Consider the following 56,139-nt stretch of genomic DNA (forward strand, 5'->3'; position numbering starts at 1 on the left):
GATATAGCTCTTTAAAAATGACGAAGCTTGCGCTTCATTCAAAAATTGTAAAACATTTTTGCCTCATCGTTCAGTTTTCAAAGTTCGTCAGTTAAAATGGTGGGCCTAAGTGGACTCGAACCACCGACCTCACGCTTATCAGGCGTGCGCTCTAACCGGCTGAGCTATAGGCCCATAATAAAAATGGTGCACCCTGAGAGATTCGAACTCCCGGCCTTTAGATTCGTAGTCTAACGCTCTATCCAGCTGAGCTAAGGGTGCATATTGGTGCGGTCGAGAGGACTTGAACCTCCACGGTGTTAACCACCACTAGGCCCTCAACCTAGCGCGTCTACCGATTCCGCCACGACCGCAGCGTATTAAGGTGTTACGAGGGACAAAAAATGGTGAGTCATGCAGGGCTCGAACCTGCGACCCTCTGATTAAAAGTCAGATGCTCTACCAACTGAGCTAATGACTCAAATATAAGCTGGGCCGGAAGGGATCGAACCTTCGCATGTCGGAATCAAAATCCGATGCCTTACCACTTGGCTACGGCCCAACGTAAATGGCGGTCTTGACGGGATTTGAACCCGCGATCTCCTGCGTGACAGGCAGGCATGTTAACCCCTACACCACAAGACCGTTATACGTGCTTAAATTTGAAATGGTGGAGGATGACGGGATCGAACCGCCGACCCCCTGCTTGTAAGGCAGGTGCTCTCCCAGCTGAGCTAATCCTCCGTATGATGGTGACCCGTACGGGATTCGAACCCGTGTTACCGCCGTGAAAGGGCGGTGTCTTAACCGCTTGACCAACGGGCCAGATGTATGTGTTTTCTAAAAATAAGTGGCGGAGACGGAGGGATTCGAACCCTCGCACCGGTTTCCCAGCCTACTCCCTTAGCAGGGGAGCCCCTTATAGCCTCTTGGGTACGTCTCCAAAATAAAATGGCTCCGCAAGTAGGATTTGAACCTACGACCTACCGGTTAACAGCCGGTTGCTCTACCACTGAGCTATTGCGGAACGTTGCTTGAATTTATCGAAGTAACGATTTAAATTGTAACCGCAAACCAGAAACCTGTCAATCACTTTTTTAGAAAAGCTTTAATATTCCATGCCGTCTCTCAGCGACTTCTATAAGATAGCACGGGCAGAAAAGACCGTCAACACTTTTTCATAAAAAAATCGAGCAAAATGAAAAACATTTCGCTCGATGCTAGTTCTCTCTCATTTAACTGCGTGGCTCAAGCATCGTGAGACTGATTCGCCCACGATTGGCGTCCACTTGTTCGATCCATACGGTGACGATATCACCGACTGCGACAACGTCGAGCGGATGCTTGACGTAGCGATTCGACAATTTCGAAATATGGACGAGTCCGTCTTGCTTCACCCCGATATCGATGAACGCCCCGAAGTCGATCACGTTTCGCACTGTTCCTTGGAACTCCATACCGACCTGGAGATCTTCCAAGTTCATAACGTCTGTCCGAAGTAACGGCTTCTGAATGTCTTCGCGTGGATCACGTCCTGGTTTCGCAAGCGACTTCAAGATATCTTCAACTGTCGGCAAACCGGCATCTAGCTTCTCACTCAATGCTTTGGCGTCAACCGTCTTCAATCGATCTCGCAGTTCAGCCGTACCGACCGCTTGCTTCGAAACACCGAGTTCCTTCAATAGAGAGAGCGTCAACTTATAGCTCTCCGGATGAATCTCCGTTTGATCGAGTACATCGCTTCCGTTCGTGATCCGTAAAAAGCCGGCCGCTTGCTCATACGCCTTCGCTCCGAGACGAGGCACTTTCTTGATTTCTTTCCGCGTATCAAAGCGACCGAACTCATCCCGATACGCGACAATATTTTTAGCCGTCGTCTTGTTCAATCCAGATACATATGTGAGCAGCGATTCCGAGGCTCGGTTCACATCCACACCGACCATGTTGACGACACTCTCGACGACAAACTCGAGCGACCCCTTCAGCTTGTTTTGACTGACGTCGTGTTGATACTGTCCAACCCCCACCGATTGCGGGTCGACTTTGACGAGTTCAGCCATCGCGTCTTGGATACGTCGGGCGATCGAGACAGCCGAGCGTTCTTCTACTTTCAATTCCGGGAACTCAGACCGTGCAATCTCTGACGCCGAATAGACACTCGCCCCCGCCTCATTGACAATGGCGTAAGCAATCTCGCGTTCAGCTTTCTTCAGCCAGTTCGATACGAATTGCTCCGTTTCACGGGATGCGGTCCCGTTCCCGATGACAATGACCGAGATCGGATAACGTTTCACGAGCGACGCTAACACTTTTTCCGATCCGGCGACATCGTGTTTCGGTGCCGTCGGATAGAAGACACCGACTTCTTCGACTTTCCCGATTTCATTGACGACGGCCCATTTACATCCTGTGCGATAGGCCGGGTCAATCCCGAGGACGACGACCTCACGAAGCGGCGGTTGCATGTAGAGTTGCTTCAAGTTTTTCGAGAACACGTCGATCGCCTGTTCTTCGGCCGTCTCAGTCAATTCGCTACGAATCTCACGTTCGATGGCCGGAAATACCGACTTCTTGAACGCGTCCTTCACGGCGAGTGTGACGAGTTCGCGTTTCTCTGTCGGCAAACGGTCAAACTTGCCGAGCGCTTGTCGCATGAAGCCGGCTTCGTCGAAGACAATCTTCACTTGCAACACGTCCGTGCGCTCTCCCCGGTTCAAAGCGAGAATCCGGTGCGGGACGATTCCTGCGATTTTTTCTTCATATTCATAATACTGGGCGAACACTTCTTTCTCATCTTCCGCTTGTTTTTTCTTCTGCGAACGAAGGAGCGCCTCTTTCCGGACTCGTGTTCGAAGTGATTGTCGAAGCGTCGCCACTTCGCCCCACTCCTCCCCAATGATTGATTGGACGAACGGAAGTGCTTCTTCAAGCGAAAGGTCACCCGCTAACGACTGCGCTTCTTTCAGCGAATAGGGTGTCGGTTGACGATACCAGTCAGCGAGGGCTTGTAGTCCTTTCTCCCGCCCTTGTTCGGCTTTCGTCCGTCGCTTCGGACGATAAGGGAGATAAATGTCATCGACTTGTTGCAGGCTCGTCGCCGCTTCAAGCGCCCGTGTCAATTCCGGCGTCGCCTTCTCGAGTTCTTCAAGTTTGGCGAGGACGTCCGTCTTACGCTTGTGCAAACTCTCTTCATATTGTAAGGCGTCGAGAATCGCTTTGATTTCGACTTCATCGAGATTACCGGTCATTTCTTTACGGTACCGGGCCATGAACGGAATCGTCGCTCCGTCCGCGGCAAGTTGTTGCACCGTTTCGACTTGACTCGTCTTCAACTTCAACTCTTTTGCGACTTTCGTAATCAATCGAATCACTTCCTTTTCTCTTCTCTCTCTAGAAGTGTAGCAAACTCACGCCTAGACGACAAAAAACGATGACCATTTAGTCATCGTTTGAAAATACTTCGTTGAGCGGGACTTTGATGGCCTCACGTAACTTCTCAAGCGCGCGTCGCTGCAAGCGCGATACGTGCATCTGCGAAATCCCGAGGAGTTCACCCGTCTCTTTTTGGCTCATATTTTTATAATAAGCACATTCTAAAATCGCCTGTTCCCGTTCGTTCAGCACACTGAACGCTTTTTCAAGGATGAGGCGCTGGTCGACCGATTCGTAGCCACGTTCTTGGCTTCCGACAAGGTCGAGGAGCGTGACGGTCGAACCTTCGTTGTCCGCTTCGATTGAGCTGTCGACGGAAAGGGCTTGGTAGCTCTTGCCCATCTCGAGTGTCTCGAGAATCTCTTCATCGGAAACGCCGAGGTGATCGGCGATCTCATCGATGCGCGGTGACCGTTGCAACTCGGTCGTCAATTCTTCGACCGTCTTCTTGATTTTCGGTCCAAGCTCTTTAATCCGGCGCGGAACGTGGACGCTCCACGTCTTGTCACGGATGAAACGCTTGATTTCACCGATAATCGTCGGAACGGCAAACGACTCGAAACTACGACCGAACTCAGGGTCAAAACGACGAAGGGCAGCGAGAAGTCCGATCATCCCAACTTGAACGAGGTCGTCATGAATGGCCCGGCCCCGTGAAAACTTTCGTGCAAGCGCCTCAACGAGGTCCGAGTATCGGTTAATGAGGAGCATCTGGACTTCTTCATTTTGATCGTCCTGTTGATAACGCTCAATCCACTCTAATACTTCATCATCACTGTGATGGCGTTGTTGAGATTTTGCTGGCACTCTGATCCACCTCGTCCCTGTTAAGGAGTTTCGTCATCGTCACCTTGACACCATTGTCCTTGTTGATCGAGACGTCATCCATTAAGGCTTCAATGAGGAAAAGACCGAGTCCTCCTTCGTGAAGCGATTCGATTTCAGCCGTCTCTTCGACTGGCGCCGCTTGGCGTTTCACGTCGTCGGCAAATGTTTTGCCCGAGTCCTCGATCGTCATCTCGAGACGATCTTGATGGACGCCACACGTGAGTTTCACTTCACCTTCTTGGTCTTCATAAGCATGTTGAACAGCATTGCCACAGGCTTCCGAGACCGCGATTTTAATATCTTCGATCTCGTCGTACGTATATCCCATACGGTTAGCGATTCCTGAGACGACTAAACGGACCACACCGACATACTCCGGTTTGGCCGGGAACGTCATCACCGTCTGTTCGATGTTACTCATTGCGTGCCACCTCTTACGTTTGTATTGATCGAAAGCAACTTGTGCAGTCCTGTCAATTCAAAGAGACGATTGACGCGGTCGGTGACACCGACGAGCGACAACTCTTTCTCATTACGTTTGGCTATTTTAAGGGCACCGACAAATACGCCGAGACCAGTTGAATCCATATAGTCCACTTCATCCAAATGAACGGTGACGTCTTGGTCCGTGATTGCCGGGTGCAAGACTTCCTTCAATTTTGGTGCGGTATATGTATCCACTTCTCCGGATACGTAAAGGTGTAATTGTTCTCCAATGACTTGCTCGCGAATCGCTAAATCCATCGTATATTCCCTCCTAATGTGCGTACAGAAAAATTGAGTACGATTAAACTAAATTCCCGTTTTACAGAATTCTAAACTATTTTTCAAAGATTTTTTTGAAAAAAAACCGATACCCATGTATCGGTTTCTTTATATGTAAGCTAGAGAGGGATTAATCCCAGACTAATCTCTAGCGCTCGGTCAACTTTGTGCATCGTCTCATCATCAAGATGAGTGACTTTATCTGTCAGACGACGCTTATCAATCGTTCGAATCTGTTCAAGTAAAATCACGGAATCTCGTTCGAGACCATGTTTGACTTGATATACCTCTACATGAGTCGGCAGTTTTGCTTTCTGGATCTGAGCCGTAATCGCAGCGACAATGACGGTCGGGCTAAAGCGATTGCCGATATCGTTTTGAATGACGAGAACCGGACGAACTCCACCTTGCTCTGAACCGACTACGGGCGACAGATTCGCATAAAACACGTCACCACGCTTTACGATCACTCCGCTCACACCCCGCTTACTTGACGTAAGAGAGCATGTTCGGCTTCCGTCTCAATCATCAGCATCTCTTCTGCCATATTCAAATTAAACGCGGCCATCTCTTGATAGCCTCTCGCCAATTCTTCGCGCAGTGTTTGTTGTCGATCAGCAATTTCTTTGGACAAGTACGTCACTACATCGTTCAATGACAATGATTCACGGTCTTTCATCGAAATCGGACCCCCATGCTGCGAGAACCGATCTGGAACGGACGCTAAAGCACCCGCAGTTCGCTGTTTTAACATCTTACACCTCCAGAATCGTTTCAATGACTGGCGGAAATATTCCCGCGTTCTTTACCAATATAACACGCGAGTTTGGGAAAATATAGAGAATTCCCGAAAGAATTCAGATAATTTCACACGTTTTCCGCTTTACACATAACGTCGCGGGAGGCGATTCGTTAATTGACAGACGACCTCATAGTTGATTGTCTCGAGATGCGTGGCCAGTTCGTCAATCGCGACTGGTCCGCCGATGAGCGTGACCACAGTTCCGACCGGCAGCTCTTTAGGAAGCCTCACCATGAAGCGATCCATGCAGACACGACCGATAATGGGGCAGCGCTCTCCATTGACGTCTACTTCGAAGCCGCTCGCTTTACGAATCCAGCCGTCGGCATATCCGACCGGCACGGTACCGATCCACTCATCTTCAGTCGTCGTATACGTCGCCCCGTAGCTGATCGTCTGTCCAGCTTCGAGTTGCTTCACTTGCATGAGCTTGCTCTTCAACGTGAAGGACGGACGTAAAAATGAATAGAAGGAAGCCATTTCAGCTGACGGGTAGAGCCCATAAATCGCAATTCCGACCCGCACCACGTTGTACGGTACGTCTTGTCCGACCATGCGGATCGCTCCGGCCGAGTTTGACGTATGAATGTAGCGGAATCGCGAGTGGAGTCCATCCATCAACTGACCAAATCGCTCCTGCTGCTCATAGTAAAGCTCACTGTCAGGCTCATCCGCTGTCGCAAAGTGCGTATAGATCCCTTCGACGATAAAACGGTTATCTGCCGCTTCTAAAAGGGCATCAAGTTCGGCGCGGGTCCGCAGACCGAGGCGCCCCATTCCGGTGTCGACTTTCACATGAACGGTGAGTGGACGGTCAGAAAGATGTGCGCGCGCCTCACGCAACCAGTCGGCCGAAAAGACGGACAACGTCACATCGTGTTCGGCTGCGACGCCCGCATATTCTGGGAACTGGGCCTCCATGACGAGAATCGGCGCTTTAATCCCGGCCTCTCGGAGCTCGATGGCTTCCTCGAGTAAGGCCACGCCGAGCATCGTCGCTCCGTTATCAAGCGCAATCTTTGCCACTTCGACGGCACCATGCCCGTAAGCGTTCGCTTTGACGACGGCCATGAGCGCTTGCGGGATCCGTTTTTTGATTTCGATTACGTTATGTTTGATCGCCGCCCGATCGATTTCAATCCAACTTGGACGAAACATCGTGATCCCCCTCTTCAATGATGACTTGTGCCACGGCATATTGCTCGCTGTGGCTGATACTCATATGAATCCGGCCTGAGTACGGCGCCGTCATATACGGCCGTCCGGTCTCATCCGGTAAAATTTCGATTTGTTGCCACGACAGGCCCCGAGCAATCCCGGTCCCGACCGCTTTGGCATACGCTTCTTTCGCCGCAAATCGTCCGGCGACGAATTCGATGCGCCGTTGTTCTGGATAGGCGTCCGCAAGCGCCCGCTCGGCTTCGGTCAACAGACGTGCGACGAAACGGTCATTTTTGAGCGAGTGAGCAATCCGCTCGAGCTCGACGATATCGATTCCGATTCCCACAATCACAGGACACTCGCTCCTTTCCTTTTTCACTCGTTTCCTTATACAATTAAGGAAAGAGGTGATGCTATGTTTAGTCGTACTGAGAATGTTCAAACGTTCGTCCGGGCGTATCCACTCGTAACGCTGTTCATTGTAATCCAACTGCTCGTGTTTGTCATCGATTCTTTGGTCCCCGACCTCCGGATCGTCGCACTCGGCGGGTCATTCCATCTCGCACTCGCCCAAGGGGAATGGTACCGTCTCTTGACGGCCAACTTCATCCATTTAGGGCTCGGTCATTTGCTGTTCAACTCGTTCGCTTTGATTATATTCGGACCTGCCATGGAACGCATGGTCGGTCACATCAAGTTCGCCGTGTTCTATATCGTGGCCGGTGTGCTTGCCAACTTGCTCACGTTCTTCACGGTGAGTGAACTGTTCTACCTGCAAGCCGGTGCTTCAGGTGCGATTTTAGCGATTCTTGGCTTCTATGTGTACATCGGTCGGTTCCGCCGGACGCTCATCTATAGCCAGGACGCGCGACTCGTCTATATCTTCGTCGCCATTAGCGCCGTGTTCACGCTCATCGGGGCGAACGTATCACTTTGGGGACATGTGTACGGCTTCCTTGCCGGGTTCTTGCTTGCGGTCCCGCTTGCCCGGTTCGCGGTCCCATACTCGCGTCCGCTCCGTCATGGGAAGTACCAACCACGCAAGTATTCCCCGCCGATCATTCATACGGGTGAAGGCAAATGGATTTTTTACGTAATTGTCGGACTGGCCGTGTTCGGCCTGTTCGCCCGCTTTTTGTAATCACAAGTGCTCCTGAAAAGCAGACGGGTTTCGTCACGTGACCGATTTGTTTTCAGGAGCTTTTGTATTCGTGAAACATTTATCATATAGGGACAGCGATGAAGACAACATAAAAAACAGCCCGGCGCAACAGCACCGGACCGTGAATATGAATTAGATTTGATTTTTGTGACGAGCGTCTTGGAGCGCGTCGACCAAGTCTTTCACATCTTCGACGAGATTTTGAATCGTGTCTTGGTTCTCTTCGTAGAGCGCCTTCAAATCCATGACGCGATCTTTCAAGCTCCCTTTCGATGAGGCTTGAAGGCCGACCGAATGGCTTTGTGTTGACGCATCCTTCGACTTGAGTCGTGATTTCATATGTTTGAGCTGTCTGACTTGTTGTTCGCGCGTCTCTCTGTGGAGAAGCGATGCCCCAGCTCCGATGACGGCACCTGCGGCCATTCCCATCCAGAAGTAGTTCTTGTTCATAAAAAATCCTCCCCTAACATGACGTTATGTTTATTATAGGTCATCCGCTTCATCGACGACATAGTGTTTTATGATTGGACCGGCTCCTTTTTGTTCGACGGCTTCTTTCAGCCATTCTTGGAACAAGACATAGTCGGTCGAATCACGGAAACGATTTCCGCCCTCGGTGAATTGGATGAAGATAATCCCGTGGTGATCGTCCGGGTCGACACCGAGCCGATAGGCGGCAAAACCGCTATGGCCAGACCCAAGACGTGATTTGTCTTTCAACAAGCGATGGAACAAGAGCGACCGGGCGTTCGAATCGACCGGAATGTTCGCATAGACAATATTCCCTTTCGAGGCGAATTGTCCTTCCGCTTCTTCGATTTGAAACGTCTTCCCGCTTTGGAAGGGAGACTTGTCGCCTTCTGCGAGCAAAATCGTCTCGGTCCCGTTGGCGACAAGGATACCGGGTTGTTGACGCAATCGTTCAGCGACAGTTCCTGAGGCAAACGTCATGAACAGTTTAGACAAGCCCCTCACACCCTTTCGCGAGCATGATGTCTTTCTCCGTGATTCCACCTTCGTCATGCGTGGACACGGTCAATGTGACGTTCCGATACTCGATCAAGATGTTCGGATGATGATTGAGCTCCTCCGCCAAATCAGCGACGAGATGGACGAACTGAATCGCCTCTGGAAACGTCTCGAGCCGATACGTCTTTTGTAATTCCCCTTCAACAACATCCCAGCCATTTAAGCGGGATAGTTGCTCTGACAGTTCGGTTGATGACAGCAGCATGTGCTGATTCCCCTTTCGCAAACGGTTCTTCTTACACCTAGTACCCGACCCCGATCAAAAATAATCTTTTTCGCATCACGCAAAATGATTTAGAATAAGAAGGATAGCCAACTATTCTTTACATGAGAGAGGAGAGCTCCCCATGCGAGCATTGATTGTGATCGATTACACGTTTGATTTTATCGCAGATGCGGGTCGTTTGACTTGTGGAAAACCAGGGCAAGACATAGAAGAACGAATTGTCCAGTTGATCGAGGAGTTCGCAGACGAGGATTATGTTGTCGTCGCGAACGACGTGCATGACGCCGGTGATACGTATCATCCTGAGACGACGCTCTTCCCGCCCCACAACATTCGCGGTACAGAGGGCCGTGAATTATACGGTGCCGTCAAAACCGCGGCGAGCCGGGCCGATCATTGGATCGATAAGACACGCTACAGTGCCTTCGCCGGGACCGACCTTGATTTGCGTTTACGCGAACGGGCCATCACGGAAATCCATCTCGTCGGTGTGTGCACGGATATTTGTGTGCTCCATACCGCTGTCGACGCGTACAACCTCGGCTATACAATCGTCGTCCACGCCGACGCCGTCCAAAGCTTCAACCCAGTCGGCCACGATTGGGCGCTCGAACATTTTGTCACGACCCTCGGGGCAACTGTGACCGGGAAGTGACGTAAAACAGAAAGGATCGATTATGTTACATCGCAACCTAGCACTTCACACAGACTTATACCTCCCACGTTGGATGTATATCTATTGGAAACAAGGCCGTCACAACGAACGAGTCGTGTTTGACCTATACTATCGCTCAAACCCGTTCAGCGGAGGTTACGTCGTCTTCGCCGGCCTGCAAAACATCGTGCACTATTTAGAGAACGTCTCATTCACGGAAGAAGATATCCGCTACTTGAAACAGCAACTCGACTTTGAAGACGAGTTCGCGGATGTACTCCGTAACTTCAAGTTCACGGGCTCGCTCTACAGTGTCCGTGAAGGAGAAGTCATCTTCCCGAACGAACAAGTCGTCCGCATCGAATCGACGATCTTTGAGGCGAAGTTGTTCCAGACGGCGCTCTTGAACATCGCCAACCACGAATCACTCATCGCGACGAAATACGCGCGCATCCGCCAAGCTGCGCCGAACGAGACACTACTCGAAGGCGGTGCTCGTCGCGCCCAAGGCGTCGATGCTGCGTACTATGGAACACGGGCCGCCTATATCGCCGGTTTCGACGTCACGAGCTTGGTTTCGGCCGGACGTGATTTTGACGTCCCGACCGGCGGAACGATGGAGCACGCCGATATCCAGTTCCACGATGACGAACTCGAGGCATTCCGCTCGTTCGCCTCGATGTACCCGGACAATACGAGCCTGTTGATCGACACGTACGATACGCTCAAGTCAGGTCTCCCGAATGCGATCACGGTCGCCAAAGAACTTGAAGCGAAAGGCTACCGCTTGAAGTCGGTCCGACTCGACTCGGGTGACTTGGCCTACTTGTCGAAACGGGCCCGAAAAGCATTGAACGCGGCCGGACTCGATTACGTCAAAATCGTCGTCTCGGGCGACCTCGATGAGTACGTCATTCAAGACTTGCGGATGCAAGGAGCTGAAGCCGATACGTTCCTCGTCGGGACACGCGGCATCACGGCCTATGAGCAACCTGCCCTCGGCATGGTGTACAAGCTCGTCGCTCGAGAAGGCGCCGACGGGCAGCTGAAGCCGGTCATCAAAGTGTCGTCTTCGAAAGTGAAGACGACGACACCGCACAAGAAAGAATTGTATCGCATCATCGATAACGAGACCGGGAAATTCAAAGGGGACTATATCGCCCTAGCTGACGAGCCGGTTGAGACGTATAACGAAATCGACTTGATTGACGTGCGCGACCCCGCGTTCCGCATCAAGACACGTAACTTTAGCGTCAAACGTTTGCTTGTCCCGATTTTCCAAGACGGCGAACGCGTATATGAGTTACCGAACGCGAAAGAAATCCGCACGTATCATCACGAGCAGATGAACGGTCTGTGGGAAGAGTACAAACGCCTCCGCTTGCCGGAAGTGTACTCGGTCACATTCAGTAAACCGCTCTGGGACTTGAAGCTCGAAATGATTCGTCAAACTCGGATTCCGAAATAAAAACAAGAGGCTACGGATTTTTTTCCGTTAGCCTCTTGTTTTTATGCCGTCGTCATCTCATTCGCATGGATCTTATCTTCTTTTCTCCGAAAGTAAAGGGCGATCGAAAGAGAGATCAAAATCAATATGAAGTAAACGGTCCGTTGCCAAAACGTCGCTTCCGTATCCCCTCGGAACAACGCGATGATATAGTCACTCCCGCTCACGAAGAACAAGCCCGCGAGCAAGAGAAAGATTCGATATCCGGCCCGACTCCGCTCCTGCTTTACTTTGAAGAAAAGGACACCATAATAACCGATTGCTAGAATCGCGATATACCCGATTATGCCAACAACCCAACTCATCTTGATGCCTCCTTGTCCTCTATTTTTTTTACGTCGCTTCCCCGCTATCGTAACACAATCTTCGAATCAGACTGTGTTAAGATGAGTTAAAGAAAATGTGGAAGGGATCGATACGATGAAAACGTTCCGCCTAGTCCAAGTTCGCCTCGTCCAAGACGAGTACGGCAACGAGTTGAACCTGCCCGTCGAACTGCTCGATGGGTTGATCATCTCAAAAGAGCACGACAACGAATGGCTCCTCGAGATGCTCGTACCGACTGAATTTGCCGTCACGCTTCATCATTACTTGAATAAACGAATCCTGCTTCTCGCCGAGGCCGTCATCACGTCTCCATCGAACCGGCCGGCCGCCCTCGCCTTGACGTTCACGAGTGAACGGTCGCTAAGCGACCATCACACGTTCGTCGCCGAAGGGCTCATGTTGTTGCCGAAACAAGACACGACGAAGCAAGTACTCGATTCGTTGATTTCCGAAGGCGTGGCCAACGCCGAACTCAAACCGTCCTTCTTCGAAAAACAAATGGAGCAACAGCAGTCGTTCAGCCGCTCCGCCTTCACTCAGCTCGTTAAGACAGGATCGTTCGAATAAGTCGAACGGTCTTGTTTTTCTTTCCCCGTTTTTTCAAATATCTCAACCCAAAAAGGCGAAGAAATTTCTCCGCCTCAAATGTAGATGAAAAACAAGATGACCATCATCGTCATTCCGACGACTTTGAGCATCGTACTTCCAAGGAAAGCAAGTACCGTCCCGACACCGATACTCCACGCCTCACGCGTCGATTTACCGAGCGTGAGCTCCGCTAGAAACGCGAAGATGAACGGGAAGATGAGCACGCCGACGAGCGGGAAGATGAACGGACCTGCGATCAATCCGATCGTCGCTCCCCACTTCGCCCGTTCGGAACCGCCTCGTTTATCAACCGTCGCCCGAGTGACGATATAGTCGACTACGAACAAGAAGATCAAAAATACGGTTTGCCAAAGCCAAAACGTCCATGTGAGCGGCTCGAACGAGAATCCAAAACCGTAAATCATATAACCGATGAATAAGAACAAGACGCTCGGGATGACCGGATAGATCAGACCCGCGAACGCGACAACAAACGATGCGATGATGAAAATCCAGAGCAATGTCGTCATGAGCTTCTCCTCACTTCGCGACGATCACATTCGTAATATGGTCGGCGACATTGACCGCCTTGACCACGAACTGACCATCTTGATATTCGATATAGTTCGAGCAGGCGTTGCGCATGGCGTGGCGGAACGTATACGTGTCGTCAATCGCCGATAAGGCGGCTTTAATTGCATGTGAATGACAGACGACGATGATACGTTTTCCGGCATGTGCCTCGACGATGTCTTCCATGCCGCTCAAGACCCGGGCCCGCATCTCATCTTCTGACTCGAGACCCGGGACGCGGTCTTGATCATCGGCTTGGACAGCTTCGTAAATGCCAGGCACCGGTTTTCCCGACGCATGACCGAACTCACGCTCGATGAACCGTTCGTCCTGAATAATCACGCCTGGGTCAATGCCGCACGCCTCTGCGATGTAGCGGGCCGTATCCATCGCTCGCGAAAGCGGGCTCGCGACGATCACGTCCCATGATTCTTGGCTTAAAAAGGCCGCACTCTCTTCGGCCTGCCGATGTCCGAGTGCGTTGAGCGGGATGTCTTCCCGCCCTTGAATGATTTCTTGAAAATTCCAATCTGTCTGACCATGTCGGACCAAACAAAGTTCTGTCACGCGAGTCACTCCTTTTTGATTCCTAAATCCTACCCCATCGTACCATCTTTGAAAAAAAGCGCAACGTCACATCATCGCGTCATCGATGAAACGATCGATCCGGGCCATGAGTTGTGTTTCTTTGATCGGGTTATCGGATTGGAGGAAACTCGCTAACGAATGGGTGCCGTTCGGAAAAGAAATCAATTGCACGTTCGCGCCGACCTCGCTCGCATGCTCCACGAAATGGAGTGCTTGCCCGAACGGAACGATGGGGTCTTTCTTCCCATGCAAAAGGAGAATCGGCGGGGCATCATCGTACAGATGCGTGACCGGAGAACACTTCACCATCAGTTCGCGCCACGCCTCACGACTACCTTCGTAAAACTTCAAATGGGCGAGCCACGTCTGGATGAACTTGAACAACAAGAAGTTCGTCGGCGGATAAAGGGCGATGACACCTTTCACCGGCGGCACGTCATCGCCGAGTTCTCCTATAAACTGCTTGCTTCGGTCGAGTGCTGTCGCAAGGACAAGGGCCGCGCCTGCCGAGTCGCCCCAGACAATCAATTTGTCGATGTCAAGATTGAGCAGACCGTCGTGTTGTTTGAGATAGCAAAGCGCATCGGAGACGTCGATGATGTTGTCCGGGAAATAGACCCCGTCCTCGAACAGACGATAATCGATGCTGATGACCGCGAATCCTTTGGCGAGGAAGTGGTCGAGCAATGGATGGAACAACGTCACCATGCCTCGATTCCCTCGAACGAATGCCCCGCCGTGTGCATAGACTGCGACCGGAAATGGTCCTTCGCCGGGTGGGTAGTACACATCAAATTGGAGCGGACGGTCATTGACAATCTTGTACGTGTGAGTCCGGCGTTTACGGGTCGAGGGACACACCGGCAACTCAGGCTCTTGCCAACGCACGAGCGATCCGTATTGGTTCCATACGCTTGCCCCGGCTGCGGTGGCGGCCGCGAGCGCCGCACCACCGACGAACCAGGCGGTCTCCTTTCTCATATACATCCACTCCTCGTTCTTTTTTAATCATATTCCCTTTTTCTCGAAAAACCATCCATCTGAAGTCGGACTTGACGTGTTCGCATTCGCCCCCTATAATATAAAACGCAGTCCCAGAACGTAACGGTTACGATTTAAAGGTTTTATATAGAGAGGACAGGTGGAGAGGGTTATGAACAAAAAACTGTTAGGTGTCGCCGCTGCCGGGACACTTTTATTAGGTGGTTGCGCAAGCAATGAAGAGGGCGGTGCCACAGAGGAAGCCAACGACCAGTTGACCGTATATGCGTCGACGTTCGCGTTGAAATCATTCGCCGAGGAGATTGGCGGCGACCGCGTCCGCGTCGAGATAGTCATCCCGCCTGGTGCCGACCCGCACACGTACGAGCCGACCTCAAAGCAAATGACAGACATCGCTGAAGCGGACTTGTTCTTGACTGTCGGCCATGACCTCGAGCCATACGTCGAGTCGATGGAGAAGAGCTTGGCCAATGAGAACGTCACATTCGTGAAAACAGCCGAAGACATCACCCTTTTATCGGCTGATGACACGGTCCACGTCCACGGTGAGGACGAGCATAGTGAAGAAGACGAGCACGGACATGATGACGATGACCATGCTGAGGAAGAAGCCGGTCATAGTGAAGATGACGGCCATAACCACGGTCAATACGACCCACACGTCTGGCTCGACCCAATGAATGCCGTCTCGATGGCCAAAGCGGTCGAAGCGGCCTTCAGCGAACAGGCCCCTGACTATAAAGATGAGTTTGCGGATCGCTTGAGCGCCTTCAAAGAAGAAGCCGATACGCTCGACGCCGAGCTGAAAGCGGCAGTCGAGGGCGGTTCGAAGTCAGAGCTGCTCGTGACGCACGCCGCCTATGGCTACCTAGCGGAGCGCTACGGATTCGACCAACTCCCAATCGCAGGTCTCACGCCTTCGGAAGAACCGTCACAACAGGCGTTGAAGCGCGTCATCGAAGAGGCTCAACTTCATGATTTGAAATACATCGCCTTCGAGGACACGGTTACCCCGAAAGTGGCCCAGGTCGTTCAAAATGAGATCGGCGCGGAGACGGTGACGATCTATAACTTGGAATCGGTCACGAAAGAACAGATGGACAAGAGTTACTTCGATCTCATGCGCGAGAACGTCAAAGCGCTTGAGACGGCATTGAAATAAGACAAAAACTCGGCGCTGCGGCGTCGAGTTTTTTTGTCTAAATGGTATGACTAGCGTTTGGCGTTGTCCTGTAGAAGTCGTTCCGCGACCATGACGTAGACTACAGAAACCAAAACGCCTACGGTACCTGGTAGAACGGCGACAATTGGGTCGGCCAAATATGAGGCCGGGATTAGGTAAGTGAATAAGGACTTCACGCCATAAAGTGCGATCAAAGCCGTAAGTAGAATTAAAGTAATCGTTTTTTTCTTCACATTCGCGAAAAACTGACGTTCAGTTTGATTTGTCTCATCTGCATTCGTTATACCTAACCAAGATAACATTCAGCGAACCTCCATGATCATCACACTTGTAGCACTTCTCCCCCATTAGTTCACGTGAATCGAGACTAGAAGTGACTGACATCTTTCCTAATTATACCATTTAGACGATCTTACTCATAATAAATCAATACGAGCTCATCCCGTTCAATCGCTTCTTCGCAGAATCGTTTCAGCAACGTCCATTTGAGCCATACATCATCGAGGCCTTCATGGTCGACGAACGCCATGTCGGCGACATCCTCTTTCGTGAACGCGTTCATCGCGTCTTTGACGATATGGAGCAGTTGCGGCGTCAAAATCCCGACGACGACCGCCTGCTTCTCGTTGACGATCAACTCTTCCCCAATGACCGCCATCTCCAAGTTATACGTGTCATCCCCATCGATATAGACTTCGATTTGCCCGAGAATTTTTTGGAACCGTTCAATATTCGGGAGCGTCAACGTCTCATACGTGTCACGCTGTTGAGCGTGAACGTGCAACAGCCAATCTAAAATCATTTCCGGGTCTTGCCCGAACGAGACCCATACTTCTGGGGAAATGCGTATATAATGTGTCGTCTCCATGATTGAACGCCCCCCTTTTCTTCAGTTTACCCATCTTTTAGGCGCAAAAAAACCGCCTACGTGTTTTCGTAGACGGTTTGTCGCTTATGAACGAATCGTGCCTGTCTTGACTTCTTCCTCTTCTGCCGTCTCCCAAGCCTCGATGTACTCGCGGCCTGGCAAGTTGTCGATCGAATCGGCGTAAAATACCGGGTCATCACCTTGACGGCGTTGCTCCAAGTAATCGTCGAGGACGAGACGAGCGACTTTCGCGAGACGGAAAATCGCATACAAGTTGACGAGCGCCATAAGGCCCATGAACACGTCCGCAATCGACCAGACGAGACCGGCCGAACGGACGGCTCCGAAGAGGATCATACCGACGACACCGATGCGGTAGAGCGTGACGTAAATCTTTTTATCCGAGATGAACTGGATGTTCGTCTCGCCGTAGTAGTAGTTTCCAAGAATCGAGCTGAACGCGAACAAGAAAATCGCGATCGTGAGGAACGATGTCGCCATCGGACCAATCTCAGCCGTAAGCGCCGCTTGTGTCAATTCAACACCTGCGAACGACTCCGATCCGGCTACACCTGACAACAAGATGATCATCGCTGTCGACGTACAGACGAGAAGCGTATCAACGAAGACGCTGAACGATTGAATCAAGCCTTGCTTGACCGGGTGCGATACTTCCGCTGTCGCCGCCGCGTTCGGGGCAGAACCCATTCCGGCTTCGTTCGAGAAGAGACCGCGACGAATTCCTTGGAGCACCATCGCTCCGATGGCACCGCCGAACAGTTGCTGCAGACCGAACACGCCTTCTGAGAAGATCAAACCGAACACTTCCGGCAATAATGATGCGTTTGAAATCATGACCCATCCTGCGAGCAAGATATAGCCACCGGCCATGACCGGGACGATGATACTCGAGAGCACGGCGATCGACTGAATCCCACCGAAGATGACGATTGCTGTGACGACGGCCAAGACGAGACCGACTGTCGTCGTGCTCACGCCGAACTGATTGCTCATCGAGAGCGAGATTGTGTTCGACTGCACCGAGTTGAAGGCGAATCCGAACGAGAACGTGATGAGAATCGCGAACAAGATCCCCAGCCAACGTTGACCGAGGGCGCGCTCCATATAGTACGCCGGGCCTCCACGCCATGTGCGTCCGTCCCGAATCTTGTAGACTTGTGCGAGCGTGCTTTCTACGAACGCCGAAGCCGATCCGATGAGGGCGATGAGCCACATCCAAAAGACGGCTCCTGGACCTCCGAGCGCGATTGCTGTCGCGACACCGGCGATGTTACCCGTTCCGACGCGGGCTGCTGTCCCGATCGCGAACGCTTGGAATGACGAGACTTGGCCTTTTTCACGTTTCATGCCGTCTTTGAACAAGAGGCGGAACATTTCAGGCAACATCCGGAACTGGACAAACCCCATCCGGACGGTGAAGTACAAACCTAAGGCGACAAGGACAACGATTAGCACTGATGACCAAAGCAAGTCGTTGGCTGATGAAACGAGACCTTCTACGAATTTCTCCATCTTTAAATCCTCCGTGTATGTATGAGTTATAAGAAAAAGTTATGTCAACTTTCTTTACATGAGTAGAATTATAGGAAAAACGTCTAAGAATTGCAATCTTTTTTCGACAAATTTCACATGAGCTGTCGAACAACAGAAAAAGCGACCGGTCAAGTGACCGATCGCCCATCCTGCATCATTTGATTAGATGAAGAGGTTCAAGTTGCCGCCTTCAGCCGCCCCGAGGTATGCTGCCACACCACCGAGATCGATGCCGTCGATCAACTCTTCTTCTTTGATTCCCATGACGTCCATCGACATCGTACAAGCGACCATTTTGACGCCTGCTTCTTGAGCCGATTTGATCATTTCGTCAAGTGATGGCACATTTTTGTCGCTCATCACTTTTTTCATCATCTTTTGACCAACTCCACCGAAGTTCATGTTCGAGAGTGGAAGTTCACCCGCATGCGATGGCATCATCATGCCGAACATCTTCTCGAGACCTTGTTTCTTCACTTCCGGTGCATCTGGCTTACGAATGACGTTGAGTCCCCAGAATGTGAAGAACATCGTCACGTCTTTGCCCATCGCCGCCGCACCTTGGGCGATGATGAACGAAGCGAGCGCGCGGTCGAAATCTCCGCTGAAGACGACCATCGATGCGCCGTCTGTCGCTGGTGCCCCTGCTTGTACAGCCGCAGGACCATTACCTTTTTGAAGAATTGCTTCCACGCGACCGTTCACGAACTGTTTCGAGACGAGCTTGTTGCCGGTTTTCTTAGCCCATGCTTCGATGTCTGCAAAGAAACCAGGGTCACTCGCGAGGACACGAAGCGTCTCGCCTTCGCCGAGCTCGGCTACTTTTTTATTTACTTCTAAAATTGGTCCCGGGCATTGCAGACCGCATGTATCTAGGAAAATCGGTTCCCCGACTGGTTCATTTGTCATTGCTGGCGGTGCCTCCTCCGTTACTGTTGCGGCAGTCTCACTCTCTGCCTTCGTGCCTGCCTCAATGGCATCAAAATCACGTTTTACTTGTGACCATGTTTTGTAGCCACCGCTCAAGTTTTTCACCTTGAAACCGTTTTGACGCAAGATACGGGATGCGAGATATCCGCGAAGCCCGACTTGGCACGTCACATAAATCGTTTCGTCTTTGCTGTAGTTGTCCAAATGATCGCGTAGCGAGTTGAGCGGAACGTTGATTGAACCAGGAATTTTGCCAAGTTCATGTTCTGACTCGTCACGGACGTCGAGCAATGTCGCGCCGTTTTGGACCAACTCGTCAATCTCGTTCCAGTGCACGACTTCGTTATCGCCGAGAACGACGTTCGACGCGACGTAACCGATCATGTTGACTGGATCTTTCGCTGAGCTGAACGGTGGTGCGTAGCTGAGTTCAAGGTCTGGAAGGTCAAGGACCGTCAAGCCACCTTTCATCGCTGTCGCAATCACATCGATCCGTTTATCGACGCCGTTCATTCCCACGCCTTGCGCGCCGTAGATTTCACCTGTCGTCGGATGGAACAAGAGTTTGAGTGATACCGGTGTCGACCCTGGGTAATAACCCGCATGTGAACCCGGGTGCACGTGAACGGCTTCGAATTCTTTACCAGCTGCTGTTAAACGTTTTTCGTTCCAACCTGTCGAAGCAACTGTCATATCGAATACTTTGGCAATCCCAGTCCCCATCGTTCCGTTGTATTTAACGTCACGACCGTTGATGATATCGGCGACAAGACGGCCTTGGCGGTTGGCCGGCCATGCAAGCGGAACGACCGTCGGCTCTTTAAAGATATAATCGAGTACTTCGACAGCATCTCCGATCGCGTAAATGTTCGGATCTGACGTGAGCATCTTCTCGTTGACGCGGATGGCGCCGCGGATGCCTGTTTCAAGTCCTGCTTCCGTTGCGATTGACGATTCTGGCACGACGCCGATTGACAAGACGACCATATCGGTATCGATGACGCGACCGCTCTTCAAGTGGACACGTTTCCCTTTCTCAGAGAACGAATCGACACCGTCAGAAAGCTGAAGGTCGACGCCATGGAGACGCATGTGTTCGTGAACAGGTGATACCATCTCACGATCGAGCGGTGTCATAACTTGGTCGGCCATCTCGACGAGCGTGACCTCGACGCCGCGCTCACGTAAGTTTTCAGCCATTTCGATCCCGATGAAACCGCCACCGATGACTGTCGCGTGTTTCGGCGCTTTGTCGTCAACGTAGCTGCGGATTTTATCCGTATCCGGAATGTTGCGGAGCGTGAAGATGTCTTCTGCTTCTTCAATTCCAGGGATGTTCGGACGAATTGGTTTCGCTCCTGGTGACAAGACGAGTACATCGTACGACTCATCGTATGTTTCGCCCGTCTTAACGTTTTTCACCGATACCGTCTTCTCGGCACGGTTGATTTTTGTCACTTCCGTCAAGTTGCGGATGTCGAGTTGGAAACGTTTATTCATGCCCTCGACCGTTTGGACGAGCAATTTTTGACGATCTTGAATCACGTCACCAATGTAATATGGAAGACCACAGTTCGCGAACGAAATGTATTCGCCCCGGTCGAACATGACGATTTGGTTCTCTTCGTTTAAGCGACGAAGGCGTGCGGCTGCTGAAGCGCCACCGGCGACTCCACCGACGATTACGATTTTTTTACTCATTGCTCATTTCCTCCTTTGACGACCTCACCAGGCCAGCTCATCAAGCCATCTTCTATATTGATCACTTTATAACCTTTCGCTTCCATTTGCCAAGTTGCTTGCGTGCTGCGAGCACCTGAACGGCAGAGAACGATGTATTCTTCTTCAGGGTCGAGTGTCTCGATCCATTCCGAAATTTCAGATAGCGGATAATTGCTCGCGCCAGCAATGTGCGCTTCTTGGAACTCGTCACGTTCACGAACGTCGACGATGTTCACTGGTACTTCAAAATCCATTTGACGTTTTAAAGCAGATGCTTTCACGTTATTTACCCACCCTTTTAATCTATGATGTTTCACTTATTTATTCGTCATCTTGGTAGCGGGCGTCCGACGAAAGTTTGTGATTCATTGAACATATCGCTTCCACGTCATAAATATACCCCCTATGGTATTTGATTGCAAGGGATTTGTTTGACGAAACGGTAAAGTTTCAAAAAATCTTTATCTCAAACGTTGTGGCTCGACACATACTCCCCCACGTATTAAGATGAGACTACACAATAAATAGTTGGGTTACTGAACGATTTGAATATAGAGGTGAATCTAATGGAACAGTATCAATACGATGCGAAAGTATTGAACCGGATGAAACGAGTCGAAGGACAAATCCGGGCCATCATCCGTATGATGGAAGAAGGGAAAGAGTGCCGCGACGTCGTGACGCAGTTGAGCGCGGCTCGTTCGGCACTCGACCGTGCTTCGACCATCATCGTCGCGAAGAACTTGGAGCAGTGCATCATCACCGCCCAAGAAGATGGCGAAGATACGTCAGAAACCGTCGAAGAAGCCATCAAAATGTTGATGAAACGCTAGTTCCCCTTGCTTTCCCTCCGCAAATGGGAGAAAGTTAGAGTAACGACTTTTAAGGGGGACTTGTTTGTGAACTTCGAAGAAAAAGTAGAATCATTTAAAGCGCTCGTCGCTGAACGCAATATGACGTTCAAAGAGAGCGAGACTGAAACGCACGTCACATTCTTGACGCGTGAAACGACTAAATCCGGGGCTCAGCCCGTTATGATTATCGCCTTCAATAAAAAGACGACGGATGCGGAACTTTATGCCGCGACAGTCACACACGTGCCGGACTACGTGGAAGACCTACCGATTCTTAACGCCTTGAACGAGTTCAACCAAGAATTCAAATACTTCCGTTGCGTACTCGATAGCGACCGTGATGTCACGCTCGCCTCGACGCTCGACCTCGACCTCGGCTTCTCGCCAGAGATTATCTTGCAACATTCATTCATGATGTTCCAAGCGGCCGATGAAGTGAACGAGTACATGCAGAAGTTGTATACGCAAGTCCAATAACAAACAGCCGCCCCGGACGAATCCAGGGCGGCTGTTTTTGAATCATTCTTTCGATTGTACTCGTATAAGGAGCAAAAGGAGGAATTGCTGATGATGACACGTTACACCCTTTACCTCGAAGCACTCGAAGGAATCAGGGGAGCGACAAAGTGGTTCACTGACGATTTCCGACGTTTGATGGCCATCAACTACGCCATGCACGATACCCCGTTCGATTCGGGACGGTTCGAACACGCTCAAGCGGTTCTGAAACAGAAGACCGGCATGTTCTCAAAATTTCGCGGCAGTACTAATTTTGTCTGGCTGTCGTTTCTCGATGCCAAGTACGAAGACATCGAACCGGCCATCGACGAGGCACTCCGGCTCGATACGTTACTCGACCGGAAGCACTTCCGCTTCAGTATGTTACGGCCCTTTATCGCGAGCCAACTGATCAACGTCGATGAGCCCGAGCGCCGGCTCGATGAGGCAAGCGCACTCTATCAAACGTTCAAACGAAACCATCCTTGGCTGACGAGCGAAGAAGACCTTCTGTCTGCCCTCGTCCTCGTTCAAGCGTTCGATGACCATGTTGCGCTAAATGAACGAATCGAGACGTATTACGAAGCGTTGAAAGCCGAGTTGCCCCGCTCAAACGAGCTCCAACTCGTCTCCCATCTACTTGCTTTTAGCGACTTGCCTTCAGACGAGGTCATCAACCGCCTGCTCGAGTGGCGCACGCGGCTCCAAGGACAAACAATCGCTGTCAAAAACGAGCATCTGCCAGCGCTCGCCCTCTTGGCCATCGTCGCGGCTCCGAACGACAACGACGAGCGCGACCTGATCGAAATCACGAACGCCGAGAAGGAAAAGCATCGCTGGTTCCACACCCACGCGTTGACGGTCGCCCTGCAACTCGTCGCGGCAAACAACATCAAGGAAGACGCGAGCGATTTACTGTTACACGGGACGTTCGCCCACCTGCTCGCCATGCAACAGGCAGCAACGGCCGCGACGACTGTCGCCATCATCTCTAGCAGCGCTTCAAGCGATTAAAAAAAGAAGGGTCGCCCCTTCTTAAGAAAATAAATACCAGCTGAGACAACCGAGCACGAACACCGAGTTGGCGATTTCGACGATCCCGATCTTCATGATGGGGATCTTTTTGCCGTAGAACGCGACCGCCCGGACGAGACTTGGCGCGTAAGCGAGTGCCAAAACCGGATAGCCGAACGCGATGAAGATGGCGACAAGCAAGGAGTGATACCCCCATGATACGTTTCGATAGAATAGACTTTTTTTCTCTCGAATCATCGTCTTGACGAAAAAGATACTTCCGAGGAAATATAAGTACGGCAAGACGAACATCCACATCATTGTCTCGTCCAAGACCCGTGCCCCGAGATAATAACTCGCCATCCCGCCGATACAAAATGAAGTGACGGCGCTGACGTCGTTCCAGACGTTGCGCTCGTCTTTGATTTTGGCGAAATAGGCGTTGACGAGTCCGAACGGGATCATGGCGAGGACGAACCAGACGAGACGCCACTCGGACAGAAACACCGGGACGGCGGCGACGGTGGCAATCGTCAAATACGTCACGACCGTACGCAACAGTTCCTTAGACTTCTTCCGTTGCTTGATGTATTGGAACAAGAAAAACGTGCCCATATAAACGAATAACCAAGCGATCGCGAACGGGATGTGCGCGAGCGTCCACCCTCCGACGATACCGCCGAGTAAGAACGGTAAGATCAGCATCGACCAGGCGCCGTGCTGTTTTGGAATCATCCATGTCATGTGACTCCCTCCTTCTATGTTTAGTGTAGAAGAAAGATGACTGTAAAACTGTGATAAATTTTACAAAACAAAAAACGATCTCACGCGAGATCGTTTTTTGTTTTTAGTTTGGTCACACTTGGCACGGCTACTTCGACCACATCGTCCGTCAACATTTTCGTGACGACACGACCTGCGATCGAGACCGCGAGAAGCGTGTAAAGCGCGTTCGACAGCGGCAAATAGATGAGCGAGATCGCCAAAACGATGACATCAAATATGATGAGAATCGTCCCGACCGATACGCCGGTCCATTTCGATAGGCCGAGGGCGAATAAACCGTCGCCTCCGGTCGCCCCGCCTGACTTCAAGACAAGACCGAGACCGTAACCGGTCACAATCCCGCTCGCGATGGCGGCAAACAACGTTGCCGGCCAGACTTGAATGTCGAATGTGAGTAAATCCAATCGGTCCCACATCGCATAACTGAGCGATAACGACGCGGCGGCAAGCACGGCTTGTCCGACGAAGCGCCAGCCTTTCCACCAAAGGGCGATTAAAAAGAAGGGGATATCGAGCAAGATCATCGAAATCGCTGGATCGATATCAAATAAATAGCGGCCGAGCAATGCTAGCCCGACGAAGCCCCCTTCTGCCAAACCAAACTGTTCATTCAAATAATAATAACCGAACGCCATGATTAGCGTTCCGAGCACTATGGTAGCAACTCGTTTCATTCCGATTGTCCTCCCCGTTTTCAACGGAGAGGAGGATCCTCAGTCGTAGCCGCGGTTCCATCTGTTCCATCTCCGATCTTCCGTTTGTTGATTTTTACATTGATGTCGCTTGTAAAAACTCAACGCTAGAAGTCCGGCAATTGAAACAGAGGCCATGTCCTCTCGGTATCCATAAAGACCTTCCTTTCCAAAATTGCGCGTAATCATGAAACTATTTTAACACATTTTCACGACTATTTCATTAAATGTATATTTAGTGTAGATTACGTTTCGGTAAATCTTTCTTCCCGAACCACCACCAGTTCCAGTCCCCGAACATTTTCATCAAAGACGGTACGAGCAAGATGCGGATGATTGTCGCGTCGATGAAGATGGCGAGCGCGATCCCGACCCCGAGCTGTTTGATCGGACTGACGCCGGTGAAGGCAAACGCTCCCGTGACGACGATCATGATCACAGCGGCCGACGTGATGATTTTACTCGTCTTGGCGAGTCCCATCTCCGTCGCGTAATCGTTATCCCCGGTCTCCCGATAATATTCCTCAATCCGCGAGACGAGGAACACCTCGTAGTCCATCGATAGGCCGAACACAAGCGAGAAGATAAACACCGGGGTCAATATACTGATCGTCTCGGCGTCATACACGTAACCCGATTCGAAGATGATGACGAGCAGCCCGAACGTCGCCCCGAGACCGAGCACGTTCATGATGATCGCTTTGATTGGGATCAAGACGGAACGGAACGCCCACATGAGGATGAACATCGTCGCCAAGATCACGGTCACGACTGCATATGGGATGCTGTCATAAATCTCTTCATAAATTTCTTCGTTGAACGCGGCTGGTCCCCCGACGTCAAAACCGTTCTCGCGCCAATCTCGGACGAACGCCTGCGCGTCTTTATCACTTGGCGGGACGGCAAAGCTGACGTTGACGAGGGCAAGGTCTGTATTTCCTTCAAGCGTGACGAGACGTTCGAACGCCTCAAGTTGCTCTGGTGCCGCTTCAGCGAGTTGTTGGAATTCGGCTGGTTCGAGACCGGATGCCGTCAAGAACGTCGTGACGTTGTCGACAATCGGATCCTCGGATAGCTCATCAGTGAGTGCGGTCAATTCATCGAGAATCATCGAATCGGTCAAGTCATTCGTCTCAAACAAGAGCACCGCATCGGTCGACGTCTCTCCGAACACGTCGTCCCACCGCTCAAGGGCGGCCCGTGACTCGTACGAGGTCGGGAGCGCATCGGCGTCCGGGATGTTCAGTTCGAGGTCACGGACGAACCAGAGGCTTGGCAATAGCAGCAAGAGCGCGACGAGCGTCATCGTGACGGGACGTCTCATGACGAAGCGGGCCAACTTCTGCCACCGCACTTCAGAACGTGTCTCATTCGTCTTAACGAGCCGTCCTTTATTGATCGTGTCTCCGACGATGTACAGGGCAGACGGCAACAACGTGAGCGCGGACAAGACCGCACCGGCGACGGCAATCAACGCACCGAGGGCAATCGCTTGGAACACATCGACTTGGATGAACAACAACCCAGCCAGTCCGACGAAGACGCAAAGTCCTGAGAATAGAATCGATCGTCCAGCCGTCGCGACCGTTCGGACGATGGCCGCCTCACGTGACTTCCCTTTCGCGAGCTCTTCCCGGTACCGGTTGACGAGCAATAAGGAGAAATCAATGCCGAGCGCGATGGCAATCATCGCGACCGCATTCAACACGAAAATAGACAGTTCCATCGTTTGGGCAAAGAAGAATAGCGAACCCGCTGCCACGATGAACGTGATTAAACCGACGAATAATGGCATAAATGCGGCGAGCGGCGTCCCGAAGACGAGCAAGAGCACGAGCAGCGCGACCGGGATCCCAATCAACTCGGCCCGAATCAAGTCATTCTTTGACGCCTCGTTCAAGTCATCCGCGAACACCGGCTCTCCGGTCAATCGCACGTCTGTATCCGTATCTCGAATCAAGGCGCTGCGGACGTCTTCAATCGACGTCTCGGCCGTATCGTAGTCCTCGAACTCGAGCAATAAATAGGCGACGTCCCCATCGCGTGCCTCCGGATTCTCGGCTGGCGTGATCACGCCATCGACCCCATCGACTTCAGCGAGTCGATCGCGTTGCTGTTCAATCACCGTTTCTAAATCCCCGCCTTCAAGCAAGACGATCATCGAGGCACCGGCCCGGTCGAACCGGTCGTTCAACTTGTCTTCCACTTGGGCGAAACGCCCGTCTTGGATTGCGAACCCGTTGCCGCGCAGTTCACCTGGCAACTGCAATCCGAAATATACCGATACCGCGAGCAATACCGTCCAAATCAACACGACAGCGTAGCGCCATCGGACTAACGCTTGTCCTAATCGTTCCATCCCTGTCCACTCCTCTCCATCTAAGAAGACTGTTCCCGTTTTTTGGGGGATTCACCAAGTCTTCGTAAAAAAATCCTGAACCATGGTCTGGTCCAGGAGCGTCAACGCTCGAACACTTGAAGCCAACTATGGCAAAAGCGACGTGGCGTTGACAAGACGACAAGTCGGTCGCCCGGTTCGTCCAATAAGACGACTTTCAGTAATTCAGTTTCAGCACACACTTCAGACGAGAACACTTCGCGATCGCGTTCAAACAGTTGGAACGACGTCATCGATGTGATCGCGGTCGTCTCGCCGATTTGATCGACGATGGCCAGATCGCGGTCACCTCCGTATGGAATCATCCAAGACGCGCTCGACGCAACATTCTCGACCACGAACTGTTGATTCGGTTCGTCGTACAGCGTCACGAGGCCCGGTGCCGTGAATCGTTCGAAATCATAGTTCGGCTGATAGGCAAGTTCGATGATACTCCCGAACTCGGGGACCTCTTCGTAGCGGCTATACCGGAACGTGTGGTCGTTCAAGTTCAAAGCGACAATGTCTGATTCGGCCGAGTAAAGAAACAGGTCGTCTCCTGACCAGTGGTGCAGGTTACTGAACCAATCGTCATGAAACGTCCGTGGGATCGGATGACGTTCCATCGTCCCGTTTGTTAAATCCATGACTCCGTATGTCTGTAAATCCCGAAACAGCGCGACGGCTCGTCTACCATGAGGCTCAATATATAGTGCGCACGGTGCCCATTTCCACTCGAGTTCCCATCGGATTTGGAACGTCTCGTCAAAAAACAGAAAACCGGTTTGCGCCAAATACAACATCCATCCTCCACCAACGCGCTCCAACCATTCAACCGTTTGATGAAATTGATAGTCAGCTACTTGTTTGTACATTTGATCACTTCCTAGTTTCAGCTTAGCAACGCCCCACGCATTTTTCGATTTTGAATGTGTTCACAGAACACATTCTCCATGCACCTGATTTTCCTGTATACTGGCATTAGCATACCCTGAATGTGAAAGGAGGAACCTCAATGCGCCCACTTCAACTCTCTCCCGAGACGGCGGTCGAGCTTGCTAAAAAGCTGAACGTTCCGCTCGAGGAGCTCATGCATATGCCAAAACACATCATCGTGAAGAAGATGATGGAACTGGAGGCAGCCAAAACTGAAACGAACGAGGAAAAGGAGACGGAATGACGTCTCCTTTTTTGGTTACTGCTGTTTGTTCTTGCGTTTTTTCGCGACGTACCAGAGACCAAGGATCGCAAGGGCAGCGCCGCCGGCGACCGCATATTTGCTGTAATCCGGGCGGCGTTCCGTCACGACGAGCGTCGAGAGCGGTGCGACCGTGACGTGTCGTTCTTCAAGGAGGCGCGGCGCTGTCAAATTGACGGTATGGTCTTCAACGTGGACCTCGAACTTACCGGCCGGCAACTTCACCTCGACCGCTTCCTCGAGCCCGTTATGGTAGACGAGATGACGTTCGACATACCCTTCGACGTGGCGACTCAGTTCAAAGGCGATCACCCCTTCTTCTTCATCGAAGAAGCGCAAATGTTTGCGAATCTGCTCCGTGTTCTCGAGACGGAACAACGGATATTGTTTCCGCAGACTGATCAATCCCTTCACGTATTCGACGCTCGGCGTCTCCTGCTCGGCCCGTGTCCAGTCCAAACGGTTGACGACCTCACCTGAGTTGAAGCTGTTCTCGTCCCCATCTTTTGTTCGGAAGAACTCTTGACCGCTATGCAAGAATGGGATGCCTTGACCGAGCATGACGATCGTTGTCGCGAGGCGATGCCGGCGACGACGTGTCGTCTCGTCATCGTCCGGGTTCGTGACGGCGAGCTTGTCCCAAAGCGTCAAGTTGTCATGACACTCAACGTAGTTCACGACTTGGTTCGGTTCATCGGCAAAACTCTGACTTGTCACCGCGCCGGCAATGCCGCGCTTGACGTCCGCCGTCATATCCGCGTTGCCGCTGATCCAGCCTGGCAAGTCCTCGATGAACACGTCCCCACGAACGCCGTCGCGAATCGCGTCGTTGAACTGGGCGATACGTGGCATCTTATGGGCGTTATGCTGGTTCGCTTTCTTGCGGACCGAGAGCGGCGTGTCGAGATCCCAACCTTCTCCGGTGACGAGAATCGATGGGTCGATGCGATCGAGTGCTTTCCGGACTTGGTTCATCGTCTTGACGTCATGGAGCCCCATCAAATCGAAGCGGAAGCCATCGATCATGAACTCTTTCGCCCAGTATGAGACACATTCGACGATCAACTTCCGCATCATCGCGCGCTCTGAAGCCGTATCGTTCCCACACGCCGAACCATCGGCGAGCTTTCCATCCTCGTTCAAGCGGTAATAGTAATCGGGCACAAACTGACCGAGCGGTGTCGTCAACGCATCATACGTATGGTTGAACACGACGTCCATGATGACACGAATCCCACGGTCGTGCAGTGCCTGGATCATCGCCTTCAACTCGATAATGCGAGCAGCCGGATCATCGGCAGACGAGGCGTACGAACCTTCGACGGCGAAATAATGGACCGGGTCATAACCCCAGTTATAATTCGCCTCACTCTCACGCGACTCGTTCACCGAACCGTAATCGAAGAACGGCATGAGTTGGAGGTGCGTGACGCCGAGCGCGGTGATATAGTCGAGCGCGGTCGGATAGCCGTTCGGCGTTTTCGTGCCGACCTCGGTCATCCCAAGGAATTTGCCACGATGCATGACGCCGCTGTCGGGATGGCTCGTCAAATCACGGACGTGCGCTTCATAAATGACCGCCTCTTGTGAAGAGTGGAAGAGCGGACGTTCTTTGACCCAATGGTCCGGGTTGAGCGCTGACGGGTCGAGCAGACACCCGCGCTTCCCATTGACACCGACGACTTTCGCATACGGATCGAGCGACTCGACACGTTTGCCTTCGACGGTAGCTTCAAACACGTAAAAATATCCTTCGAATGAAGCGCGGTCGAGTTCAAGGACCCACGTCCCTTTCTCGGCCCGTTCGAGCTCAATCCGTTCGAACTTTCGTGCCCGCGGCGTCCGGTATAGTTTTACGGTCATCTCTTCGGCGACTGGCGACCAGACCCGCAACCGGATGATATCACCTTTAAACGTCACCCCGAGGTCTTTGCCGTGATACGCCATATGGTCTAAATCTACATTTGTCTGTTGATCGATAGTATGTTCCATCTCTTTCACTCCTTCACTACTTCAAATCTGCTATCATTATAACAAAACCCTTGTAAAGGATGGATGAAACATGGCAAAAGACAATTCTTTTGATATTGTGTCAGAAATGAACCTGGAAGAAGTGAAGAACGCGATCCAAATCGCCGAGAAAGAAATTTTAAACCGTTACGACTTTAAAGGATCGAAGAGTGAGATGTCACTCGACAACGGCGACCTCGTCCTCGTATCGGATGACGACTACAAGCTCGAGCAATTGAAGGACGTCATGATCTCGAAATTGATCAAGCGCGGCGTGCCGACGAAAAACCTCGACTACCAAAAAATCGAGCGCGCCCTCGGTGGCACCGTCCGTCAGCGCGTCAAGTTGAAGAGCGGCATCGATAAAGACGATGCGAAAAAAATCAACAACGCCATTAAAGAATCAAAATTGAAAGTGAAGTCGCAAATCCAAGACGATCAAATCCGTGTGATGGCCAAGTCACGCGATGACCTCCAAGCCGTCATGCAGCTCGTCCGTGAGCTCGAATTGTCTGTCGATGCCCAATTTACGAACTACCGATGAAGCTCGCCATCATCAGTGACCCGCACGGTTCGTTTGATGATTTGAAGGCCGTCCTCGAGTCGGTCCGGCGTGAGACGGAGCATATCCTCTGCCTCGGCGATTTATATGAATGCCACATTGGCAAAAAGCGACGGAACGAACGGTTCCACGAAGTGTCCGACGTCGTGACGTACGATCCGGATTACGAGGCGCTGCTCACGTTCCCGAGCCTGCGTGGCAATCAAGAAGAACGGATTGACGAGGTGCTCGTCGTGTCGCATCCAGTTAAGACGCGGATTTCATTATTACCGGAACAGACGACGCTCGATGAGGCGTTGTTCTTGCATGGCCATCAAGTGAATTGGAGTCCGGACTGGGAACCGATTGTCGAGAAAGGCAAGTATCCGCTCGTCTTTATCGGCCACAGCCATATCCCGGGGATTTACCGGAAAGGCCGTTCGATTCCCTGGGAAATCGGGAAACCTTTCACATTGAAGAAAAAACGGTACGTCATCAACGTCGGCGCTGTCATCTTCGACCGGGAATGGTGTTTGTACGATACAAAAACCCGGACAGTCACACGAATGAAGGCATAGGAAAAGGGACCCCCTCAAAAGGGTCCCTTATTTGTGCTTACATTTCTTCTGGAGCTTGAACACCGATCAGACGGAGTCCTTCTGTCAATACGATCGTCACCGCTTTGACGAGGGCGAGACGCGACTGTTTACCAGCATCTTCTTCGAGTACACGGACATGGCCGTAATACTTGTTGAACGATTGCGCCAAGTCGAGGACGTAACGGCTGATGATCGACGGTTCACGGCGCTCATGGGCACGTGTGATCACGTGTGGGAACGCGTTGAGCATCGTCACGACGCCCCACGTGTGGTCATCATCCGCACCCGTGAATGTCGAACCGTCGTAGTTGCCCTTACGGAGGAGCGAGTTCGCACGCGCGTTCGTGTACTGCACGTACGGGCCTGTCTCGCCTTCAAACTTGAGCATGCTGTCGAGGTCGAACTCGATGTTGTTGATGCGCTCGTTCTTCAAGTCGTGGAAGATGACCGCGCCGACACCGACCATACGTGCCACGTCGTCCGCGTTCGCAAGTTCTGGGTTCTTCTGGGCGATGTTGCCTTGAGCTTTCTCGATTGCTTCTTTCAGCACTTCCTCGAGCAAGACGATGCGACCTTTTCGTGTCGACATCTTTTTCCCTTCTTGCAAAATCAAACCGAACGGCACGTGGTGCATGCCATCGACGAAGTCGTAGCCGAGTTTACGGAGGACCGAGAACAACTGCTTGAAGTGAAGCGCCTGTTCGCCGCCGACGACGTAGTTCGCTTGGACGAAGTTATACGTCTCATGACGATAAACGGCCGCTGCCAAGTCACGTGTCGCGTAAAGTGTCGCGCCATCTTTCTTTTTAATCAAGCATGGCGGCAAGTTCTCGTCTTCGAGTGAGACGACCATCGCCCCTTCACTTTCGACGAGAAGGTTCTTCTCTTCGAGCATGGCGACGATGCGGTCCATCTTGTCGTTGTAGAACGCCTCCCCGTGGAAGCTGTCGAACTCGACGCCGAGCAAGTCGTAGACTTTTTGGAACTCTTTGAGCGACTCGTCACGGAACCATGTCCATAGCTCTGTCGCTTCTTCGTTGCCGTCTTCAAGTTTCTTGAACCAAGCACGGCCTTCGTCCTCAAGTTCCGGTTGCGTCTTCGCCTCTTCATGGAAGTGAACGTAAAGCTTCAACAATTCGGCAATCGGATGCTCACGTACCGCTTCCTCGTTGCCCCATTTTTTATAGGCGACCATCAGTTTTCCAAACTGTGTCCCCCAGTCCCCAAGGTGGTTGACCCCAACGACGTCGTAGCCGTTTTTACGGGCGATCTGGTTAATGGCGTTCCCGATTACCGTTGAACGGAGGTGTCCCATCGAGAACGGTTTGGCGATGTTCGGTGACGAGAAGTCGGTCACGATTGTCTCGTTGCGTGTCGCATGCGTCGCATAGTCCGCTTTTTCGTCGAGCACCATGTTGATGATTTCTTGTGACACGACGTCACGGCTCAAGAAGACGTTCACGTATGGTCCAGCCGCCTCGACTTTTGTGAACAATTCATCGTTCAAATCGTTCGCGATATCAGTCGCGATCATGACCGGCGCTTTCCGGTAGGCTTTCGCGAGTTGGAAGCAAGGGAAAGCAAGGTCCCCGTGTGCCTCATGTTTTGGTTTTTCAATTAGAGCTTCAATTTGGTCAAGCGTCAACTCGTCCCCGATGACACGGGACAAGGCTTCCGCATATTTGCGTTCATAACTCATTACAATTCCTCCTTATAAAATTTTCATAAAAAAAACGCCCTTTGCACAGATGCAAAGAGACGGGATGGCCCGCGGTACCACTCTTCTTGCCTGCTTGACGCAGACCGCTTTATCGGTGATAACGGGGGTCCCCCGGCTACGCCTACTAAGGTTCGGGCAGCATCTCAAAAGTGCGTTTCGCGATGTTTGTCAGCCTAGGCTCTCACCAATCCCTAGGTCGCTTTGTTGACGGAACGATCGTTACTCTCTTTTTCATCGACTTTCGTCTATGTGGTTGAAAAGCAATTTCATTATAGAGGATATTTCATATAGACTCAATGCTAGAATTCCGCCATTATGATGAATAGGCAGGACTCGGGCATGATTGTGCCGAATCTCCTACCATACATATCGAATTTTCCCATATAGGAGGGAACCATGAACCATTTTCGCAAGATGTCCGTCCTTGGTTGGAGCATATGGAGTGTTTTACTCATATCGACGATCACCTTGTTCGCCACAGGCGTATTGAACATACCCGCCATCGAGCCGTTGCCGTTCATCTTGATCGCGCTCCTTGTCATCATTTTTCAAATGGACTCCATCGAACGGAAAGGCGTCTACTTCACGTTTTCGGAAAGTATCGTCCTCATCATTTTCTTGTTTTTTGATTTCGAGACGGCGCTTTTCGTCAATCAGATTGGTCTCCTCGTCTTCCAGTTCGTCAACTTGAAACCGCGCGTCGCGCTTCGACGCTTCCGCTTCACGTATCCTTGGAACGCCATCACGTCTTTCTTGGAGATTGCCATCCCAGCCGGTGTTTACTTGGCACTTGGTGGTGTAACCGGTCTCGGCTTCTATTCTCAAGACTCGTTCCTGCCGCTCGCCGGTTTGATTCTGGCCATCATCTTGAACACGGTCGTGCAAAAGTATCAAGTCGGTTGGTGGTTCCGCGTCGACATCCCGGTCCGCGATTTTCTGAGCATCGCGTTTTATACGTATATCGTCAGTCTCGTCTTCATTTTGGCGGCCTCGTTGTTCCGGGAGACGAATTTACTCGTCGTCAGCAGCATCGCTGCCGCGTTGACGTTCTTCATCAAGCGGCTCATCATCCAAAAAGGCCGGCAAGACGCCTTTAGATCGTTGATTGAACAGTATGATGAGGCAAAAGAAGCCGTGTCGTTATCGCAGAGCGAGGCGCAAGCCATCGAAGTGTTTCTCAGTCAATGTGAGCGGCTCAATCACTATGACGAAGGGTTCGTCGAGTTTAAACTGTTCGACCGTACCCTGTACTTTGATTTGAAGACGCGTCAGCCGATTGATCGTCACATCGTGTTCGATTTGCTCGATCACGCTTATCCGAACGAAGCCTCGGTCGAATATGAGATGCGCTTCGAATGGGACGCACCACTGTCGAACGAATTTGACGACGACTATCATAGTTTCATCTCGGTTCGGTCCGAGGAGATCGAAGGGATTCGCACGTGGCTCGTCATGACGGGTGAACACGTCTATGGGTATCCCCCGACCATCCAACGTGAAATCGTCAAACTTCTCAAGTCGTTCAACCGGACGATCAGCCGTTGCCATGAGCGCGACCGTCTTTACACGGAAAGTCGGACCGACAGCTTGACGCTCCTCGCCAATGCACGCGCGTTTTACGAATACGGGATTCAACAAATCTCGGACGGTTCGATGTATCCGATTTCGGTCGCGATGCTCGACATCGACTTTTTCAAAAAAATCAACGATGTGCACGGACATCAAGTCGGGGACAGTGTGCTCCAAGAGTTTGGACGGCGGATTCGCCAGGCACTCCGCACCGAAGATTTTGCCGCCCGTTACGGCGGTGAAGAGTTCATCTTGCTATTGAACCGTTGCGATGTCGAACAGGCAATCGAAATCGCCGAACGAATCCGGCAACAAATCGAGAACAAACCGTTCCACGTCGACGGGATCGATATCCCCGTCACCGCTTCGATCGGTGTCGACACGATTCAGGCGTTCGGTGACAAACGCCTCGACGATACGATTCGTAACGCTGACCGGGCCCTCTACGTCGGCGGGAAGTACGCCGGACGCAACCGCGTCGCCCATTACAATTTCTTAACGACCTGACTCACCCCCACGTTCACCGCGTGGGGGTTTGCTATTGACAAGCGGATTTGAAACAAGTACGTTAGGGAACGTGTCTTATAATTAAATATCACAACTTTTTTATCAAGAGAGACTGAGGGACTGGCCCAGTGACGTCTCGGCAGCGGGTAACCTGTGCCAAATCCAGCGAGCAGTCTGCTCGAAAGATGAAAAAAGTGTTTTCTTGTAGAGAGAGCCTTTTTTCAGAAGGCTCTCTTTTTATTTTATGAATGAGGTGAATCGATTGGAACAACCGACAGCTAACAAATGGGCACTATTGCCTTTGCTCGTCTTCCTCGTCTTCTTTATCGGGGCAGGCATCTACTATGACGATTTTTATAAATTTCCCGTCTTGATTGCGGCCTTGATTGCCGTCATCGTCGCGGCGATGATGACGAAAGGAAGCGTCACCCAGACGGTCGAACGTGTCGCCCAAGGCGCCGGCAACCCAAGCATCTTGATCATGGTGTTCATCTTCTTGCTCGCCGGCGCGTTTTCAAGCGTCGCCGAAGCAATCGGGGCGATTGATGCGACCGTCAATGCGGCATTGACGTTATTACCGCCTTCGCTCCTCTTGAGCGGCCTGTTCGTCATCGCGGCCTTCATCTCAATGGCGATGGGCACATCGACCGGCACGATTGCGGCCCTCGCCCCGATCGCGCTCGGTATCCACGAAGAAAGTGGCGTCAATATCGCCATCGCGGCGGCTGCCGTCGTCGGTGGTGCCATGTTCGGGGACAACTTGTCGTTCATCTCGGACACGACAATCGCTGCCGTCCGGACCCAGCGTACCAATATGCGTGACAAATTCCGAACCAACTTTTGGATTGTCCTCCCGGCCGCCCTTATCACAATCGTCCTCTTATCAGTGTTATCGAGTGGAGAATCGACTGTCGATGCAGCCGCGTTCGAATGGTATAAACTCATTCCATACCTCGCCGTCATCGCTCTCGCCTTGACCGGGTTGAACGTCATTCTCGTTTTGCTTGGCGGGATCGCCTTGACCGGCATCATCGGTTTGATCGATGGGAGTTTGGCTGTCACTTCATACGTCACGGCTATGGCAGACGGGATGATGGGTATGGCCGAGATTTCGCTCTTGACGCTCCTCATGGGCGGACTCGTCGGACTCATCTCACATAACGGCGGGCTCACTTACTTGCGTGACGCGCTCACGTCGCGGATTCAAAAACGTGCCGGTGCCGAATGGAGCATCGCCGGGCTCGTCAGCGCGACCAACGTCGCGACGGCGAACAACACGATCTCGATTCTTGTGGCCGGTCCGCTCGCCGCCAATATCGCCGATACGTATGACATCGAGCGAAAGAAATCAGCGAGTGTGCTCGACATCTTCTCGTGTGGCGTCCAAGGCCTGTTGCCTTATGGGGCACAGTTGCTCATCGCCGCCGAATTGACGAATACGGCGTCACCAGCGCTCGTCCCGTATATGTTCTATCCATTCCTGCTCTTCATTTGCGGAGGGCTGGCCATCGTCTTTAACTTCCCGCGTTTCAAAAAGCGCGCCTAACCAAAACGACCCTTTGAAGCACTAGTTTCGAAGGGTCGTTTGACGTTTCGTTTCACGTTCACGTTGAAGTTGTTCGTTGCGTTTTTTGAAGGCGCGCCGCTTGAGCAATTCCTCGAGACCACGGCTGATCGCCCAAAGGATAAACAGTAACAGTCCAAGCATCGATAAGCGGAACGGACTTTGAATAAACTCTTCCCACTGGTCACCAATGACCGAAAAAATCAAGACGACAAGCAGTTTCCCGAACCCCGCCGCCATGATGAATGTCCGAAGCGGCATTTGAATGAGGGCAAGTAAGTATGTGATCAAACTGACCGGGATGAACGGGAGCGAATATAAAAACCCAAGCGAGATCGGGCTCATATGGTTGATGCGTTCCAGCCAATATACCCCTTGTTTATGTTTTTCGAGCCACCGTGTCATCGGTTTACGGAATACGTAACGGACGGCTGTAAAGACAAGAATCGTCCCTAGTAAACTACCGACCCAAGACAATAACGTCCCGAGCAAGAACCCATACGTGGCCGCGTTCGCCGAAATGATGAGGACGAGCGGAAGAAATGGAAAGATCGCCTCAAGGAACGGCGCCCCTAGTCCCGCCCATGGGCCTCCCGGAAGCTCTTGCAGCCATTCAATCAGTTGGATAATCCATTGTTGGAGTGATGTGAGCATATCAGTTTCCACCTTCGACTTTCATTAATACCTTTTACCCGATTTCGCTCAGGAAGACGCATCCCCCTGCACGCCAGTAAAAAAAATAAAAAGTATTTGCGAAATTTCGCTGTGATATCTATCATATAATATGGACTTGTGGTTGCAGGCAAGTCCGCTCGTCGAACGACACAACCCAACGTTCGTTTTCCTGCAAAAAACTGAACACAGGGGAGTAATAACATGGAAACAAAACCAATGCGGGTCTTGCTGTACTATAAGTACGTCAACATCGAAGACCCAGAAACGCTCACACAAGAGCACCTCAAGTATTGTAAGGACCTTGGCATCAAAGGACGGATCTTGATTTCTTCCGAAGGAATCAACGGAACGTGCTCTGGGACTTGGGAACAGACCGAGCAATACATGAACGACTTGAAAGCGAACCCGCTTTTCAGCGATATCGAGTTCAAAATCGATGAAGTCGAAGAGCATGCGTTCAAAAAAATCTTTGTCCGTCATAAGAAAGAGCTTGTGACGTGGCGCTTTGATGGTGAGTTCGACGTTCCTAAACAGCACGGTGCGTACCTCGAACCGGCAGAATGGAAAGAGATGATGAATCGCGACGATGTCGTCATCCTCGATGTTCGTAACAACTACGAGTACGATCTTGGTCACTTTAAAAATGCGATCAAAATCGACGTAGAGGCTTCTCGTTACATGCCAGATTGGCTCGAAGAGAACAAGGACCTCTACGAAGGGAAAACCTTACTCACGTACTGTACCGGAGGCGTCCGTTGCGAGAAATTTACCGCATATATGCGTGACCAAGGTCACGACAACATTTTCCACCTTAAAGGCGGCGTCGCCATGTACGGCAAAGACGACGCCACGAAAGGCGAAGACTGGGAAGGTGAGCTTTACGTCTTTGACGAGCGCATCAACGTCCCGGTCAACACGGTCAACCCGTCCGTTGTTTCGGAGTGCATGCACTGCGGAACGAAGACGGTCCGCTACGTTAATTGTGCCAACCCGGTGTGTAATGCTCAACACTTCTGTTGTGAAGAGTGTGAACCGAAACAAATGCGTTCATGCTCGAAAGAGTGCCAGGAGCATCCACGTAACCGCTATATCATCGAGAATATCGCGGACAAACTTCAGCAGACTGAAGGCGTCGTCGGGTAACAAAAATCGACCAGAAAGCACTTCGAGCCTATGCTCGAGGTGCTTTTTTGACAGAAACTTTACGTCTAGCCGATGACAGAATCGGGTATAGTGTAGATACCATTGTCAGACAGGAAGTGAATCGATTGCTCTTTAACGAACCTTTACTCGCCGCCTTGCTCGCTTGGTTCATCGCACAAGCAGCCAAGCTCGTAACCGAACTCATTAAAACACGAGATTTTGAATTAGAAATCATGTTTGCCTCGGGTGGGATGCCAAGTTCCCACTCTTCGACCGTCGTCGCCTTAGCGACCGTCATCGGTCGAGTCGAAGGAATCGATTCCAGTATGTTCGCACTCGCCTTGATTTTTGCGACGATCGTCATGTACGATGCGACCGGCGTTCGTCAAGCGGTCGGATTCCAGGCCCGTTTGTTGAACGACTACTTCAAAGGAATCAAGCACGAGACACCCATCTTAAATGAGCTCGTCGGTCATACCCCGTTCCAAGTCATCGTCGGGGCTTTACTCGGTCTTGTGGTCGGACTGTTTTTCCCAATTTAATGTGAATGATGCAGGCATGTCGTTCCCTCCTTCTAAAAACTCACCATCTTTTTGTGAACTTTCACAACAGAGACGGTATAGTGAGAGAGAGGAGGAATCGACATGCCTTTTTTGCAGAAATCTTATGAATCGCTCGATACGCTCGCCGAAGCAATCGGACAAGCGATTCGGGCCCCAATCACGATTGAAAATCGCCACCATCAGTTGCTCGCCTACAGCACCCACCCCGACTCGACCGACCCGGCCCGCATCGCGACCATCATCGGCCGTCGTGTGCCGGAAGCGGTCATCGAGGACTTATGGGAAAGTGGAATCCTGCAAGAAGTGATCGACCGAGACGAACCGGTCGTCATCCCAGCCCGGATGGCTGTCGGTTTAGGCGAACGTGCCGCTGTCGTTATCAAACAACAGGACGATGTGCTCGGTTATATTTGGAGCCTCGCCCGAACGACCCCGTTCTCGGAACAAGAGCTCACTGTGTTAAAAGAAGGCGCGAGCATCGCTAAAAAATTGCTCATGACCATCGCCATGCATGAGCGGCGCATCGATGCCGAGCTCGAGCGTTTCTTTTTAGAAGTGTTGGCCAGCCCCAATTTGTCGTCCGCTCATCGCGATCGTTTGAATGAACTCGCTCCGATTGCTGTCGCCAGCCGACTCACCATCATCGAGTGCAGCCAACCGATCACCCCACAGCTGGCGGAGCGATTGTTTTATGTTCTCGCGACCCAACAAGCGATCGAGGTCGTGCTGCACGCCATCGATGGTCAACAGCTCCTCGTCTGGCATTATATGAAATCGGAGTTAGCCGAGGAAGAGACGGCACTTTTGCAGTGGGCCAATCGCTTCGAGACACAGCTCCGAGAGAAATTCACGGAAGTCGATCCACGTTTAGGCGTCAGCCGTCGTTTCTTTGAGAGCGACACGCTGTATGCCGCGATGGAAGAAGCACGACAGGTCACGTCGCTTCGTCGGAAATTCCCCTATGAGCTTGCCGCGACGCACACGTTCGAACAAATTGGGATTTATCAGCTCGTCCCAGATCTCGCTCGCCGAATCGGGCTTCGGCTCGAAACGCATCCGACCATCGAGCGTTTGCAGGCATATGATGTCGCCCATCATACCGAGCTCGTCACGACGCTCGAGTGGTATTTCTATTTTGACGGGAACGTCAAACGCGTCGCCTCCCATCTTCACATCCACCCGAACACCGTGCTCTATCGGATTCGCCGCATCGAGGAACTGACGAATATTACGCAAGTCTCACTGCCCGAACGAGCCGCTGTTTACCTCGCCATCAAGGCAGGCCAATACCGACAAGATGATTGATGCCCGCTTTGTGATTTTTCACAAAGTGGGCATTGTCATTTTTAGAATCCATGCTAAAGACAGCGTTTTCGGATGGGTCTATACTAGAGGTGTGAACAAATTGTGTCAGTAGAGAGAAAGGGGAACTTTACATGAAAATCGGGGTATTGAAAGAAATCAAAAACAATGAAAACCGCGTCGCCTTGACGCCGATGGGTGCAGCCGTATTAACTGAGCTTGGACACGAGGTTCTCGTCGAGACGGAAGCCGGTGTCGGGAGCGGCTTCACGAACATGGAGTATGTCGATGCAGGGGCGACAATCGTCGACACAGCCGCAGACGTTTGGGGAAACGTCGAATTAGCGTTGAAAGTAAAAGAACCGCAACCGTCTGAATATCGTTATTTCCGTCCGGACTTGACGCTCTTCACCTACTTGCACTTGGCAGCCGAACCAGAACTCACGAAAGCACTCGTCGATTCAGGCGTGACGGCGATCGCTTACGAAACGGTTGAGATCGACCGCACGTTGCCGCTCCTCACGCCGATGAGCGAAGTGGCTGGACGGATGGCCGCTCAAATCGGGGCCCAAATCCTTGAAAAACCGCACGGTGGAAAAGGGATTCTCTTGTCAGGCTTGCCTGGCGTACCACGTGCGAACGTCACCGTCATCGGGGGCGGTGTCGTCGGGATGAACGCAGCCCGCATCGCTATCGGCCTCGGTGCCAACGTCACAATCATGGACATCAGCCCAGCCCGTCTTCGCCAAATCGACGACCAATTCGGCAACACGATCAATACGCTCATCTCAAACAGCTACAATATCGCCAAACAAGTGGCGGACAGTGACCTCGTCATCGGTGCCGTCCTCATCCCAGGCGCGAAAGCACCGAAACTCGTCACAAAAGAAATGGTGCAACAGATGTCACCTGGGTCGGTCATCGTCGACGTCGCCATCGACCAAGGCGGGATTTGCGAGACGATCGACCATATTACGACGCATGACGCACCGACGTATGAGCGCTACGGCGTCCAACACTATGCCGTCGCCAACATGCCAGGTGCTGTCCCACGGACGTCGACGCTCGGTTTGACGAACGCGACGATGCCGTATATCGTCGAGTGCGCTCAAAAAGGGATTTTCCCGGCGCTTCGTGAAAACGCGGCGTTACTCAAAGGCTTGAATGTCATCGACGGGACAGTCACGTATGAGGCTGTCGCGCGTGACCTCGGCTACACGTTCGTGGCGCCTGCTGAAGCGGTCACAAAACAATTACAAGCGTAAGGACCAAACCGACAGAATAGTTCTGTCGGTTTTTATGTCGTCACATCATCAAAAAACGCTCGAACTGGTTGGTTCGAGCGTTTTCGTGCTTATGCGTTTTCGACGGCGATATCCTCACCAATGATTTTGACTTCTGGTTCAAGCTCAATCTCGAACTTCGCCTTCACCGTCGCTTGGACGTGACGGATGAGCGAGATATATTCAGTCGCCGTCGCTTCATCGATATTGACGATGAATCCGGCGTGCTTGAGCGAGACCTCCGCCCCGCCAATCCGCTTCCCTTGCAGGCCGCAGTCTTGAATCAATTTACCGGCAAAATAACCAGGCGGTCGTTTAAAAACGCTACCACACGATGGGTATTCAAGCGGTTGTTTCGACTCGCGCTTGTGCGTCAAGTCATCCATCACTTCTTTGATCGCCTCATAGCCGAGCGGCTCGAGTTCGAACGTCGCTTCGAGGACAATCAGCCCGTCTTTAGAAACTCGGCTCGTCCGATAATCGAGGTCGAGCTCTTCTTTCGTGAGCGTCATGAGTTCGCCTTCTGGTGACAAGACGACCGCGCTCGCGATGACGTCTTTCGTCTCTCCACCGTAGGCGCCTGCGTTCATGTAGACCGCGCCACCGACCGTCCCCGGGATGCCACAGGCGAATTCTAAGCCTGATAGTTCCTCGGTGAGCGCTTGGCGTGACACATCGATGATGGCCGCGCCGGCTTGGGCGATCAATTGATTCCCATCGCGACGAATCGTTTTCAACTCGTTCAAGTTCAAGACGATTCCGCGAAGGCCGCCGTCACGGACAATCAAGTTTGATCCAAACCCGAGAATCATGAACGGGACGCTCTCGCGATGAGCAAGTTCAAGCACGGCTTGTACTTCCTCGTACGTGTGCGGGGCCACGAAATAATCGGCCTTCCCGCCTAATTTTGTATACGTGTGTGCCGACAGTGGTTCGTCTTGGTTGACGCGATCGGCCGGAATGATAGTAAGTAGTTGGTCTAAAAAGCTCATGCGTTGCCTCAATCCTTTACGTTCTATTTTAAGCATGCCTCGGTTCGTCAAGAGAGAGGCAAACACGTCACTGAATGATTTCAGTACGAAACACAGTATACAAATCTTTGACAGGGGTGACAAGCAACGTTTTCTTTACAACGAAGCAATTAGTTTATAGCAATAATGATGTAGCTACTGCCACCACGATAGGAATTGTGAAATTATCCCAGTCCCGATACGAAATCGCTTCTGTCAACGTAGCGATAATGGAAATGATGAATCCATATGTTACCACTTGCCAAAGTGGAACATCATCCCACAAAAACAATAAAAAGAGGACAGCGTACGAACTGAGGAACATGGCCATGCTCCCTTGAAACGAGCGTTTCTGTCCGTATAAGTCGTACGTCACTGTACCATATTTACGTCCAATCAGAGCGGCCAACCCATCTCCCCACGCCAAAACGAGCGATCCGGCCAAAAAAGCGAGCGGCTCCGATTCGAAGAAAAAGTACAGGATGACGAGCAAGGCGATCGGATAATAGACGGTACCGAGTGATTTGCGCTCCGTCTGGTGGACCGGTGACGGACTCTTATAAAGAAGCAATGCGTTCGCAAACGTGAAGAAGACGAGCGGGACGGCTGCGACGTACCAAGTCTCCATTAACCAGACTGCAAGCAGCGACCAATGGCCGACCGCGATATGTACACTCTTTCGAATTGTCTCATCCGTCCAGCCGAGGCGTTTGCCAATCTGTTCAAGACCGACGAGAAACACCAGGACAATGACGATGGACAGGATGGAACTGACCCATTCATTCATCGTTGGACCACCTTTATCTACATTTTTTTATACGTTTCCATTATACCTTAATCAGGCGATAGCCTAGCTTCCTTTTCAAACATTTGGTAGAATGAGGTCAAATGACTGTATAGCCAACGGACGTAGGTGGCTATAGAAAGGATGCCTGTATGCGCGACGCAATTTCGATTCAAACTTTGGCTGATTGCCTTCATTATATGCGGGTTGGCGACGTAGACCGGGCCATCTCTCTCTTCCCAGAGGACGTGCGTGAGCATTTCCCGAAAGAACTTCGCAAAATTCATTTGTTTCATATTGAAAAGAACGGATTGTCGATCAATCAAATCGTTGCTTTGGCGAACACGTTGACGGGGGAACACTTATCCGCCACCACGATCCAAAACTGGACGAAACGAGAGGTCCGGAAAATCATCGGAGTGCCCCGGGTCGGTAAAAAGTACTCGCTCCAACAAGCGGCCATCATTTATTTACTCGATGATTTGAAGCACTTGTTCTCGCTAGAAGAGACGAGTTCGCTCCTGGCGCTCATCTTCAACAACCCTGACCGTGATGAAGACGACCTCATCTCACCGATCGACTTTTATCGTCTCTACGCCGAGTACGCCAAATCGACGAGCCCGATCGAGCTCCTCGACACCCGTGCGAAGCGTTCGATCGAGAAGATGGGCTATACCCATCCGAACATCTTGCACGTCCTTAAACTCTGTTTATACGCGCACCGCGTGACGACCCTCGAGATCGAGGCCAAACATTATTTGAATCGCTTCATTTGACCACGTCAAATGGAGCTTTTTTTCATAAAAAAACACCAGTCGCCGTGACTGGTGTTCGTCATATTGGTCACACTGATACCGCGATGGGCATCCGTGATTTTACTGTCAACGTTTTAAGGACAGACAACAACTCGAACATCGAGAGTTGGTCGGCCTCTTTCGTCAAGCAGAAGCAGTCATCCTCTTGTTTGCGGAGTTCCGCCACAAGCTTGCCTGCTTTGTCTCGAACGCTGAACTTATAGCGCTCGACATCGTATTGAATCGTATAGAGACCGCGTTCATAGACGTTGTACTCACACTTTTTCCCGAATAACGAGAATTTGTCCTTCAACTGACCAATCGCCTGCCCGTCGTGGTTCATGACGACCCACTTTTGACAGTTCGGGATGTACTTCCCGTGAGCGATTTGACGGCCTGACAAGTTGTGCACTTGAACACTGCCCTCCGCGTCGCGGTGAACAGATCCGATCGCATCATTTGTCTCGTCATAAATGGTTGCTTCGCCTTGCGTAAAGACACAACCTTTTACATAAATTAATTTGCGCACCGCTTTTCCTCCTAATACGTTCCAACCTTGGATTTGTGTGTGTTTGGTTGGTCTTTCTATGAAACCCCCAAATTGGTACTGCTAGCCGCCTTTTCTCGTTTCAGCGACTACATATTTCATATGACGAAGATGATTATTGCATCGATTGATGAAAAAGACAACCCCTTTTTCTTCGACACAATCCGCCATTCTGTCAAAGTTGTGAACACGCCTGATTTTATCGCTTAAAACCGGCCTCTTTTAGCAACTGTTCGAGCTCCATTCTTGCAATCAGACGAACTTGATTCGGTTCCGCCAATTCGTACGCACTATCGGTATACGATGAGTTCGTCACGACCCAGCCCTCGTTCACGCCATAGTATGGAACAGACGCCGCGACTTGCTGGACGGCTTCGAGTCCGACCGCCTTTTCATAGCGTTTCGCTTGGACCGCGATCGACCATCCATCTTCTGCTTCAAGGAGCAGATCCGCCCCGAAGTCACGTGACGCCGGGGTCACCGTCACGGTGTACCCGAGCGCGGTGAACACTTCCTCTAAAAATAGTTCAAATTCTCGGCCGTCCATCCGGTCGATGCGGTGGATCGTCGAGAGACGCATCCGCCAAATGAGCCAAAGCAGGCCGACTGCCACGCAAGCGATGATGCTCCAAATCGGTGCATCCCACCACCATAACCCGAGGGCAATCATTAAGCTGAGCCCCATTCCTTTCACGTCCATCGCCCTCTCTATGTGTTCTTATCTTCACTTTACCGTTTGAAGGCAGGAAAACAAAGGGGAAGCTGTCGAATGTATTGAAGATGTACCCGTTTGATATAGAGAAGGAGGGATCATCGTTAATGGAGAACCGAGGACATCTCCAAAGCGAACTGCTACACGCCTTACCGTACGGTGTAGCGTTAATCACGACGGATGGGACAATCGTCCAAGCAAACCGTCCGTTTTTAGAGCAATTCCCTGAAGACTTACAAACGCGATCAAACATCTTTCATATGGTCAACCAGTCACCGATCACGATGGAGCTGTCACGACGGATGGAGCAAGGACTATCTTGGACGTATGAGATGCCGACGATCCGGATTCACGCCATCCCCAATGGTGACGTCTACATCCTCTCAATCGAGCCGCTCCCGCTCGATACACGGGTGACGGTCCAACATAACGCGTTCGAAGCCATGATGCACACTGAGCTTGATATGGCGATGATCATGACCGATGCCAATCTGTTGATCAATCGCTTCAATAAAGGGGCGACCGAACTGTTCGGATATGCGCCGCACGAAGTACTCTATGAAATGACCCCGTTTGGTCTGTTCGAGTCAAGAGAACTGAGCGAGAAGCGGACCCACTATCAAGACGAGACGGAGCGGCTCTTGTCATTCGAACAGATGCTGCGTGTGGCGTTAGACCGAGGCGACCGTGAATGGAAGTTCCAACGAAAAGACCGGACCCATTTCGTCGGAAAACTGTTCATGCACCCTGTCTATGAGCAGGCATGCGTCATCGGATTTTTCTTTTTCGTGTTCGATGTCAGTCCTGAGATCGCCTTGAAAGGCGAATTGCTTCATAAAGAACAACGCTATCGCATGTTTGCCGAATCAGTCATCGAAGCCGTGCTATTCCATGAAGGCGGGACGATCTTAGACGCGAACAAGGCGGCCGAAACGATTTTTCGCATCCCGGCCGAACAGATGGTCGGCCGTCAAACGATCGAGTTCATCGCCGAAGGCTACCGGGCCGATGTGTTGCGCCGCATTCGCAATCATATCCAGACACCGTATGAGGTCATCGGCCGTCGTGAGGACGGGACGTTCCTCGAGATGGAAGTGTACCCGAAAGAAGTGGCGTTCCAAGGCCAGACGCTTCGTGTCGCCGTCATGCGCGACATCAGCGACCGAAAGAAAGTCGAGCGCATGCTCGAGCGGGAGAAGAACGCCATCGCCCGGCAACGGGATATCATCCAATCGATTTTACAGGCGTCCAATGAAGCGTTCGTCTTGACCGAATCGAACGGCAGCGTCCTCTTCATGAACGTGCACGCCCGTCGTCTGCTCGATTTGCCGGGTATCGCCCCGAACAAGATGCAAGAGCGAATTCCGCTCCTGACGACATTCCGCGCGCGTGACCGCACCGAGATGTTGAAAAAAATCGATTTGTTGCTCGACGGATCGGCGCGAGAAGTGTCAATGCGCTTCTCGATTCCGCAACCGAATGATCGGGACGAGCAATATTACGAGATGTATGGGACTGGTATGGATACGAAACGCCAAATCGGAATGGACAGTGGGTTCTTGTTTGTTTTTCGCAACCGGACCGAAGAAGAACGGATGGACCAAATCAAAAACGAATTGGTCAGCACCGTGTCCCACGAACTGAGAACCCCGCTGTCGTCACTGTCGGGATATATCGAATTGATGCTCACTCGCGATTTGAACCCCGAAAAGCGTGAGCGCTACTTAAAGACGATGGCGAAGGAAGCGAAGCGACTGACCGACCTGTTGAACGATTTTCTCGATATTCAACGAATGGAAGACGGCAATCAAGAGTATAAAAAAGACCACTTCATCTTGAACGAACTCGTCCGCGATGTTGTCGAACGCTTCCGCGAGACGAGCAATCACTCGATTCATTTCGATGACGCCGATGAATCGCTTCACCTCATCGCCGACAAAGACCGCATCGAGCAAGTCATCATCAACCTGCTCTCGAACGCAATCAAGTACTCGCCTCATCACCACGAAGTCGAGGTACGGGTCCGCCATGAACGTAACCAAGCCCACGTCTCCATTCAAGACTTCGGCATCGGGATTCCCGAGCATGCGTTCGAAGAGTTATTCAAAAAGTTTTATCGCGTCGACAACTCGGACACACGTCAAATTGGCGGGACGGGTCTTGGGCTGTCAATTTGTAAGGAAATCATCGAATCACATGGCGGTAGTATCGAGGTCGAGTCGAGCGTCGGCGTCGGCTCGACATTCACGTTCACGTTGGACTTAGCGGAGGAGACAATATGAACCATTACGCTTTCACCGGTTTCCCCGGCTTTTTAGCCGGAAAGATGATTACGCACCTCGCAACCTTGCCGAATCAAATCGGAACGATTTACGCGCTCCACCTCCCGACCGAACGTTCCGGGGCACTCGCTTTAAAACAGGAGCTGTTGGAAGCGACATCGTTACGAGATGATCAACTCGTGCTCGTCGAGGCCGATATCACGCTGCCTGAAGTCGTGCTCGACCCGATCATGCGCTCGGTCATCGAACGTGAAGTGAATTACGTGTTTCACTTGGCCGCTGCGTACGACTTGAGCATCCCTTATGATGTCGGGTATCGCATCAATCTGCTTGGGACGAAACACATCACCTCGCTCGCGAAACGGGCCCCGCACTTGAAACGATACGTCTACTTCAGCACCGCCTATGTGTCCGGACGCCGTCAGGGCACCGTTTATGAGAACGAGTTATGGCACCGTGTCCGCTTTAAAAATCATTACGAGGCGACGAAGTATGAAGCCGAGGCCATCGTCTCGCGGGAGCTCGGTTCGATGCCGGTGACCATCATCCGTCCCGGCATCGTCATCGGCCATAGCGAGACCGGCGAGACGAAAAAGTTTGACGGGGTCTACTTCGTCTTGAAGCTGATGGACCAACTCCGCCAAGCCGCCCCGCTGCCGTACATTGGACGACAGAATATCGAAGTGAACCTCGTCCCGTACGATTATGTCGTCGAGGCGACCGCTTACCTCGCCCACGCCCCGGTCGGTCTAAAACGGACGTTCCATTTGACCGACCCGTTCCCGCACGGGGCCCGCGAAGTGTACCGCATGATTCATGAAGAGATGTTCGGTCGCTCTCCACGCGGGACAATCCCGCATGCGGTCGCGGAGACCGGATTCTCGGCGCTGTATCTGTCGGAACGTTACGGGGTTCCGCGCGAGCTGCTCGCCTACTTCAAGCATCAAGTCCATTTCGATACGACGCAGACGCTCCGCGCACTGAGCGGTACTGATATCGTCTGTCCGGATTTGAAGGATTATCTGCCGAAAGTCGTCGCCTATTATGAGACACACAAAAAGCCCTGACCAGGGCTTTTTGTGTGTTATCCGATTAACAACTTCTCTTTTGGATAGCGAATCTTTCGATCCATCTGGCGCGCAACCGTGAACAGGATGGTCAACGAGCCGACACGTCCGAGCAACATCATGAACATGATGAGACTTTTGCCCGCATCGTTCAATTCTGTTGTGACTCCGAGCGACAATCCGACCGTCCCGAACGCCGAGACCGTCTCAAACAAGAGCGCCGTCGCCGGAATATGACCGTTCGTCAAGATGGTCAGTGCGGTAATCAATAAGATAAAGAAGAAACTCGTGATGGCCACGACGTACGCCTTTTTAATTTGAAACGCGTCAATCGTCCGCTCCAAGATGACCGTCTCTTTCTTCCCGACGATGAACGCCCACATATCCGCCAAAATGACAGCCACCGTTGTCACTTTAATCCCCGACCCTGTCGAGGCGGCGCCGGCCCCGATATACATAAGAATGATCATGACGCCAATCGAAATCGGCGCCATCGTCGAGATGTCGACCGTGTTGAAACCGGCCGTCCGTGTCGTCACCGCCTGGAAGAAAGTAACGTGCAACGCTTCACCGAACGGGCGTCCATATAAACTCCCTTCCGTCGACACCCATTCAAACAGCATGAGCGCGAACCAGGCAATGCCGTTGACGATGGCGAGTGACGCAATCATGATTTTCGAATGCAGCGCGAGCCGTTTCCAGCGCTTCACCTCGGTCGCGTCCGCAATCGTCGTGAAGCCGAGCCCTCCAATCATCAAGAGGACGGCAATCGTGATGACGATGGCCGTATTCTGTTCAAATTGCATCAAACTGTCTGGCCAAAGGGCAAACCCCGCATTATTGAACGCTGATACCGCATGGAAGAAGCCATAATACAATGCCTCGCCGAAGCGATAATCACCGGTGCTGTACAGTTCGAACGTTAAAAACAGCATGCCTAGAAACTGAACGATCAGTGTCGTGAAGACGATGTTGCGGACGAGCCGGACCGTGCCGCCAGGCCCCGACAAGTTGAGTGACTCTTGGAGCAAGATGCGCTGCTTTAAACCGATTTTCTTCCCGAGCACGCTGAGTAACATGAGAGCGACCGTCATGAAGCCGAGACCTCCGATTTGAATCAAGGCGACGATGACGAGCTCGCCGAACGTGTTGAAGGAAGAGCCGATATCAATCGTCGACAACCCGGTCACCGTACCGGCCGACGTGGCGATAAAGAGACAGTCAATCCACGACACGGGTTGCGTCTGTGCAAACGGCATGTAGAGCAGGGTCGCACCAGTCAAGATGGCGAGTAAAAATCCAGTCGCGATAAAACGGGCCGGCTTTTCAAACACGAGCCGGTAGAGCGCTTCAATTCGTTTTATGCGCATTTCCCGCACGGTCAATCGATGTCGCATCTCGCTATCTCCTTCATATCTAGTTTTCTAAGGCTCATATTACTCCTCACTTTTAAAATTGCCAACTAGAAAAATGTATCGCTAACTGTTTGTCGATTTTTTTGGTAATATGAGAGATAGACTTTAAGAATGTTGAGGAGGTTGAATGAAACCGTGGACCCTAGTACGGTAGATCATTCGCTAACGGATGTCTCGCGAAGGTTGGAGCGTCAGTCACAATGTATGCCCGCCCATCTTTATTTCCAACTTGAAGAACTGCTACATTGGTCACTCGATCAAGAAGTTGTGAATCAATTGTACGCATTATTAAAAAAATACGACGTGTTAACCGATATAGAGCGTGAAGAACGAAATATCAGCATTCAAATGCTGATTGACGAAAACGGCGCTTAACCATCGGGAACGCATTTGCGGGAGACGAGTTAAGTCTCTCGCTTTTTTGTCTCCTGATTTTTTTTAGAAAGGTGGAAAACATAGACATGGATGTCGTCACGTTAGTAGGACTCATACTTGGGTTCCTCACCCTCGTCGGAGGGATGGTATTGAAAGGAGCCGGGATTGCCCCGCTCATCAACCCGGCAGCACTCGTCATCATTTTTGTCGGGACAGCGGCCGCAGTCAGTATCGCCGTCTCCAAAGAACAACTGCAAAACGTACCGAAGTTGTTCGGAATTCTCTTCAAAAAGCAGGAGTTGCCAAGTAAATCCGGGCTGTTGACACAGTTCGTCGACTTGTCGACGCAAGCGCGTAAAGAAGGACTCTTGTCGCTCGAGACAGCGCTCGAACAAGTCGAAGAGCCGTTCTTGAAACAAGGGATGATGATGGTCATCGACGGCCAACCGTCCGAATATATCGCCGAGGTCATGTCGCGCGATATCGAGAACATGGAGCAACGCCATAAAGCGAACTCGGACATCTTTACCCAAGCCGGCACGTATGCGCCGACACTCGGGGTTCTCGGAGCCGTTATCGGGTTGATTGCGGCCCTAAAAGATTTGTCTGATATCGAAAAGCTCGGTCACGCGATTTCAGCCGCGTTCGTCGCGACGTTGTTCGGGATTTTCACAGGATACGTCCTCTGGTTCCCGTTCGCCAATAAATTGAAGCAGTATTCGAAGAGCGAGGTCATCATCAAAGAGATGATGATTGAAGGGATTCTCTCGATTCAAAGTGGGGAGTCTCCGAAGACGTTAGAAGATAAATTGTCTGTGTATTTGTCTCCAAAGGAGCGAGCCGACTATGAAGCGCAAAAAGAAGCATGATCATGAGGAACATATCCCGGAAGGTTGGTTAATCCCGTACGCCGATTTATTGACGCTCTTACTCGCCCTCTTCATCGTCTTGTTCGCCTCGAGTAACATCGACCAGACGAAGCTCGAGAAAATGTCTCAATCCTTTAATCAAGTGTTCTCTGGCGGGACGAGCGTGTTCCAAGCGTCGACCGCTTCGAACAGTGACATCAGCCGTACGAACAAGACAGATACGACAGCGAATCCTCGGACATATGAGCTCGCCAAACTGGATGAGTTAAAAGAAGAGGTCAATCAATACATCAAAAAGAACGGGCTCGAACAAGAGATTGAAGCGACCATCAACTCGAGCGGTCTCGTTTTGACGATTCAAGACCGAGCCTTGTTCAGTATGGGGGAAGCGACGCTTGACGCCGAGGCTAGAACGGTGGCCGGCTCGATTAGCGGTATCCTGGAAAAAGCCGGTAACCGTGAGATTGTCGTATCGGGTCACACCGATAACATCCCGATCAACACGGCCCGCTTCCCGTCGAACTGGGAACTCAGTTCAGCCCGGGCCACGGCTTTCATGCGCGGCTTGTTGACGAACGACGCCTTGAACCCTGGGCAGTTCACACTTGCGAGCTACGGGGAATATAAGCCGATTGCGACGAACGACACCGAAGCAGGGCGCTCGAAAAACCGCCGGGTCGAAGTATTGATTAAACCACTCGTCGATTTATCAGAAGGCTCACCGAAGATGCTCGAAACGATCGTCTTACCATAAAAAAATCCCACTCTGTCGAGAGTGGGATTTTTCGTTATCGGGTCCATTCGAAATATTTACGAGCGAGCTCAGTGAGCGGACTGTTGAACAAACGTTTCCGCCAGTACAAGTCGGCCGCCTTCTTGACCGCTTCGCTACGCGATGGGTACGGATAGATCATCCGGGACAGCTTGCCGATCTTATCACCCCGCTGCATCGCATAGACGACGATTTGCATCCAATCCCCGGCCGTCATTCCGACCGCGTGCCCACCGATAATCTTACCGTTCTTCCGGGTGATGATTTTGACGAATCCTGTCTCTTGACGGTCGGCGACGAACCGATCGACCTCAGACAGTTTCGCTTCAAAAATCTCGACGTCATCGCCGTGACGCTCACGTGCCTCGGCCTCGGTCATGCCGACGTGGAACACTTCCGGGTCCGTGAACGTGATCCACGGCATCTTCGTGTAGTCGACCTTGTTCCATAGTCCGAACAAGGCGTTCGCCACGACGGCTTTCCCTTCTTCTCCGGCCGCATGGGTGAACGGTAACGTCTTGATCGTGTCACCGATCGCGAAAATGTGGGATTGGGACGTCCGGTATGTCGAAGTGACATCAACGTACCCGTCTTTCACGTTCACATGCGCCCGGTCGAGCCGTAGTTCATCAATTCTCGGTTTACGGCCCGTCGCCATGAGCAGTTTGTCAGCCTCATACGTCACGGTCTCTCCATCGACTTCAGTCGTGACGTGAATACGTCCGTCCTCTTCCGCAATCTGCTTCACTTTCACCCCGATTTTCAGACGCATCGCCATCTCGAGCTGGGAGCGGAGCAATTTGCTGACAGACTCATCTTCTTTCGGTAAGAACGTGTCCTGTGCCTCAAGCACGGTCACTTGGCTTCCAAGACGAGCGAACGATTGGGCAAGTTCAAGCCCGACCGTGCCGGCACCGATGACGATGATACTTTCTGGCAGCGTCTCTTCTTCAAAAACTTGTTCGTTCGTTAAGTACGGAACACTGTCCAATCCATCAATCGGCGGTACGGTCGGTTTCGATCCGGTCGCGATGACAAACTTTTTCCCAATCAACAAATCGTCTCCGACTTTAAGCTCGTACGGGCTTTGGAATGATGCCTCGCCGATATACACATCGACACCAAGTTTTTCGAAACGCTCCGTTCCGTCATGATCTTGGATGATGGCACGGGCACGATCGACACGCGCCTTCGTCGTCTGGTAATGGTCGCGGCCATCAAACTCAGCTCCGAGCACACGCGCCGCCTGCATCATGCTACTCGCTTCTTTCGAAGCGGCAATCAGCGCTTTCGACGGGACACACCCGACGTGAAGACAGTCTCCACCAAGGTGTTTTTTCTTCTCGACCAAGGCGACCTTTGCGCCTAAGTTTGCAGCACCAGCCGCGACCGTCATCCCGGCCGCGCCACCACCAATCACAATCAACTGATAATCCTTCATCTCATCAACCTCCGATAGCGTTCACTCACATCCTGCATCCGCTTCCGGTTCACCCCAAAGTCAGAGTGACCGAGTCGTGATGCCGAGCGGAATTCAATCTGTCTTGTCTCATCGTCGAATCGGAATTCAACGTCATCCTTAAAGCGCATCATTTTCGACGTGACGACATAATGGAGCGTGTCATCCGTCTCCTTGACGAGCTCGGTCCGAGGCAGTTGCCCCATCACCATCTTCATTGTCTCGATGCTCTCAGCACGGTCTTGCCCGTATGGGAGCGGCTCCATGCGTAGCGCCTCAATTTCTGTTTCGGTCGAGACAGCGTTCGGACTACCTGACAATGGCTTCAATGATTTCGTTGCCACGAAAAAAACCTCCCTCATTCTACATACAATTACATGTATCCTGAATTCGGAAGGTTTAACCCTTTTAATGCAGTTCGCTCGGGTCGAGCGGTAACAAAACAGTCACCGTCGTCCCATGACCGACCTCACTTTCAATGACGAGCTTTCCTTCGTGCGCCTCGATCAACTCCTTCGCAATCGCGAGACCAAGACCACTGCTGCCTTTCGTCACTTGCGCCTGATAGAACATTTCCGTGATGCGTTGCAGGTGATCCCGTGAGATACCAGGCCCCTCGTCAATAATCGAGATGAACGCGACCCGCTCCGATTGCACGAACCGTACGGTCAACGTCCCACCTTCGGGTGAGAAGCGAATGGCGTTCTCGAGTAAGTTTAAAAATACTTGTTTCAACCGGTTCTCATCAAACAGTCCAATCGATTTTTGGGGGTACCGTTCGATGAGGGTGATCTGTTTATCCTCGAGCGACTGTTTCAACTGAATCGTCACTTTCCGTAACAGCGATACGAGGTCGAGTTCTTGCCGATACAAGACGAGCCGGCTCTCTTCAATTTTCGTGTAATCGAGCAACTGCTCGACGAGCCCAATCATCCGCTCCGTCTCCGAATGGATGATGCTCAAACCGAGCTCGGTCTCCTCCGACACTTTCTCGTCCCCACCGCGAATCGTCTCGGTCCACCCTTTGATCGAAGTGAGCGGCGTCCGCAACTCGTGCGACACGTTCGATAGAAATTCATTTCGCGTCGACTGATGCTGCTGCACTTTCGCTCCTAAATACGTCAGCGTCCGGGCCAGTGCCCCGAGCTCATGTTTTTCATTGGAATAGACTTCGACGTCAAAATCACCTTGCGCCATCTCGTCAGCCGTCTCAATGATGTCTCGAATCGGTCGGACGAAGCGGTCTGCAATCCGAATGACGGCATAGAGCGCGACCAGCCAAATCAAGACGCCAATCATGACGACAGCCATCCAAATCTCGCGAATCAACGTATCGAGATCGGCGAGCGGCCGCGTGAAGCTGATGGCGAATTCACTCGTGCCGTCCGTGATGATGGGACTCGTCACCGACAAATAGTGGTTCCCTTCCGCATCGTAATCTTGGACGACGGACTCACCGCGGGCGAGGTCTTGCAGTTGTACCGATGTGAAGGCCGCCTGCTGCGCCCGCTGTCCCGTCGTTTTAATGATTTGACCGGTCCGGTCGACAATCGTCAAATCGGTGCCTGGATACCCGAACGTCCGGACGAGAACCGAGAACGCGCTCGGTGTTTCAAAACCGACCTGCGCCTGGGGATAGAGATAGGCACTCGTCGTCGCATGGCTAAGTAAGGCCTCTGATTCATATTCATAGTAGTAGCGGTACGTTCCGTACGACAAGACGCTCACGAGCAAGACGAGCACGAACGTCATGACGAGCATAATCCGAATGACGAGCTGTTGCTTCATCCGTCATGTCTCCGCCATTTGTACCCGTGCCCCCACAGTGTCTCGATATAAGCCGGGTGGCTCGGATCATCTTCAATTTTTTGACGGAGACGACGAATGTTGACGTCGACCGTCTTTCTGTCCCCGAAGTAATTGATGCCCCAAACGGCATCTAACAGCGCATCACGTGATAAGACGACTTCCTCGTTTTGGACGAGGTGACAAATCAAATCGTATTCGGTCGGGGTCAAATCAATCGACTGCCCATACTTCGTCACTTGCTTCGCTGCCAAGTCGATGGCGAACGGTCCGGACTTCAATCGCTTCTTCTCTTTTCGTTTCACTTTCTCGACACGTCGGAGGAGTGCTTGAATCCGCGCCACGAGTTCGCCGGGACTGAACGGCTTGGCGATGTAGTCGTCCGCCCCTCGGCCGAGCCCTTCAATCTTATCTTCTTCGAGTGTGCGCGCCGTCAGCATGATAATGCCGACATTCTCATCTAAATCACGG

Annotated in this window: 58 protein-coding genes, 10 tRNA genes, 1 riboswitch and 1 other annotated feature (1 of these 70 only partly in view); of the genes, 23 read left to right on the forward strand and 45 right to left on the reverse strand. The window is 51.8% G+C overall.

Annotated features, from left to right (window positions below; translation table 11 throughout):
• Positions 1 to 97 precede the first annotated feature (97 nt).
• The 18 genes from KNP74_RS08360 to acpS all read right to left on the reverse strand — a co-directional run bounded on the left by KNP74_RS08360 (position 98) and on the right by acpS (position 7,319).
• A tRNA-Ile gene (locus KNP74_RS08360) sits at positions 98 to 174 on the reverse strand.
• Between the two features lie 10 nt (positions 175 to 184).
• Positions 185 to 261 (reverse strand) — tRNA-Arg (locus tag KNP74_RS08365).
• Between the two features lie 4 nt (positions 262 to 265).
• Positions 266 to 353: transfer RNA gene (locus KNP74_RS08370), tRNA-Leu, on the reverse strand.
• Positions 354 to 384: 31 nt separating this feature from the next.
• Positions 385 to 460: transfer RNA gene (locus KNP74_RS08375), tRNA-Lys, on the reverse strand.
• A gap of 9 nt (positions 461 to 469) precedes the next feature.
• Positions 470 to 541: transfer RNA gene (locus KNP74_RS08380), tRNA-Gln, on the reverse strand.
• A gap of 7 nt (positions 542 to 548) precedes the next feature.
• A tRNA-Asp gene (locus tag KNP74_RS08385) sits at positions 549 to 624 on the reverse strand.
• A 23-nt stretch (positions 625 to 647) separates the two neighbouring features.
• Positions 648 to 723 (reverse strand) — tRNA-Val (locus KNP74_RS08390).
• 6 nt (positions 724 to 729) lie between these two features.
• Positions 730 to 804 (reverse strand) — tRNA-Glu (locus tag KNP74_RS08395).
• Between the two features lie 26 nt (positions 805 to 830).
• Positions 831 to 922 (reverse strand) — tRNA-Ser (locus KNP74_RS08400).
• Positions 923 to 931: 9 nt separating this feature from the next.
• Positions 932 to 1,006 (reverse strand) — tRNA-Asn (locus KNP74_RS08405).
• 208 nt (positions 1,007 to 1,214) lie between these two features.
• Positions 1,215 to 3,350 carry a Tex family protein gene (locus KNP74_RS08410; RefSeq protein ID WP_371816327.1) on the reverse strand — a complete coding sequence of 712 codons (2,136 nt, stop codon included), beginning with the start codon at positions 3,348 to 3,350 and terminating at the stop codon, positions 1,215 to 1,217.
• A gap of 67 nt (positions 3,351 to 3,417) precedes the next feature.
• Positions 3,418 to 4,218: an RNA polymerase sigma factor SigB gene (gene sigB, locus KNP74_RS08415; protein WP_021068185.1), complete on the reverse strand. Its 801-nt coding sequence runs from the start codon at positions 4,216 to 4,218 to the stop codon at positions 3,418 to 3,420.
• On the reverse strand, positions 4,184 to 4,660 hold the full coding sequence (gene rsbW, locus KNP74_RS08420) for an anti-sigma B factor RsbW (RefSeq protein ID WP_021068184.1): 477 nt from the start codon (positions 4,658 to 4,660) through the stop codon (positions 4,184 to 4,186). Before rsbW ends, sigB begins: the two co-directional genes overlap by 35 nt.
• A complete protein-coding gene (locus KNP74_RS08425) occupies positions 4,657 to 4,983 on the reverse strand; it encodes an STAS domain-containing protein (protein ID WP_128123185.1) in 327 nt (108 codons plus the stop codon). The genes rsbW and KNP74_RS08425 overlap by 4 nt, the downstream gene beginning before the upstream one ends.
• A gap of 140 nt (positions 4,984 to 5,123) precedes the next feature.
• On the reverse strand, positions 5,124 to 5,474 hold the full coding sequence (locus KNP74_RS08430; protein WP_029596222.1) for a type II toxin-antitoxin system PemK/MazF family toxin: 351 nt from the start codon (positions 5,472 to 5,474) through the stop codon (positions 5,124 to 5,126).
• Between the two features lie 5 nt (positions 5,475 to 5,479).
• Positions 5,480 to 5,758 (reverse strand): hypothetical protein, encoded by a 279-nt coding sequence (locus KNP74_RS08435; RefSeq protein ID WP_034780874.1) that lies wholly within the window; start codon positions 5,756 to 5,758, stop codon positions 5,480 to 5,482.
• A 129-nt stretch (positions 5,759 to 5,887) separates the two neighbouring features.
• A complete protein-coding gene (gene alr, locus KNP74_RS08440; RefSeq protein WP_214764027.1) occupies positions 5,888 to 6,964 on the reverse strand; it encodes an alanine racemase in 1,077 nt (358 codons plus the stop codon).
• Positions 6,942 to 7,319, reverse strand: a complete 378-nt coding sequence (acpS, locus tag KNP74_RS08445; protein WP_214709353.1) for a holo-ACP synthase — start codon at positions 7,317 to 7,319, stop codon at positions 6,942 to 6,944. Before acpS ends, alr begins: the two co-directional genes overlap by 23 nt.
• A gap of 63 nt (positions 7,320 to 7,382) precedes the next feature.
• Between acpS and KNP74_RS08450 the strand changes: the two genes are divergently transcribed.
• Complete coding sequence (locus tag KNP74_RS08450) at positions 7,383 to 8,108, forward strand: rhomboid family intramembrane serine protease (protein ID WP_214709351.1); 726 nt, start codon at positions 7,383 to 7,385, stop codon at positions 8,106 to 8,108.
• A 153-nt stretch (positions 8,109 to 8,261) separates the two neighbouring features.
• Here the strand turns inward: KNP74_RS08450 and KNP74_RS08455 are convergent, their stop codons facing one another.
• From KNP74_RS08455 to KNP74_RS08465, 3 genes are read right to left on the reverse strand one after another with little or no spacing between them, the layout of a single operon-like run.
• Positions 8,262 to 8,579: a hypothetical protein gene (locus KNP74_RS08455; RefSeq protein ID WP_214709349.1), complete on the reverse strand. Its 318-nt coding sequence runs from the start codon at positions 8,577 to 8,579 to the stop codon at positions 8,262 to 8,264.
• 33 nt (positions 8,580 to 8,612) lie between these two features.
• Positions 8,613 to 9,095 (reverse strand): hypothetical protein, encoded by a 483-nt coding sequence (locus KNP74_RS08460; RefSeq protein ID WP_235420248.1) that lies wholly within the window; start codon positions 9,093 to 9,095, stop codon positions 8,613 to 8,615.
• The gene (locus tag KNP74_RS08465; RefSeq protein ID WP_034780860.1) at positions 9,088 to 9,363 is read right to left on the reverse strand and encodes a 4a-hydroxytetrahydrobiopterin dehydratase; all 276 of its coding nucleotides are present in this window, start codon (positions 9,361 to 9,363) and stop codon (positions 9,088 to 9,090) included. Before KNP74_RS08465 ends, KNP74_RS08460 begins: the two co-directional genes overlap by 8 nt.
• Before the next feature lie 142 nt (positions 9,364 to 9,505).
• Here KNP74_RS08465 and KNP74_RS08470 point away from each other — a divergent pair, with 142 nt between their 5' ends.
• Both KNP74_RS08470 and KNP74_RS08475 read left to right on the forward strand, forming a co-directional pair.
• On the forward strand, positions 9,506 to 10,039 hold the full coding sequence (locus tag KNP74_RS08470) for a cysteine hydrolase family protein (RefSeq protein WP_214764028.1): 534 nt from the start codon (positions 9,506 to 9,508) through the stop codon (positions 10,037 to 10,039).
• A gap of 22 nt (positions 10,040 to 10,061) precedes the next feature.
• Positions 10,062 to 11,507 (forward strand): nicotinate phosphoribosyltransferase, encoded by a 1,446-nt coding sequence (locus tag KNP74_RS08475; protein WP_214764030.1) that lies wholly within the window; start codon positions 10,062 to 10,064, stop codon positions 11,505 to 11,507.
• Positions 11,508 to 11,548: 41 nt separating this feature from the next.
• Here KNP74_RS08475 and KNP74_RS08480 read toward each other — a convergent pair whose 3' ends face one another.
• Complete coding sequence (locus KNP74_RS08480) at positions 11,549 to 11,851, reverse strand: hypothetical protein (RefSeq protein ID WP_034780857.1); 303 nt, start codon at positions 11,849 to 11,851, stop codon at positions 11,549 to 11,551.
• A gap of 115 nt (positions 11,852 to 11,966) precedes the next feature.
• On the opposite strand from KNP74_RS08480, the gene KNP74_RS08485 reads away from it, so the two are divergent.
• Positions 11,967 to 12,440 (forward strand): YwpF family protein, encoded by a 474-nt coding sequence (locus KNP74_RS08485; RefSeq protein ID WP_034780942.1) that lies wholly within the window; start codon positions 11,967 to 11,969, stop codon positions 12,438 to 12,440.
• A 74-nt stretch (positions 12,441 to 12,514) separates the two neighbouring features.
• Here KNP74_RS08485 and KNP74_RS08490 read toward each other — a convergent pair whose 3' ends face one another.
• The 3 genes from KNP74_RS08490 to KNP74_RS08500 form a co-directional block, all read right to left on the reverse strand.
• On the reverse strand, positions 12,515 to 12,991 hold the full coding sequence (locus KNP74_RS08490) for a DUF456 domain-containing protein (RefSeq protein ID WP_034780856.1): 477 nt from the start codon (positions 12,989 to 12,991) through the stop codon (positions 12,515 to 12,517).
• A 10-nt stretch (positions 12,992 to 13,001) separates the two neighbouring features.
• Entirely contained in the window at positions 13,002 to 13,601 is a 600-nt protein-coding gene (locus tag KNP74_RS08495) for a histidine phosphatase family protein (protein ID WP_138860038.1), read from the reverse strand.
• Positions 13,602 to 13,667: 66 nt separating this feature from the next.
• Positions 13,668 to 14,603: an alpha/beta hydrolase gene (locus tag KNP74_RS08500; protein WP_138860039.1), complete on the reverse strand. Its 936-nt coding sequence runs from the start codon at positions 14,601 to 14,603 to the stop codon at positions 13,668 to 13,670.
• Between the two features lie 172 nt (positions 14,604 to 14,775).
• Between KNP74_RS08500 and KNP74_RS08505 the strand changes: the two genes are divergently transcribed.
• A complete protein-coding gene (locus tag KNP74_RS08505) occupies positions 14,776 to 15,786 on the forward strand; it encodes a metal ABC transporter solute-binding protein, Zn/Mn family (RefSeq protein ID WP_214764031.1) in 1,011 nt (336 codons plus the stop codon).
• Positions 15,787 to 16,219: 433 nt separating this feature from the next.
• Here the strand turns inward: KNP74_RS08505 and KNP74_RS08510 are convergent, their stop codons facing one another.
• The 4 genes from KNP74_RS08510 to KNP74_RS08525 all read right to left on the reverse strand — a co-directional run bounded on the left by KNP74_RS08510 (position 16,220) and on the right by KNP74_RS08525 (position 21,162).
• Positions 16,220 to 16,675, reverse strand: a complete 456-nt coding sequence (locus tag KNP74_RS08510; RefSeq protein WP_034780851.1) for a DUF1877 family protein — start codon at positions 16,673 to 16,675, stop codon at positions 16,220 to 16,222.
• Between the two features lie 84 nt (positions 16,676 to 16,759).
• Positions 16,760 to 18,208, reverse strand: a complete 1,449-nt coding sequence (locus tag KNP74_RS08515) for an alanine/glycine:cation symporter family protein (RefSeq protein WP_214764032.1) — start codon at positions 18,206 to 18,208, stop codon at positions 16,760 to 16,762.
• 183 nt (positions 18,209 to 18,391) lie between these two features.
• Positions 18,392 to 20,860 (reverse strand): CoA-disulfide reductase, encoded by a 2,469-nt coding sequence (locus tag KNP74_RS08520; protein ID WP_214764033.1) that lies wholly within the window; start codon positions 20,858 to 20,860, stop codon positions 18,392 to 18,394.
• Positions 20,857 to 21,162, reverse strand: a complete 306-nt coding sequence (locus KNP74_RS08525; RefSeq protein ID WP_214710656.1) for a rhodanese-like domain-containing protein — start codon at positions 21,160 to 21,162, stop codon at positions 20,857 to 20,859. The genes KNP74_RS08520 and KNP74_RS08525 overlap by 4 nt, the downstream gene beginning before the upstream one ends.
• A 285-nt stretch (positions 21,163 to 21,447) precedes the next feature.
• Between KNP74_RS08525 and KNP74_RS08530 the strand changes: the two genes are divergently transcribed.
• The 3 genes from KNP74_RS08530 to KNP74_RS08540 all read left to right on the forward strand — a co-directional run bounded on the left by KNP74_RS08530 (position 21,448) and on the right by KNP74_RS08540 (position 23,247).
• The gene (locus KNP74_RS08530) at positions 21,448 to 21,714 is read left to right on the forward strand and encodes a metal-sensitive transcriptional regulator (protein WP_138860044.1); all 267 of its coding nucleotides are present in this window, start codon (positions 21,448 to 21,450) and stop codon (positions 21,712 to 21,714) included.
• Between the two features lie 66 nt (positions 21,715 to 21,780).
• Complete coding sequence (locus tag KNP74_RS08535; RefSeq protein WP_016509669.1) at positions 21,781 to 22,212, forward strand: type III secretion system chaperone family protein; 432 nt, start codon at positions 21,781 to 21,783, stop codon at positions 22,210 to 22,212.
• 90 nt (positions 22,213 to 22,302) lie between these two features.
• Entirely contained in the window at positions 22,303 to 23,247 is a 945-nt protein-coding gene (locus KNP74_RS08540; protein ID WP_251130131.1) for a DUF4003 family protein, read from the forward strand.
• A gap of 21 nt (positions 23,248 to 23,268) precedes the next feature.
• On the opposite strand, the gene KNP74_RS08545 is transcribed toward KNP74_RS08540, so the two are convergent.
• The 4 genes from KNP74_RS08545 to KNP74_RS08560 form a co-directional block, all read right to left on the reverse strand.
• A complete protein-coding gene (locus KNP74_RS08545) occupies positions 23,269 to 23,991 on the reverse strand; it encodes a YwiC-like family protein (protein ID WP_138860045.1) in 723 nt (240 codons plus the stop codon).
• Positions 23,992 to 24,071: 80 nt separating this feature from the next.
• Positions 24,072 to 24,707 (reverse strand): YitT family protein, encoded by a 636-nt coding sequence (locus KNP74_RS08550; RefSeq protein WP_214764034.1) that lies wholly within the window; start codon positions 24,705 to 24,707, stop codon positions 24,072 to 24,074.
• Positions 24,708 to 24,960: 253 nt separating this feature from the next.
• Entirely contained in the window at positions 24,961 to 27,084 is a 2,124-nt protein-coding gene (locus tag KNP74_RS08555; protein WP_214764035.1) for an MMPL family transporter, read from the reverse strand.
• A 101-nt stretch (positions 27,085 to 27,185) separates the two neighbouring features.
• Entirely contained in the window at positions 27,186 to 27,977 is a 792-nt protein-coding gene (locus KNP74_RS08560) for a hypothetical protein (RefSeq protein WP_214764036.1), read from the reverse strand.
• Between the two features lie 140 nt (positions 27,978 to 28,117).
• Here KNP74_RS08560 and KNP74_RS08565 point away from each other — a divergent pair, with 140 nt between their 5' ends.
• Positions 28,118 to 28,282 (forward strand): YycC family protein, encoded by a 165-nt coding sequence (locus KNP74_RS08565; protein ID WP_021068148.1) that lies wholly within the window; start codon positions 28,118 to 28,120, stop codon positions 28,280 to 28,282.
• 15 nt (positions 28,283 to 28,297) lie between these two features.
• On the opposite strand, the gene pulA is transcribed toward KNP74_RS08565, so the two are convergent.
• Positions 28,298 to 30,292, reverse strand: coding sequence for a type I pullulanase (gene pulA / locus KNP74_RS08570; protein ID WP_214764037.1), 1,995 nt, complete (start codon positions 30,290 to 30,292; stop codon positions 28,298 to 28,300).
• Between the two features lie 70 nt (positions 30,293 to 30,362).
• Between pulA and KNP74_RS08575 the strand changes: the two genes are divergently transcribed.
• Both KNP74_RS08575 and KNP74_RS08580 read left to right on the forward strand, forming a co-directional pair.
• Complete coding sequence (locus KNP74_RS08575) at positions 30,363 to 30,854, forward strand: YajQ family cyclic di-GMP-binding protein (protein WP_214710661.1); 492 nt, start codon at positions 30,363 to 30,365, stop codon at positions 30,852 to 30,854.
• Entirely contained in the window at positions 30,851 to 31,429 is a 579-nt protein-coding gene (locus tag KNP74_RS08580; RefSeq protein WP_034780835.1) for a metallophosphoesterase family protein, read from the forward strand. Before KNP74_RS08575 ends, KNP74_RS08580 begins: the two co-directional genes overlap by 4 nt.
• Positions 31,430 to 31,466: 37 nt before the next feature.
• On the opposite strand, the gene argS is transcribed toward KNP74_RS08580, so the two are convergent.
• A complete protein-coding gene (gene argS, locus KNP74_RS08585) occupies positions 31,467 to 33,149 on the reverse strand; it encodes an arginine--tRNA ligase (protein WP_034780833.1) in 1,683 nt (560 codons plus the stop codon).
• Between the two features lie 52 nt (positions 33,150 to 33,201).
• Positions 33,202 to 33,414 (reverse strand) — a binding site (T-box leader).
• A gap of 152 nt (positions 33,415 to 33,566) precedes the next feature.
• Between argS and KNP74_RS08590 the strand changes: the two genes are divergently transcribed.
• On the forward strand, positions 33,567 to 35,246 hold the full coding sequence (locus KNP74_RS08590; protein ID WP_251130132.1) for a GGDEF domain-containing protein: 1,680 nt from the start codon (positions 33,567 to 33,569) through the stop codon (positions 35,244 to 35,246).
• A 96-nt stretch (positions 35,247 to 35,342) separates the two neighbouring features.
• Positions 35,343 to 35,438: riboswitch (SAM riboswitch) on the forward strand.
• A 70-nt stretch (positions 35,439 to 35,508) separates the two neighbouring features.
• Positions 35,509 to 36,792 carry a Na+/H+ antiporter NhaC family protein gene (locus KNP74_RS08595; protein WP_251130142.1) on the forward strand — a complete coding sequence of 428 codons (1,284 nt, stop codon included), beginning with the start codon at positions 35,509 to 35,511 and terminating at the stop codon, positions 36,790 to 36,792.
• Positions 36,793 to 36,813: 21 nt separating this feature from the next.
• Here the strand turns inward: KNP74_RS08595 and KNP74_RS08600 are convergent, their stop codons facing one another.
• Positions 36,814 to 37,464, reverse strand: coding sequence for a TVP38/TMEM64 family protein (locus KNP74_RS08600; protein WP_214764039.1), 651 nt, complete (start codon positions 37,462 to 37,464; stop codon positions 36,814 to 36,816).
• 222 nt (positions 37,465 to 37,686) lie between these two features.
• Here KNP74_RS08600 and trhO point away from each other — a divergent pair, with 222 nt between their 5' ends.
• The 4 genes from trhO (at position 37,687) to ald (ending at position 41,758) form a co-directional block, all read left to right on the forward strand.
• On the forward strand, positions 37,687 to 38,628 hold the full coding sequence (gene trhO / locus KNP74_RS08605) for an oxygen-dependent tRNA uridine(34) hydroxylase TrhO (RefSeq protein WP_214709309.1): 942 nt from the start codon (positions 37,687 to 37,689) through the stop codon (positions 38,626 to 38,628).
• A gap of 116 nt (positions 38,629 to 38,744) precedes the next feature.
• Positions 38,745 to 39,170 carry a divergent PAP2 family protein gene (locus tag KNP74_RS08610; RefSeq protein WP_131471602.1) on the forward strand — a complete coding sequence of 142 codons (426 nt, stop codon included), beginning with the start codon at positions 38,745 to 38,747 and terminating at the stop codon, positions 39,168 to 39,170.
• A gap of 102 nt (positions 39,171 to 39,272) precedes the next feature.
• The gene (locus KNP74_RS08615; RefSeq protein ID WP_138860053.1) at positions 39,273 to 40,496 is read left to right on the forward strand and encodes a PucR family transcriptional regulator; all 1,224 of its coding nucleotides are present in this window, start codon (positions 39,273 to 39,275) and stop codon (positions 40,494 to 40,496) included.
• A gap of 131 nt (positions 40,497 to 40,627) precedes the next feature.
• On the forward strand, positions 40,628 to 41,758 hold the full coding sequence (ald, locus tag KNP74_RS08620) for an alanine dehydrogenase (protein WP_034780820.1): 1,131 nt from the start codon (positions 40,628 to 40,630) through the stop codon (positions 41,756 to 41,758).
• Positions 41,759 to 41,847: 89 nt separating this feature from the next.
• On the opposite strand, the gene murB is transcribed toward ald, so the two are convergent.
• Positions 41,848 to 42,768: a UDP-N-acetylmuramate dehydrogenase gene (gene murB / locus KNP74_RS08625; protein ID WP_034780819.1), complete on the reverse strand. Its 921-nt coding sequence runs from the start codon at positions 42,766 to 42,768 to the stop codon at positions 41,848 to 41,850.
• Between the two features lie 154 nt (positions 42,769 to 42,922).
• Positions 42,923 to 43,573, reverse strand: coding sequence for a diacylglycerol/polyprenol kinase family protein (locus KNP74_RS08630; RefSeq protein ID WP_034780817.1), 651 nt, complete (start codon positions 43,571 to 43,573; stop codon positions 42,923 to 42,925).
• Positions 43,574 to 43,722: 149 nt separating this feature from the next.
• On the opposite strand from KNP74_RS08630, the gene KNP74_RS08635 reads away from it, so the two are divergent.
• Positions 43,723 to 44,346 carry a DUF1836 domain-containing protein gene (locus KNP74_RS08635; protein ID WP_034780815.1) on the forward strand — a complete coding sequence of 208 codons (624 nt, stop codon included), beginning with the start codon at positions 43,723 to 43,725 and terminating at the stop codon, positions 44,344 to 44,346.
• A 67-nt stretch (positions 44,347 to 44,413) separates the two neighbouring features.
• Here the strand turns inward: KNP74_RS08635 and KNP74_RS08640 are convergent, their stop codons facing one another.
• Both KNP74_RS08640 and KNP74_RS08645 read right to left on the reverse strand, forming a co-directional pair.
• A complete protein-coding gene (locus KNP74_RS08640) occupies positions 44,414 to 44,893 on the reverse strand; it encodes an LURP-one-related family protein (protein ID WP_034780813.1) in 480 nt (159 codons plus the stop codon).
• Positions 44,894 to 45,110: 217 nt separating this feature from the next.
• Entirely contained in the window at positions 45,111 to 45,611 is a 501-nt protein-coding gene (locus tag KNP74_RS08645; RefSeq protein ID WP_233005248.1) for a restriction endonuclease, read from the reverse strand.
• A 119-nt stretch (positions 45,612 to 45,730) separates the two neighbouring features.
• Between KNP74_RS08645 and KNP74_RS08650 the strand changes: the two genes are divergently transcribed.
• On the forward strand, positions 45,731 to 47,905 hold the full coding sequence (locus tag KNP74_RS08650) for a PAS domain-containing sensor histidine kinase (RefSeq protein ID WP_214764040.1): 2,175 nt from the start codon (positions 45,731 to 45,733) through the stop codon (positions 47,903 to 47,905).
• Positions 47,902 to 48,972, forward strand: coding sequence for an SDR family oxidoreductase (locus KNP74_RS08655; RefSeq protein ID WP_214764041.1), 1,071 nt, complete (start codon positions 47,902 to 47,904; stop codon positions 48,970 to 48,972). The genes KNP74_RS08650 and KNP74_RS08655 overlap by 4 nt, the downstream gene beginning before the upstream one ends.
• A 17-nt stretch (positions 48,973 to 48,989) precedes the next feature.
• On the opposite strand, the gene KNP74_RS08660 is transcribed toward KNP74_RS08655, so the two are convergent.
• Positions 48,990 to 50,369, reverse strand: coding sequence for a TrkH family potassium uptake protein (locus KNP74_RS08660; protein WP_214764043.1), 1,380 nt, complete (start codon positions 50,367 to 50,369; stop codon positions 48,990 to 48,992).
• Positions 50,370 to 50,570: 201 nt separating this feature from the next.
• Here KNP74_RS08660 and KNP74_RS08665 point away from each other — a divergent pair, with 201 nt between their 5' ends.
• The 3 genes from KNP74_RS08665 (at position 50,571) to KNP74_RS08675 (ending at position 52,385) form a co-directional block, all read left to right on the forward strand.
• The gene (locus tag KNP74_RS08665) at positions 50,571 to 50,762 is read left to right on the forward strand and encodes a hypothetical protein (protein WP_242686684.1); all 192 of its coding nucleotides are present in this window, start codon (positions 50,571 to 50,573) and stop codon (positions 50,760 to 50,762) included.
• Positions 50,763 to 50,848: 86 nt separating this feature from the next.
• A complete protein-coding gene (gene motA, locus KNP74_RS08670; protein WP_021068127.1) occupies positions 50,849 to 51,631 on the forward strand; it encodes a flagellar motor stator protein MotA in 783 nt (260 codons plus the stop codon).
• Positions 51,609 to 52,385, forward strand: coding sequence for a flagellar motor protein MotB (locus KNP74_RS08675; RefSeq protein ID WP_021068126.1), 777 nt, complete (start codon positions 51,609 to 51,611; stop codon positions 52,383 to 52,385). The genes motA and KNP74_RS08675 overlap by 23 nt, the downstream gene beginning before the upstream one ends.
• A gap of 34 nt (positions 52,386 to 52,419) precedes the next feature.
• Here KNP74_RS08675 and KNP74_RS08680 read toward each other — a convergent pair whose 3' ends face one another.
• From KNP74_RS08680 to KNP74_RS08695, 4 genes are all read right to left on the reverse strand, one after another.
• Positions 52,420 to 53,844 carry a dihydrolipoyl dehydrogenase family protein gene (locus tag KNP74_RS08680; RefSeq protein WP_214764044.1) on the reverse strand — a complete coding sequence of 475 codons (1,425 nt, stop codon included), beginning with the start codon at positions 53,842 to 53,844 and terminating at the stop codon, positions 52,420 to 52,422.
• Complete coding sequence (locus KNP74_RS08685; RefSeq protein ID WP_205729343.1) at positions 53,841 to 54,206, reverse strand: DUF1499 domain-containing protein; 366 nt, start codon at positions 54,204 to 54,206, stop codon at positions 53,841 to 53,843. Before KNP74_RS08685 ends, KNP74_RS08680 begins: the two co-directional genes overlap by 4 nt.
• Before the next feature lie 64 nt (positions 54,207 to 54,270).
• Positions 54,271 to 55,650: a sensor histidine kinase gene (locus KNP74_RS08690; RefSeq protein WP_214764045.1), complete on the reverse strand. Its 1,380-nt coding sequence runs from the start codon at positions 55,648 to 55,650 to the stop codon at positions 54,271 to 54,273.
• On the reverse strand, positions 55,647 to 56,139 hold the 3' portion of the coding sequence (locus KNP74_RS08695; RefSeq protein ID WP_214764046.1) for a response regulator transcription factor. It continues 200 nt past the right edge of the window; the window shows 493 of its 693 coding nt (coding positions 201–693); the start codon falls outside the window, past its right edge; it ends in the stop codon at positions 55,647 to 55,649. Before KNP74_RS08695 ends, KNP74_RS08690 begins: the two co-directional genes overlap by 4 nt.

This window comes from Exiguobacterium sp. s141 (assembly GCF_018618085.1).
In the GTDB taxonomy this organism is placed as follows: Bacteria; Bacillota; Bacilli; order Exiguobacteriales; family Exiguobacteriaceae; genus Exiguobacterium; species Exiguobacterium mexicanum_A.

Excerpts from the sequence above, each read along its gene's own strand:
- rsbW (WP_021068184.1), bottom strand. The coding sequence starts at position 4,660 with ATGAGTAACATCGAACAGACGGTGATGACGTTCCCGGCCAAACCGGAG.
- KNP74_RS08425 (WP_128123185.1), bottom strand. The coding sequence starts at position 4,983 with ATGGATTTAGCGATTCGCGAGCAAGTCATTGGAGAACAATTACACCTT.
- KNP74_RS08435 (WP_034780874.1), bottom strand. The coding sequence starts at position 5,758 with ATGTTAAAACAGCGAACTGCGGGTGCTTTAGCGTCCGTTCCAGATCGG.
- alr (WP_214764027.1), bottom strand. The coding sequence starts at position 6,964 with ATGTTTCGTCCAAGTTGGATTGAAATCGATCGGGCGGCGATCAAACAT.
- KNP74_RS08450 (WP_214709351.1), top strand. The coding sequence starts at position 7,383 with ATGTTTAGTCGTACTGAGAATGTTCAAACGTTCGTCCGGGCGTATCCA.
- KNP74_RS08455 (WP_214709349.1), bottom strand. The coding sequence starts at position 8,579 with ATGAACAAGAACTACTTCTGGATGGGAATGGCCGCAGGTGCCGTCATC.
- KNP74_RS08465 (WP_034780860.1), bottom strand. The coding sequence starts at position 9,363 with ATGCTGCTGTCATCAACCGAACTGTCAGAGCAACTATCCCGCTTAAAT.
- KNP74_RS08470 (WP_214764028.1), top strand. The coding sequence starts at position 9,506 with ATGCGAGCATTGATTGTGATCGATTACACGTTTGATTTTATCGCAGAT.
- KNP74_RS08475 (WP_214764030.1), top strand. The coding sequence starts at position 10,062 with ATGTTACATCGCAACCTAGCACTTCACACAGACTTATACCTCCCACGT.
- KNP74_RS08480 (WP_034780857.1), bottom strand. The coding sequence starts at position 11,851 with ATGAGTTGGGTTGTTGGCATAATCGGGTATATCGCGATTCTAGCAATC.
- KNP74_RS08485 (WP_034780942.1), top strand. The coding sequence starts at position 11,967 with ATGAAAACGTTCCGCCTAGTCCAAGTTCGCCTCGTCCAAGACGAGTAC.
- KNP74_RS08490 (WP_034780856.1), bottom strand. The coding sequence starts at position 12,991 with ATGACGACATTGCTCTGGATTTTCATCATCGCATCGTTTGTTGTCGCG.
- KNP74_RS08500 (WP_138860039.1), bottom strand. The coding sequence starts at position 14,603 with ATGAGAAAGGAGACCGCCTGGTTCGTCGGTGGTGCGGCGCTCGCGGCC.
- KNP74_RS08505 (WP_214764031.1), top strand. The coding sequence starts at position 14,776 with ATGAACAAAAAACTGTTAGGTGTCGCCGCTGCCGGGACACTTTTATTA.
- KNP74_RS08510 (WP_034780851.1), bottom strand. The coding sequence starts at position 16,675 with ATGGAGACGACACATTATATACGCATTTCCCCAGAAGTATGGGTCTCG.
- KNP74_RS08515 (WP_214764032.1), bottom strand. The coding sequence starts at position 18,208 with ATGGAGAAATTCGTAGAAGGTCTCGTTTCATCAGCCAACGACTTGCTT.
- KNP74_RS08520 (WP_214764033.1), bottom strand. The coding sequence starts at position 20,860 with ATGAGTAAAAAAATCGTAATCGTCGGTGGAGTCGCCGGTGGCGCTTCA.
- KNP74_RS08530 (WP_138860044.1), top strand. The coding sequence starts at position 21,448 with ATGGAACAGTATCAATACGATGCGAAAGTATTGAACCGGATGAAACGA.
- KNP74_RS08540 (WP_251130131.1), top strand. The coding sequence starts at position 22,303 with ATGATGACACGTTACACCCTTTACCTCGAAGCACTCGAAGGAATCAGG.
- KNP74_RS08545 (WP_138860045.1), bottom strand. The coding sequence starts at position 23,991 with ATGACATGGATGATTCCAAAACAGCACGGCGCCTGGTCGATGCTGATC.
- KNP74_RS08550 (WP_214764034.1), bottom strand. The coding sequence starts at position 24,707 with ATGAAACGAGTTGCTACCATAGTGCTCGGAACGCTAATCATGGCGTTC.
- KNP74_RS08555 (WP_214764035.1), bottom strand. The coding sequence starts at position 27,084 with ATGGAACGATTAGGACAAGCGTTAGTCCGATGGCGCTACGCTGTCGTG.
- KNP74_RS08560 (WP_214764036.1), bottom strand. The coding sequence starts at position 27,977 with ATGTACAAACAAGTAGCTGACTATCAATTTCATCAAACGGTTGAATGG.
- KNP74_RS08565 (WP_021068148.1), top strand. The coding sequence starts at position 28,118 with ATGCGCCCACTTCAACTCTCTCCCGAGACGGCGGTCGAGCTTGCTAAA.
- pulA (WP_214764037.1), bottom strand. The coding sequence starts at position 30,292 with ATGGAACATACTATCGATCAACAGACAAATGTAGATTTAGACCATATG.
- KNP74_RS08575 (WP_214710661.1), top strand. The coding sequence starts at position 30,363 with ATGGCAAAAGACAATTCTTTTGATATTGTGTCAGAAATGAACCTGGAA.
- KNP74_RS08580 (WP_034780835.1), top strand. The coding sequence starts at position 30,851 with ATGAAGCTCGCCATCATCAGTGACCCGCACGGTTCGTTTGATGATTTG.
- argS (WP_034780833.1), bottom strand. The coding sequence starts at position 33,149 with ATGAGTTATGAACGCAAATATGCGGAAGCCTTGTCCCGTGTCATCGGG.
- KNP74_RS08590 (WP_251130132.1), top strand. The coding sequence starts at position 33,567 with ATGAACCATTTTCGCAAGATGTCCGTCCTTGGTTGGAGCATATGGAGT.
- KNP74_RS08600 (WP_214764039.1), bottom strand. The coding sequence starts at position 37,464 with ATGCTCACATCACTCCAACAATGGATTATCCAACTGATTGAATGGCTG.
- trhO (WP_214709309.1), top strand. The coding sequence starts at position 37,687 with ATGGAAACAAAACCAATGCGGGTCTTGCTGTACTATAAGTACGTCAAC.
- KNP74_RS08615 (WP_138860053.1), top strand. The coding sequence starts at position 39,273 with ATGCCTTTTTTGCAGAAATCTTATGAATCGCTCGATACGCTCGCCGAA.
- ald (WP_034780820.1), top strand. The coding sequence starts at position 40,628 with ATGAAAATCGGGGTATTGAAAGAAATCAAAAACAATGAAAACCGCGTC.
- murB (WP_034780819.1), bottom strand. The coding sequence starts at position 42,768 with ATGAGCTTTTTAGACCAACTACTTACTATCATTCCGGCCGATCGCGTC.
- KNP74_RS08630 (WP_034780817.1), bottom strand. The coding sequence starts at position 43,573 with ATGAATGAATGGGTCAGTTCCATCCTGTCCATCGTCATTGTCCTGGTG.
- KNP74_RS08635 (WP_034780815.1), top strand. The coding sequence starts at position 43,723 with ATGCGCGACGCAATTTCGATTCAAACTTTGGCTGATTGCCTTCATTAT.
- KNP74_RS08645 (WP_233005248.1), bottom strand. The coding sequence starts at position 45,611 with ATGGACGTGAAAGGAATGGGGCTCAGCTTAATGATTGCCCTCGGGTTA.
- KNP74_RS08650 (WP_214764040.1), top strand. The coding sequence starts at position 45,731 with ATGGAGAACCGAGGACATCTCCAAAGCGAACTGCTACACGCCTTACCG.
- KNP74_RS08655 (WP_214764041.1), top strand. The coding sequence starts at position 47,902 with ATGAACCATTACGCTTTCACCGGTTTCCCCGGCTTTTTAGCCGGAAAG.
- KNP74_RS08660 (WP_214764043.1), bottom strand. The coding sequence starts at position 50,369 with ATGCGACATCGATTGACCGTGCGGGAAATGCGCATAAAACGAATTGAA.
- motA (WP_021068127.1), top strand. The coding sequence starts at position 50,849 with ATGGATGTCGTCACGTTAGTAGGACTCATACTTGGGTTCCTCACCCTC.
- KNP74_RS08675 (WP_021068126.1), top strand. The coding sequence starts at position 51,609 with ATGAAGCGCAAAAAGAAGCATGATCATGAGGAACATATCCCGGAAGGT.
- KNP74_RS08680 (WP_214764044.1), bottom strand. The coding sequence starts at position 53,844 with ATGAAGGATTATCAGTTGATTGTGATTGGTGGTGGCGCGGCCGGGATG.
- KNP74_RS08690 (WP_214764045.1), bottom strand. The coding sequence starts at position 55,650 with ATGAAGCAACAGCTCGTCATTCGGATTATGCTCGTCATGACGTTCGTG.